53 protein-coding genes and 1 other annotated feature (2 of these 54 only partly in view) are annotated in these 57671 nt (G+C 48.3%); of the genes, 43 read left to right on the plus strand and 10 right to left on the minus strand.

The genetic code is table 11. The features are described from left to right. From AB4Z29_RS02940 to AB4Z29_RS02955, 4 genes are all read left to right on the plus strand, one after another. A protein-coding gene (locus tag AB4Z29_RS02940; protein ID WP_441941637.1) for a VanZ family protein crosses the window boundary here: on the plus strand, positions 1–94 show its 3' portion. 344 nt of this gene lie to the left of the window's left edge; the window shows 94 of its 438 coding nt (coding positions 345–438); its start codon lies beyond the left edge, outside the window; it ends in the stop codon at positions 92–94. Positions 95–281: 187 nt separating this feature from the next. Then, on the plus strand, positions 282–665 hold the full coding sequence (locus AB4Z29_RS02945) for a hypothetical protein (protein ID WP_441941638.1): 384 nt from the start codon (positions 282–284) through the stop codon (positions 663–665). A gap of 417 nt (positions 666–1082) precedes the next feature. Further along, entirely contained in the window at positions 1083–2087 is a 1005-nt protein-coding gene (gene ccpA / locus AB4Z29_RS02950; protein ID WP_441941639.1) for a catabolite control protein A, read from the plus strand. A gap of 5 nt (positions 2088–2092) precedes the next feature. Further along, a complete protein-coding gene (locus AB4Z29_RS02955; RefSeq protein ID WP_441941640.1) occupies positions 2093–2791 on the plus strand; it encodes a 5'-methylthioadenosine/adenosylhomocysteine nucleosidase in 699 nt (232 codons plus the stop codon). A gap of 75 nt (positions 2792–2866) precedes the next feature. On the opposite strand, the gene AB4Z29_RS02960 is transcribed toward AB4Z29_RS02955, so the two are convergent. Further along, positions 2867–4045 (minus strand): acetoin utilization protein AcuC, encoded by a 1179-nt coding sequence (locus AB4Z29_RS02960; RefSeq protein WP_441941641.1) that lies wholly within the window; start codon positions 4043–4045, stop codon positions 2867–2869. Positions 4046–4210: 165 nt separating this feature from the next. Beyond that, complete coding sequence (locus tag AB4Z29_RS02965) at positions 4211–4846, minus strand: GNAT family N-acetyltransferase (RefSeq protein WP_441941642.1); 636 nt, start codon at positions 4844–4846, stop codon at positions 4211–4213. A 241-nt stretch (positions 4847–5087) separates the two neighbouring features. Between AB4Z29_RS02965 and acsA the strand changes: the two genes are divergently transcribed. Further along, positions 5088–6812: an acetate--CoA ligase gene (acsA, locus tag AB4Z29_RS02970; RefSeq protein ID WP_441941643.1), complete on the plus strand. Its 1725-nt coding sequence runs from the start codon at positions 5088–5090 to the stop codon at positions 6810–6812. A gap of 89 nt (positions 6813–6901) precedes the next feature. On the opposite strand, the gene AB4Z29_RS02975 is transcribed toward acsA, so the two are convergent. Further along, positions 6902–7285, minus strand: a complete 384-nt coding sequence (locus AB4Z29_RS02975) for a VOC family protein (protein WP_441941644.1) — start codon at positions 7283–7285, stop codon at positions 6902–6904. A gap of 223 nt (positions 7286–7508) precedes the next feature. On the opposite strand from AB4Z29_RS02975, the gene AB4Z29_RS02980 reads away from it, so the two are divergent. Then, on the plus strand, positions 7509–8468 hold the full coding sequence (locus AB4Z29_RS02980; RefSeq protein ID WP_441941645.1) for an aldo/keto reductase: 960 nt from the start codon (positions 7509–7511) through the stop codon (positions 8466–8468). Between the two features lie 57 nt (positions 8469–8525). Here the strand turns inward: AB4Z29_RS02980 and AB4Z29_RS02985 are convergent, their stop codons facing one another. Continuing rightward, positions 8526–11594: a transglycosylase domain-containing protein gene (locus AB4Z29_RS02985; RefSeq protein ID WP_441941646.1), complete on the minus strand. Its 3069-nt coding sequence runs from the start codon at positions 11592–11594 to the stop codon at positions 8526–8528. Positions 11595–11716: 122 nt separating this feature from the next. Further along, positions 11717–12008 (plus strand) — a binding site (T-box leader). Between the two features lie 57 nt (positions 12009–12065). Between AB4Z29_RS02985 and tyrS the strand changes: the two genes are divergently transcribed. The 3 genes from tyrS (at position 12066) to AB4Z29_RS03000 (ending at position 15535) form a co-directional block, all read left to right on the plus strand. Beyond that, on the plus strand, positions 12066–13319 hold the full coding sequence (tyrS, locus tag AB4Z29_RS02990) for a tyrosine--tRNA ligase (RefSeq protein ID WP_441942000.1): 1254 nt from the start codon (positions 12066–12068) through the stop codon (positions 13317–13319). Positions 13320–13450: 131 nt separating this feature from the next. After that, positions 13451–13981 carry a protease gene (locus AB4Z29_RS02995; RefSeq protein WP_441941647.1) on the plus strand — a complete coding sequence of 177 codons (531 nt, stop codon included), beginning with the start codon at positions 13451–13453 and terminating at the stop codon, positions 13979–13981. Positions 13982–14005: 24 nt separating this feature from the next. Further along, on the plus strand, positions 14006–15535 hold the full coding sequence (locus tag AB4Z29_RS03000; protein ID WP_441941648.1) for an SPFH domain-containing protein: 1530 nt from the start codon (positions 14006–14008) through the stop codon (positions 15533–15535). A gap of 42 nt (positions 15536–15577) precedes the next feature. Here the strand turns inward: AB4Z29_RS03000 and rpsD are convergent, their stop codons facing one another. Further along, positions 15578–16180, minus strand: a complete 603-nt coding sequence (gene rpsD / locus AB4Z29_RS03005) for a 30S ribosomal protein S4 (RefSeq protein ID WP_183561967.1) — start codon at positions 16178–16180, stop codon at positions 15578–15580. A 362-nt stretch (positions 16181–16542) separates the two neighbouring features. Here rpsD and AB4Z29_RS03010 point away from each other — a divergent pair, with 362 nt between their 5' ends. The 5 genes from AB4Z29_RS03010 (at position 16543) to AB4Z29_RS03030 (ending at position 21326) form a co-directional block, all read left to right on the plus strand. Beyond that, on the plus strand, positions 16543–18486 hold the full coding sequence (locus tag AB4Z29_RS03010) for a sensor domain-containing diguanylate cyclase (RefSeq protein WP_441941649.1): 1944 nt from the start codon (positions 16543–16545) through the stop codon (positions 18484–18486). A 135-nt stretch (positions 18487–18621) separates the two neighbouring features. Further along, positions 18622–19356 carry a hypothetical protein gene (locus AB4Z29_RS03015; RefSeq protein ID WP_441941650.1) on the plus strand — a complete coding sequence of 245 codons (735 nt, stop codon included), beginning with the start codon at positions 18622–18624 and terminating at the stop codon, positions 19354–19356. A 48-nt stretch (positions 19357–19404) separates the two neighbouring features. Beyond that, a complete protein-coding gene (locus AB4Z29_RS03020; protein ID WP_441941651.1) occupies positions 19405–20520 on the plus strand; it encodes an aminopeptidase in 1116 nt (371 codons plus the stop codon). Positions 20521–20658: 138 nt separating this feature from the next. Further along, positions 20659–20901 (plus strand): HPr family phosphocarrier protein, encoded by a 243-nt coding sequence (locus AB4Z29_RS03025; protein ID WP_441941652.1) that lies wholly within the window; start codon positions 20659–20661, stop codon positions 20899–20901. 137 nt (positions 20902–21038) lie between these two features. After that, positions 21039–21326, plus strand: a complete 288-nt coding sequence (locus AB4Z29_RS03030; RefSeq protein WP_441941653.1) for a YlaN family protein — start codon at positions 21039–21041, stop codon at positions 21324–21326. A gap of 50 nt (positions 21327–21376) precedes the next feature. Here the strand turns inward: AB4Z29_RS03030 and cax are convergent, their stop codons facing one another. After that, positions 21377–22435 (minus strand): calcium/proton exchanger, encoded by a 1059-nt coding sequence (gene cax, locus AB4Z29_RS03035; RefSeq protein ID WP_441941654.1) that lies wholly within the window; start codon positions 22433–22435, stop codon positions 21377–21379. Positions 22436–22640: 205 nt separating this feature from the next. On the opposite strand from cax, the gene AB4Z29_RS03040 reads away from it, so the two are divergent. Then, positions 22641–23024: an Asp23/Gls24 family envelope stress response protein gene (locus AB4Z29_RS03040; protein WP_138751706.1), complete on the plus strand. Its 384-nt coding sequence runs from the start codon at positions 22641–22643 to the stop codon at positions 23022–23024. A 37-nt stretch (positions 23025–23061) separates the two neighbouring features. On the opposite strand, the gene ftsW is transcribed toward AB4Z29_RS03040, so the two are convergent. Continuing rightward, positions 23062–24261 (minus strand): putative lipid II flippase FtsW, encoded by a 1200-nt coding sequence (gene ftsW / locus AB4Z29_RS03045; protein ID WP_441941655.1) that lies wholly within the window; start codon positions 24259–24261, stop codon positions 23062–23064. A 10-nt stretch (positions 24262–24271) separates the two neighbouring features. After that, positions 24272–24616 carry a YugN family protein gene (locus AB4Z29_RS03050; protein ID WP_441941656.1) on the minus strand — a complete coding sequence of 115 codons (345 nt, stop codon included), beginning with the start codon at positions 24614–24616 and terminating at the stop codon, positions 24272–24274. 341 nt (positions 24617–24957) lie between these two features. On the opposite strand from AB4Z29_RS03050, the gene AB4Z29_RS03055 reads away from it, so the two are divergent. Continuing rightward, positions 24958–26154, plus strand: coding sequence for a M20 family metallopeptidase (locus tag AB4Z29_RS03055; protein WP_441941657.1), 1197 nt, complete (start codon positions 24958–24960; stop codon positions 26152–26154). Positions 26155–26333: 179 nt separating this feature from the next. Here AB4Z29_RS03055 and AB4Z29_RS03060 read toward each other — a convergent pair whose 3' ends face one another. Beyond that, on the minus strand, positions 26334–27182 hold the full coding sequence (locus AB4Z29_RS03060) for a thermonuclease family protein (RefSeq protein WP_441941658.1): 849 nt from the start codon (positions 27180–27182) through the stop codon (positions 26334–26336). Between the two features lie 167 nt (positions 27183–27349). Here AB4Z29_RS03060 and AB4Z29_RS03065 point away from each other — a divergent pair, with 167 nt between their 5' ends. The 7 genes from AB4Z29_RS03065 to AB4Z29_RS03095 all read left to right on the plus strand — a co-directional run bounded on the left by AB4Z29_RS03065 (position 27350) and on the right by AB4Z29_RS03095 (position 34567). Then, entirely contained in the window at positions 27350–29053 is a 1704-nt protein-coding gene (locus AB4Z29_RS03065) for a DNA repair helicase XPB (protein ID WP_441941659.1), read from the plus strand. Then, positions 29050–31062 (plus strand): helicase-associated domain-containing protein, encoded by a 2013-nt coding sequence (locus AB4Z29_RS03070; protein WP_441941660.1) that lies wholly within the window; start codon positions 29050–29052, stop codon positions 31060–31062. Before AB4Z29_RS03065 ends, AB4Z29_RS03070 begins: the two co-directional genes overlap by 4 nt. A 70-nt stretch (positions 31063–31132) precedes the next feature. Next, positions 31133–31627, plus strand: coding sequence for a YlbF family regulator (locus tag AB4Z29_RS03075; protein WP_441941661.1), 495 nt, complete (start codon positions 31133–31135; stop codon positions 31625–31627). Positions 31628–31700: 73 nt separating this feature from the next. Then, on the plus strand, positions 31701–31964 hold the full coding sequence (locus tag AB4Z29_RS03080; RefSeq protein WP_138751699.1) for a YlbG family protein: 264 nt from the start codon (positions 31701–31703) through the stop codon (positions 31962–31964). Between the two features lie 262 nt (positions 31965–32226). Next, positions 32227–32652, plus strand: a complete 426-nt coding sequence (locus AB4Z29_RS03085; RefSeq protein ID WP_246431717.1) for a hypothetical protein — start codon at positions 32227–32229, stop codon at positions 32650–32652. A 125-nt stretch (positions 32653–32777) separates the two neighbouring features. Next, the gene (locus AB4Z29_RS03090) at positions 32778–33689 is read left to right on the plus strand and encodes a selenium metabolism-associated LysR family transcriptional regulator (RefSeq protein WP_183561933.1); all 912 of its coding nucleotides are present in this window, start codon (positions 32778–32780) and stop codon (positions 33687–33689) included. Further along, the gene (locus tag AB4Z29_RS03095) at positions 33680–34567 is read left to right on the plus strand and encodes a PHP domain-containing protein (RefSeq protein WP_441941662.1); all 888 of its coding nucleotides are present in this window, start codon (positions 33680–33682) and stop codon (positions 34565–34567) included. Before AB4Z29_RS03090 ends, AB4Z29_RS03095 begins: the two co-directional genes overlap by 10 nt. A 94-nt stretch (positions 34568–34661) precedes the next feature. Here AB4Z29_RS03095 and AB4Z29_RS03100 read toward each other — a convergent pair whose 3' ends face one another. Beyond that, the gene (locus AB4Z29_RS03100; protein ID WP_441941663.1) at positions 34662–36413 is read right to left on the minus strand and encodes an Rqc2 family fibronectin-binding protein; all 1752 of its coding nucleotides are present in this window, start codon (positions 36411–36413) and stop codon (positions 34662–34664) included. A 173-nt stretch (positions 36414–36586) separates the two neighbouring features. On the opposite strand from AB4Z29_RS03100, the gene AB4Z29_RS03105 reads away from it, so the two are divergent. The 20 genes from AB4Z29_RS03105 to pknB form a co-directional block, all read left to right on the plus strand. After that, a complete protein-coding gene (locus tag AB4Z29_RS03105; RefSeq protein WP_441941664.1) occupies positions 36587–39379 on the plus strand; it encodes a calcium-translocating P-type ATPase, SERCA-type in 2793 nt (930 codons plus the stop codon). Positions 39380–39500: 121 nt separating this feature from the next. Further along, positions 39501–40331 carry a diaminopimelate epimerase gene (gene dapF, locus AB4Z29_RS03110; RefSeq protein WP_441941665.1) on the plus strand — a complete coding sequence of 277 codons (831 nt, stop codon included), beginning with the start codon at positions 39501–39503 and terminating at the stop codon, positions 40329–40331. A gap of 30 nt (positions 40332–40361) precedes the next feature. Beyond that, positions 40362–42236, plus strand: coding sequence for a bifunctional homocysteine S-methyltransferase/methylenetetrahydrofolate reductase (locus tag AB4Z29_RS03115; protein WP_441941666.1), 1875 nt, complete (start codon positions 40362–40364; stop codon positions 42234–42236). A 340-nt stretch (positions 42237–42576) separates the two neighbouring features. After that, positions 42577–42837 carry an extracellular matrix/biofilm regulator RemA gene (gene remA, locus AB4Z29_RS03120; protein WP_005548256.1) on the plus strand — a complete coding sequence of 87 codons (261 nt, stop codon included), beginning with the start codon at positions 42577–42579 and terminating at the stop codon, positions 42835–42837. 13 nt (positions 42838–42850) lie between these two features. Further along, on the plus strand, positions 42851–43468 hold the full coding sequence (gene gmk, locus AB4Z29_RS03125) for a guanylate kinase (protein WP_183561921.1): 618 nt from the start codon (positions 42851–42853) through the stop codon (positions 43466–43468). A 16-nt stretch (positions 43469–43484) separates the two neighbouring features. Further along, a complete protein-coding gene (rpoZ, locus tag AB4Z29_RS03130) occupies positions 43485–43694 on the plus strand; it encodes a DNA-directed RNA polymerase subunit omega (protein ID WP_441941667.1) in 210 nt (69 codons plus the stop codon). A 171-nt stretch (positions 43695–43865) separates the two neighbouring features. Continuing rightward, positions 43866–44048, plus strand: a complete 183-nt coding sequence (locus tag AB4Z29_RS03135; protein ID WP_441941668.1) for a hypothetical protein — start codon at positions 43866–43868, stop codon at positions 44046–44048. Positions 44049–44085: 37 nt separating this feature from the next. Then, on the plus strand, positions 44086–44271 hold the full coding sequence (locus tag AB4Z29_RS03140; RefSeq protein ID WP_441941669.1) for a hypothetical protein: 186 nt from the start codon (positions 44086–44088) through the stop codon (positions 44269–44271). A gap of 170 nt (positions 44272–44441) precedes the next feature. Further along, positions 44442–45827 (plus strand): AraC family transcriptional regulator, encoded by a 1386-nt coding sequence (locus tag AB4Z29_RS03145; protein WP_441941670.1) that lies wholly within the window; start codon positions 44442–44444, stop codon positions 45825–45827. A 117-nt stretch (positions 45828–45944) separates the two neighbouring features. Continuing rightward, the gene (locus tag AB4Z29_RS03150; RefSeq protein ID WP_441941671.1) at positions 45945–46952 is read left to right on the plus strand and encodes an iron-hydroxamate ABC transporter substrate-binding protein; all 1008 of its coding nucleotides are present in this window, start codon (positions 45945–45947) and stop codon (positions 46950–46952) included. A 183-nt stretch (positions 46953–47135) separates the two neighbouring features. Then, positions 47136–47669 carry an NUDIX domain-containing protein gene (locus tag AB4Z29_RS03155; RefSeq protein ID WP_441941672.1) on the plus strand — a complete coding sequence of 178 codons (534 nt, stop codon included), beginning with the start codon at positions 47136–47138 and terminating at the stop codon, positions 47667–47669. Between the two features lie 143 nt (positions 47670–47812). After that, positions 47813–48337, plus strand: a complete 525-nt coding sequence (locus AB4Z29_RS03160; protein WP_441941673.1) for a YfiT family bacillithiol transferase — start codon at positions 47813–47815, stop codon at positions 48335–48337. 145 nt (positions 48338–48482) lie between these two features. Further along, entirely contained in the window at positions 48483–49697 is a 1215-nt protein-coding gene (coaBC, locus tag AB4Z29_RS03165) for a bifunctional phosphopantothenoylcysteine decarboxylase/phosphopantothenate--cysteine ligase CoaBC (protein WP_441941674.1), read from the plus strand. Then, positions 49694–52180 (plus strand): primosomal protein N', encoded by a 2487-nt coding sequence (gene priA / locus AB4Z29_RS03170; protein WP_441941675.1) that lies wholly within the window; start codon positions 49694–49696, stop codon positions 52178–52180. Before coaBC ends, priA begins: the two co-directional genes overlap by 4 nt. A 42-nt stretch (positions 52181–52222) precedes the next feature. Then, positions 52223–52708 (plus strand): peptide deformylase, encoded by a 486-nt coding sequence (def, locus tag AB4Z29_RS03175; RefSeq protein ID WP_441941676.1) that lies wholly within the window; start codon positions 52223–52225, stop codon positions 52706–52708. Positions 52709–52712: 4 nt separating this feature from the next. After that, the gene (gene fmt / locus AB4Z29_RS03180; protein ID WP_441941677.1) at positions 52713–53672 is read left to right on the plus strand and encodes a methionyl-tRNA formyltransferase; all 960 of its coding nucleotides are present in this window, start codon (positions 52713–52715) and stop codon (positions 53670–53672) included. Continuing rightward, positions 53662–55185, plus strand: coding sequence for a 16S rRNA (cytosine(967)-C(5))-methyltransferase RsmB (gene rsmB, locus AB4Z29_RS03185; protein WP_441941678.1), 1524 nt, complete (start codon positions 53662–53664; stop codon positions 55183–55185). The genes fmt and rsmB overlap by 11 nt, the downstream gene beginning before the upstream one ends. Before the next feature lie 99 nt (positions 55186–55284). Next, positions 55285–56331, plus strand: a complete 1047-nt coding sequence (rlmN, locus tag AB4Z29_RS03190; protein ID WP_441941679.1) for a 23S rRNA (adenine(2503)-C(2))-methyltransferase RlmN — start codon at positions 55285–55287, stop codon at positions 56329–56331. Positions 56332–56338: 7 nt separating this feature from the next. Continuing rightward, positions 56339–57100 carry a Stp1/IreP family PP2C-type Ser/Thr phosphatase gene (locus tag AB4Z29_RS03195; RefSeq protein WP_441941680.1) on the plus strand — a complete coding sequence of 254 codons (762 nt, stop codon included), beginning with the start codon at positions 56339–56341 and terminating at the stop codon, positions 57098–57100. 5 nt (positions 57101–57105) lie between these two features. Further along, on the plus strand, positions 57106–57671 hold the start of the coding sequence (gene pknB / locus AB4Z29_RS03200; protein ID WP_441941681.1) for a Stk1 family PASTA domain-containing Ser/Thr kinase. The gene runs 1567 nt beyond the window's last position; the window shows 566 of its 2133 coding nt (coding positions 1–566); it begins with the start codon at positions 57106–57108; the stop codon falls past the right edge of the window.

A 57671-nucleotide genomic window follows, 5' to 3' on the forward strand; every position in this document is an offset into this window, starting at 1 on the left:
GGACGTACGCAATGATTTGATTGGAGCAGCGATATGGACAGCCATAGCAGCGGTTCCATGGATTCGGAAAAGATGGAGAAAAGCAGCCCCATGACCGCTTGCATATGTGCTGCAAAGCACCGTATTAGTAGTAAAAATTACAAGACTGTGAAAGCAGGAATTTTCGCGAACTTGGTCGAATCCATTATATATTGTAACTCTGAAAGCTATGCCTATTGAGAATAGCTGTTACTAAGAAGGAGTGGACCGCTTTGCATAAGAGGTGTCATTGTGGTGACATCATGAAGATGAAACTGCGCACAGTCATTTATTCAGGGAAAGTAGAGATTGATAACGTTCCTATTTTCTCATGCACAACCTGCAATCGCAGTGAAGTATTTCCCGATGTGAAGCCGGATTTGACTGGATTAATCGCTCAATTGGGGGCTCAGCCAGATAAACAAACCTTTTTATTCAATGAATGCAACGAATGGGCTAATTTGCTCGTTGAAGCAAAAGCGGAGAAGCTGCAAACAGACCAAATTGCATTTGAGAGAATGATTGAGCACAGAATTAACCAATTGCTTGATTTGTATCTGCTTGCCCAGACGCTGAATGATGAGGCGTGGATCAGCGATTTAAAGAAAAGGCTTGAGCAAATTAGTCGCCGTTCGCTGCTTACATAGCTGCTTGGATTTGTCATGCTTGTGCATTATCTAATTCCTTAAAGTGGATGGACAAGAGAAGAGTGCGGGTTATCTGACAATAGCGTTTATTTTCAAGCGGGCTGAGATTTATCTCAGCTCTTTTTGTTTTATGCAGGCTCATCTCGATCCTATGCGTATCAGATTGGAAGCATGAATTTACTAGGAAAAGGAAGAAAATAGATAGATTTTATTTGCATTCAACAAGGCGGATGCCGCGTGTGCGCAAGCGTTATGGAACAGAACTTTAAGCGACTTTTTATTTTGAAAACGCAATGAAAGCACGAAACAGCAAGGTTTTTGCCGTCTTTTGTTTTGCGTTGCTCATTTCTTTGTGCTATGATTACGTTAATATTGGTCGTACGAAAATTAAAATTTGAGCTAATGGAGAGGACCACTGTGACGGTAACCATTTATGATGTAGCAAGAGAAGCAGGAGTGTCGATGGCTACGGTTTCCCGGGTTGTGAATAACAATCCTAACGTAAAGCCTGCAACGCGGAAGAAAGTATTTGAAGCAATTGAACGCCTTGGGTATCGTCCAAACGCTGTGGCAAGAGGCCTTGCGAGCAAGAAAACAACGACTGTCGGCGTCGTCATTCCCGATATTTCAAACGCTATTTTTGCGGAAGTAGCTCGAGGAATCGAAGATATTGCTAATATGTATCATTATAATATTATTTTGTGCAATGCGGACAAGAAGAAAGATAAAGAAATCCGCGTTATCAATACCTTGTTGGAGAAACAAGTTGACGGTTTGCTATTTATGGGCGGAGCCGTAACCGAAKAGCATCTGCAAGCTTTCAAAACTGCAAATGTTCCCATTGTATTATGCGCAACATCAGATGAGAGCGGACAAATTCCATCTGTCGATATTAATCATGAAGATGCTGCTTATGATGCCGTTCAGAAGCTGCTAGAGCAAGGCCATAAGCGCATTGCGATGATTAGCGGGACGCTGCAAGATCCTTCGATCGGATATGCAAGGTTCCAAGGGTACAAGCGTGCGCTTGAGACTGCGGGCATCGCGTATGATGATACACTGGTACGAATCGGCAATTACCGCTATGAGTCCGGTGCGGAAGCGATGAAGTATTTCATTGAATTGGACGAGCGTCCAACAGCCGTATTCTCCGCAACGGATGAAATGGCGATTGGCGCCATCCATAGCATTCAGGATTCTGGATTACGAGTGCCAGACGATATTTCCATCATCAGCGTAGACAACAGCCGGATGGCATCAATGGTTCGTCCGCAGCTTACAGCTGTCGCACAGCCCATGTATGATATCGGTGCAGTATCCATGCGCTTGTTGACGAAGCTTATGAAGAAAGAAAACGTAGATCAATCCAAAGTTGTACTGCCGCATGAAATTGTCGTGCGTCAATCGGTTGGAGGAATATAATCCATATGTCGTTTAACAAAATAGGAATTATCGGCGCAATGGCAGAAGAAATTGAATTGCTGCATGAGCACGTAAGCATTGCGTCACAGATCACGAAGGCCGGAATTACGTATTTCGAAGGAACGTTTCATGGTAAGACGGTTATTTATTGCAAATCAGGCGTTGGTAAAGTTAACGCCGCAGTCTGCACGCAAATTTTGTTGGATCTTGGTGCGGATTGCGTACTGTTCACAGGTGTCGCTGGTGCGGTTGACCCACAATTGAACATCGGCGATATTGTGGTTTCTACGAGCTGTATTCAACATGATATGGATTGCTCGCCGCTAGGTTTTGCCCGTGGAACGATTCCATTCCATCCGAGGTCGGAATTTGTGGCGGATGAGCGCTTGGTTGAGCTAGCTTCCTCTGCAAGCAATCGCTTATTTTCGGGTCGAAGTCTTAAAGGTGTTGTGCTCTCCGGCGACCAGTTCATAGCTAGCCGCGAGACGGTCAAGCTGCTCCATGAGACACTTCATGGCGCTTGTGCCGAGATGGAAGGCGCTTCTGTCGCACAGGTTTGTGATATGAATGAAAAGCCGTTTGTCATCATTCGTTCGATGTCAGACAAAGCAGATGGTTCAGCTCATGTGAATTTCTCGGAGTTTACTGTAACGGCATCGAATCATTCTTATCAGATCATCGACGATATCGTAAAAAATATGTAATCATTGTCGTTTACTAAAGAAAAGCCGCGATGGCCAGCATCGCGGCTTTTCTTTTTTAATGTACGTAATTGAATGCTAGAGATCCTGGATTGCGATGCTTTGAACCATCCTATTCTTCTCAGCTATTTCCTGGCGTCTAGGCATTGCTTCAATATCGGACAAATCATCCATCCAGTAGGGGGGAAGCTTATGCGGACTCAATAACGACCACCGTTCAAGCCAGCTGTCCGGAAGTTTAACGGTTTCTCCAGCGGCAATTCGCTGCGCGATCGGATGCTCAATCATCGTGAGCCATACGAGCGCCCAAGCTCTCGGAACGACCCGGAAAATATCATAGCCGCCGCCGCCCAGCGCGATCCAACGGCCGTTTGTATACGCATGAGCCAATTCATGAATGATTGCGGGAATTTCACTGTAGATACGCATGCTGCAATGAATGTGAGAGAGCGGGTCATACGCATGAGCATCGCAGCCATGTTGGCTTATAATCACATCCGGCTTGAATGCTTCGATAACCTTTCTTAAAGTGACGTTAAAGCTCTCGAGCCATGATTCATCCTCGGTATACGGCTCCAGCGGCACATTAAAGCATGCTCCGAATCCATGATCTGTGCCTTTCTCATGCACAAAGCCCGTTCCAGGGAAAAGAAACTTTCCCGTTTCATGAATGGAGTATGTACAAACATCTGGGTCATCATAAAAAACCCATTGCACGCCATCGCCATGATGAACATCCGTATCGATATATAATACGCGTGCGCCAAATGATTGCCGAATATATTTGATCGCAACAGCGGCATCGTTATATACGCAGAAGCCTGATGCGCGGTCTGGGAACGCGTGATGCAGCCCGCCGGCAAGATGGAAGGCGTGCTTCACCTGGCCTGTCATGACAGCCTCTGCCGCTGCTAAAGAGCCTCTAACAATGGTCATAGCCGCTTTATGCATACCTGGAAATACAGGAGTGTCCTCGGTGTGCAGACCGAATTGTTGAGCGAGGATGCCGCTGTCATCTGTTAGCGCTTCTTCGCTCAGCTTTTTGACGGCAGCCAAATAATCTGTTCGATGTACGAGTGACAAGAGCTCGTCTTCGGAATAGGGTGGAGGAGTATTCAATTGATCCTCCGTCAAGGCTTTTACATCCTTGAGCAGGTCTATCGTGAGCGTTAACCGCAGCGGATCAAAAGGATGTTCTTCATCAAATTTATATCCGCTGGAATCCGAATGATGTATGAAAACAGCATCAGCAGCCATTCTAATCCTCCTAAAAGGTTTGCGAAGCAAACCTACTTCGTAAGCATGGGCTAAGGTTTGCGAAGCAAACCTACTTCGTAAGCATGGGCTAAGGTTTGCGAAGCAAACCTACTTCGTAAGCATGGGCTAAGGTTTGCGAAGCAAACCTACTTCGTAAGCAATAGGTTAATACATGAAGCGCTGCCGGAAACGGACTCTGTCAAAATGCTCGACGGAGCTCAGCGGCACTTCCTTTCCGATACGAACCATTAGGCAGTTCGCGGGATGCGAGCAAATTTCCGGATCATCGGTAGCAAACCAGACCATGCCGACGGACTGCATGAGCTTTTCCATCATTTTCCGATAATCCCATACGTTAAGTTTGGTCCCTTCAAGGTCCCAATGCCAATAATATTCCGTCGTAAAAACGATCATATTTTCCAACTGGTCCTCTGCAAAAGCAAGCTCGATCATTCTTTTGCCTAAGCCGCAGCCGCGATAGTCATCCGCTACTTCTATCGCTCCAAGCTCGATTAGATCCGTCATGCCGCCCTCTGACCATCGTTCAAGCTCATCGGCATAGTGGAAGGTCACATAACCGACAATTTTGCCGCCTTCGCGTGCTAATAGGATTCTTCCTTCATCCAGACCAGCGATTTCAATTAATGCCTTATGCTGCTCATTTGGTCTTCGGAATGCATCCAATGCTTCATGCATCGTCATTTCAACAAGTCGGTTCGGGGGTACGGGTCCTTCCAATATAAGCTCACGGCCTTCGTCTAGAGCGACAGTTTCTCGCTGCAACCGCTTTCGATGCTCCAAGGCATATCCTCCTTTGCTGTGAAAAACGTGCCTATCCGACATTCTCTATTACTCTTTATAACAAAGATTTAAGGAAATGAAAAGCGTAGTCGAATAGAAAAAAGATATGCTATAATAAGTTTGGCGGTTCATTTCATAGGAAGCTATAGCAGAGGTCTGCTTGTTTGCCTCAAGCATTGACTCAATCTTGTAAGCGTATTCTTATGTTACAGACTCATAGATTTGATGGGAGAGTGATAGAATGATCAACTTACATCAAGAACGAATTCCAGCAACGGCAACAAATCCGAATCTACAAAACTATGAAGAAGCAGTGAGTTCATTTGATTGGAACCAAATTGAAAGTCAGTTCAGCTGGTATGAGACTGGGAAGGTCAATATGGCTTATGAAGCCATTGACCGTCATGTTGAACAAGGAAAAGGGGATAAAGTTGCCCTTTTCTATAGTGATAGTGAACGTGACGAATCGTATACCTTTGAACAGCTGAGCAAGCAATCGAACCGCTTCGCGAATGTTTTGAGAAAGCTCGGCATTTCAAAGGGAGAGCGCGTCTTTATCTTCATGCCTAGAACGCCTGAGCTTTATTTCAGTGCGTTAGGAGCATTGAAAGTAGGAGCCGTGGTAGGGCCGCTATTTGAAGCTTTCATGGAGACGGCAGTTAAAGATAGGCTACTGGATAGCGAAGCCATTGCGATTGTAACGACTCCGGCGCTATTGAAGAGGATCAAGAGAGAGGAGCTTCCTGGCCTTAAGCATATTATCGTATTCGGTAAGGATGTGCCAAAGGAAGAGGGCATCATTGATTTCTCAGAAGAAATGGCTGGGGTATCCGATGAAGCAGAGATAGAGTGGCTAGACCGCGAGGATGGCCTTATTCTGCATTATACGTCAGGATCGACTGGAAAGCCTAAGGGCGTCTACCATGTCCAAAACGCGATGATTCAGCATTTATATACGGGTCAAATCGTGCTGGATTTGAAAGAAGATGATATTTATTGGTGCACGGCAGACCCGGGGTGGGTCACTGGCACCTCGTACGGTATTTTTGCGCCATGGCTTAATGGGGCTACAAACGTTATCCGAGGCGGCCGTTTTAGTCCAAGCGATTGGTATGGCGTTATCCAGAAATATGGCGTGACGGTATGGTACAGTGCTCCTACGGCGTTCCGTATGCTAATGGGTGCTGGCGATGATATATCCAATAACTTTGATCTGACCAGCCTCAGGCATGTGCTAAGTGTAGGAGAACCCTTAAACCCTGAGGTTGTCCGCTGGGGACTCAAGGTATATGGTCAAAGAATTCATGACACCTGGTGGATGACAGAAACCGGCGGCCAGCTTATCTGCAATTATCCAAGCATGGATATTAAACCGGGCTCAATGGGAAAACCTTTGCCAGGCGTCAAAGCAGCGATTATCGATGATAGCGGCAATGAAGTGCCTCCTTACCGAATGGGTAATTTGGCCATTCAGACCGCGTGGCCGTCAATGATGCGCAAGGTTTGGAATAATCCATCCAAATACGAGGAGTATTTCTATTTAAAGGGCTGGTATATTTCAGGAGATTCTGCTTATCGCGATGAGGATGGTTATTTTTGGTTTCAAGGGCGTATTGATGATGTAATTAATACAGCGGGAGAGCGCGTAGGTCCGTTCGAGGTTGAGAGCAAGCTCGTAGAGCATCCGGCGGTAGCAGAGGCGGGTGTTATTGGCAAGCCTGATCCTATGCGCGGAGAAATCATTAAAGCCTTTATCGCGCTGCGCGAAGGATTTGAAGCATCTGATGAGCTGAAACAAGAGATTTCGCAATTTGTGAAAATCGGTTTGTCAGCCCATGCAGCACCAAGGGAGATTGAATTCAAAGATAAGCTCCCCAAAACAAGAAGCGGCAAAATTATGCGCCGAGTGTTAAAGGCTTGGGAGCTAAACCTTCCTACAGGCGATTTATCAACCATCGAAGATTAACAACAGCGACATGAATAAACAGAAAAGCGGATGCCTGCTCATTGAGCGAGCATCCGCTTTTTTTGACGTTTTTTCGAATTTGCTATGTATTATCGCTGAAAGAGCTCAATCCATTCACCCTCTGGACCGCTAATAAAAAAGTATTGATACCCATTAGGCAAGGTTGTTATTTCATCGTCAATGAACTCCACTTCTAGCTGCTTCAATCGGCTGAATTCCGCATGGACATCTTCAACTGCAACGGCAAAATGATGAACTTTGCCTTCTGTAGGAAGCTTGTCGTTATAGCCTGCAATCAGTTCCAATTCGGTTTCTTCGGCATGTCCAAATCCTAAAAATGCAAGTTCAATGACACCATTCGAATGCGGAACTCGTCCTTTGAGCTCGAATCCGATGATTTCAGTATAAAATCGTATCGCAGTCTCCATATCACTCACCATAACGCCAATATGGTCGATTCTTTTTGTCATCATTAGCATTGGTCCCCCCTCAATTGAGTTTAGTTAGGAATTTGTTTCAATAATCAAAGTCTATCTTAAGGAGCAAGCCAACCATTGTCAAGTAGATTGAAAAGGATAAGTGAAACCATTCAGGTATGAATTTGTAAAAAATGGGTTGACTTTCGGGAGTAGGGAATTATAATTATGTTAGTTCCGAGTAAACAGGTAGGAATTATTGTATAAAGGAGGGTGCTTGGTGCAAACGAGAAAATTAGGCAACAGTGATCTAAATCCATCCATCGTGGGTTTTGGTGCTTGGGCAGCGGGGAGAACAGGCTGGGGTGATGTTGATGACAATGAGACGGAGGCTGCGATCCGACAAGCGTTTGATTTGGGCATAACCTTTTATGATACAGCACCTATATACGGTCACGGATACTCTGAAGAGCTGCTTGGTAGAGTGCTTAAGCCCATACGAGAGCATATCATTCTAGCAACCAAAACAGGGCTCGTATGGAATGAGCAGGGACAATGGAGCATTAATGTAACAAAAGCGAGTATCATTCGTGAAGCCGAGGAAAGTCTGAAACGGCTGAACACGGATTACATTGATCTTTATCAGGTGAATTGGCCTGACCCAACGGGAAAAACACCGATTGAGGAAACCTTTGAAGCTTTGAATCAATTGGTTGCAGATGGGAAAATTAGATATATCGGAGTATCGAATTTCAGTGTACAGCAGCTTGTAGCTGCACAAGCCGTAAGTACGATTGTGTCGCTGCAGCAGCCTTATAATTTGTTTCAAAGGGATGTAGAGCATGCATCGCTGCCATACGCGAAGCAGCAAAACATTGGCTTTATACCTTACAGCCCGCTCGCGCAAGGACTGTTGGCAGGCAAGTTTAATTATTTAACGAGATTGCCAAAAACGGATGTACGCGCACAGCTGAATCCGCTATACTCGGAAAAACAATTTATTAAAAATCTCGTTATTATTGAGACCTTTACGGGTATTGCTCGTTCGCTAGGAAAGCCAATAAATGAAGTTGCGATCAACTGGCTATTGTACCGTAAAGAAGTATCCACTGTAATTACAGGTGTTAGAACTCCTAAACAAATAAAGGAGAATGCCGGAGCAACGAAATGGTCCTTATCCCGAGAAGATTATGAGCAAATCAGCAGATTATTCGAAACAGATTCATCCTATGTGATCTAACCGTTCAAAGTGCCAAATAGATAGAAAAACAGCAGCCAACAAGTGGCTGCTGTTTTTCTATTTCACATTTTGATAGCTCGATGGTCCAGACTCGCCTTTTGCATTCTCGGCAGTGACGAAAAATGAGCCGGTAACTAGCGGTGCAACGTATTCAAAGCTTGTTTCTGAAGTAGAGCCGATTCTTGTATACTTACTGTCGCTATTTGGACTGTAATACACATGATATTGCGTGATTTGATCCGAAACACTGTTAGCTTCCCAGGTTAAGCTGACGCTTAAGTCGGATTTCACAGCCTGGAGTCCCGTCGGAACGGATGGAGCTGCAATGGCATCCGGATCGTTCACAGGAGTATCTACGCCAGTGTCTCCACCAGAAGGAGGCGGTGTAACGACAGTGGTGCCAAAATTAACAAGCGGACTAGGTGCAGATTCCTTGCCTGCTACGTCAACGGAAGCGACATAGAAAGTATAGCTTTGCGAGCTTGAAGCGTATAGCTTCATTCGCTTCTCGGAGCCGGCAATAATAGAGCTTCCTTCCTTCTGGTAAGCACCTTGGTTAACCGATTTGTAAACACGGTAACCAACGACATCCTTCGCACTACTTTCGCTGAATGTCAGGATAAGTGCTCCATCTGACGATTGCAGCTTGACACTGGAAGGCGGCGGTGGAGCTGCACCGTCATCGACCCGTGGATCTGGCTTAGAAGGCGCGTTATTCTCTGCATCAGCAGGTAAATAAACGCTCATCGGCCTTCGGCTCTTTGCAGGCAATTTGGCTTGTGCGGCTTTGATTTCATCCATTAGAGCATCAAGCGGTTTTTTACGTTTAATAACGATTTGTTCTTTCACAAACTCACTTGGCGTGGCTGGATTAGGTACATAATTGACGCCTTCGTACGTAATATATGCCATTTTCACTAATGCATCATCTGTTTTCTTCGGTATATCCTTTTTATTGAACCAATCGGTTACCATCATGCCGGCTTCCTTGGTCAATTGGCTAGGAAGCAAGCCGCTTGCACTCGATACCGTTGCCTTGACGATACCTGTTGGACGCTCGAACTTGTCGGTTACGAAAACCTCTGGTTTTTTCTCTGCCATTTCATTCATGATTAACGCCCAAATGGAGCGGGCACGAGCCTTTCCATTCTCAGTCAGAGAGTTGACTTGCTCCTCGTAACCGGCCCACACTCCTAAAGTGATGTCAGGAGAGAAGCCCATGAACCATACGTCTCCGTAGCTCTGCGTGGATCCAGTTTTACCCGCGATTGGAATTTCGCCATACTTCTTGAACTGCGATTTCAACTTGTTAGCGGAACCGCTTTTGCTTGAAATAACGGTCGAGAGCATGTCGGTCATCAAAAATGCGCTTTGCTCAGAGAATACACGTTTCGGTTCTTGTTTATGTTCGTATACGATTTTACCGTTGGCATCCGTAATTCGAGAAATCATATAAGAATCGTTGAAAACGCCTTTGTTAGGAATAGAACCGTAAGCGTTCGTAAGTTCCTCGACGGATACACCGATGCTTAGTCCTCCAATAACACCAGTCTGTGCGTAGGAATCCTCTGGCTGCAGTGTGGTGATTCCTAGTTTTTTGACAAATGCCCATGCATTTTCGATTTTAACTTCCTCATTAAAAATCTTCAGTGCCGGCAAATTCAATGAACGATTCAGCGCGTCACGCGCAGTGACGAGACCGGCGAATTTGCGGTTAACGTTCATTGGGATATGAAAGCCTTTCTGACCATCCTTAAGGACCAATGGCGCATCATCAATGATGCTTGCTGGCTGTATGATTCCCATCTCAATGGCAGGCAAATAAGCAGCCAACGTTTTCATTGTTGATCCAGGCTGTCTGGTCATTTGAGTCGCATAGTTCAACTGCTCCTCGTAGAAGTCACGGCCTTCTAGCATGCCAACTATAGCGCCGGTCTTATGGTCAAGCATGATCGCAGCGATCTGCTCCAGCCCTTTCTCTTCGCTATAAGGCGTGAAATTCTCGTCATTTGTACCTATTTCGCGCATGAGCTGGTAAACTTCTTTGTCAATGGTTGTATAGACATGGTACCCTCCGCGCAGCAGATGATCGCGCGCTTCCTCGATGAGCGGTGCGTTTTCTTTTTTGCGCAAGTCCGCTTTCGTTAATGTAGGGTCTTGCTGCATGAGCATTGTTTCGGCGGCTTGCCGCTCAGCTTCGAGCATAAGGTAAGGGTAAGTCGTATAAGCCTTCTCTGACGGCTTGGCTAGTGTTTTCTTAATGTCGAACTTAAGCGCTTCGTCGTATTCCTGCTGGGTGATGCGACCAGTTTCAAACATACGCATCAAAACCGTTTTCTGTCGTCCCAAGGCAAGCTCGAAGCCAGCTTGATTAAATTGGCCTTTCCCTGTAAAAGCAGTATAGGCAGAAGGCCTTTGCGGAAGGCCGGCCAGGTAAGCGGATTGCGCGATATTCAACTTGTTTAGATCCGAAATATTGAATATGCCTTTCGCTGCTGCTTTTATTCCGAATAGATTGTAACCGGTCGAACCGTTGCCGAACGGCACCTTGTTAAGGTAAGCCGCTAAAATTTCTTCCTTGGTCAAATAACGCTCCATGCGCAAAGCCAGAAATATTTCTTTGATCTTACGGCTGTCCGTTTTGTCCAAGCTTAGAAATACGCGACGTGCAAGCTGCTGGGTTAGCGTGCTCCCGCCTGTCTGGGTATCCTCGTTGAGCAGCTTCTGTTTCACTGCGCGTCCAAGTCCGTTGATATCTACGCCTTTGTGCTTCTCGAAATTATTGTCTTCAATTCCGAGTACGGCATTAATTACCTGGGGCGGCAAATCATCGTATGTAATAATCATCCGGTCCTCAGACGTTCTTAATTGTCCGACAAGTGATTCATCATTGAAGTAGACGAATCCGGTAATTGCGTTTTCGCTCACCTTTTCTTCAATAACAGTACGAGGGCGTACTTCTTCATTTTTCACGAGCGCTGCTACATACCCGGTCAATGCGCCTCCAGCGAGCAAACCAATGAATATTCCGAAATATACGATCCATTTGACTGTTATAAAAGTTACGATTCCGAAAGTACGCCATCCGCTTCTTTTGGTTGGCGTTTGTTGACGATCCTCTTGCATTCTTTTGACTCCTCCTCCAAATAGCACACCTATTATAACATAAATCGCCAAAGTAACGCATTTTTTAACAACATTGACTTCCCGTTGTTGCTGTGGTATAAATTCTAATAAAGTTTGATACAAACAATGCTTTGAAGGGCATGAGTAGACAGCGAATCGTATTTGCAGAGAGCCGGTGGGTGGTGTAAACCGGTATGCGCCGCATGTTGAATTACCGCCTGGAGCAAAGCGAAGGAACCGGAACGGATAACAAGCAGCGTTAAGATCTCTTTGAGATAGAACGCAATTGCCCGGCCGCAGTAGTTCGCTTCGGAGACCGTCTCCGTTATCAACAACGAAGTGAGAGTATATCGTTATGAATATTTTGTACTCTAACGAGGGTGGTACCGCGAGCTAATCCTTCTCGTCCCTTGGGGCTGGAAGGATTTTTTATGTCTATATAGACGCATACGAGGGAGGAAAAGTTGTATGGTGAAGTGGGAAAATTTATCGCAGGACCAGCAAGCAGAGGTGGAACGCCAGCTTGCCGTTATTAGTCGCGGAGTCGTTGAGATCGTTCCGGTAGATGAATTGAGGAATAAAATAGCGAATGCAGTCGCTACTGGCACTCCTTTGAAAGTGAAGCTGGGGCTTGATCCTTCCGCACCGGATATTCATATCGGTCATACGGTTGTCCTTCACAAGCTGCGGCAGTTTCAGGAATTCGGACATCAAATTCAGCTATTAATCGGTGATTTCACTGGACGAATCGGAGACCCTACTGGAAAGTCTGAAACACGGAAGCAGCTTAGCGAGGAGGATGTTAAGCGCAACGCGGAAACGTACCAAAAACAAATCTACAAAATATTGGACCCGGAAAAAACGAAGCTTTATTACAATTCGGAATGGCTCTCGCCTTTAAACTTTGCAGATGTGGTGAACTTGGCTGCGAAAGTAACAGTTGCACGTGTGATGGAGCGCGATGATTTCACGAAACGCTACACGACCGGGCAACCGATCAGTATCCACGAATTTTTTTACCCGCTTATGCAGGGCTACGATTCGGTTGCGCTTGAGTCCGATGTTGAGCTGGGAGGAACGGATCAGACCTTCAATCTGTTGATGGGCAGAACATTGCAGAAGGAATACAACAAACCGACGCAGGTTGTTATTACAACCCCATTGATTGAGGGACTTGACGGCGTTAACAAAATGAGCAAAAGCTTAGGCAATTACATCGGTATCGACGAGGAGCCTAATCAAATCTACKGGAAATCGATGTCTATTCCCGATGAGCTCATGTTTAAATACTATGAGCTTGCTACTGATTTATCGAATGGCGATATAGAGTCATTAAAGAAAGGCTTGGCTGAAGGCACTTTGCATCCGCGTGACGTGAAAATGCAGCTTGCTGCAACCTTTGTAAGCATGTATCACGGTGAGGCAGCAGCAAAATCGGCAGAAAACCACTTTATTACTGTATTTCAGCAGCGTGCTCTGCCAGACGTGATTGAAGAAGCAGTGCTTTCGAACGATGAGCTGACTAACGGCCAAATTCGTATCATAAAGCTGTTAACTGTACTTGGGCTGCAGCCTACAAGCAGTGAGGCCAGGCGGAGCGTACAACAAGGAGCCGTTCGGATAAACGAAGAAAAAGTAGCGGATATCCAATTGGATGTAACACCGAAAGATGGAGATGTGCTCCAAGTAGGGAAGCGCAAATTCGTAAAAATTAAAGTCGTTTAATTGTTCTAATAAAGCTTGTTGAATCGATAACATTCAACAAGCTTTATTTTTTAGGAAACATTTTGGTGTTTTTCGCGTAATAAATAACGGAAGCGTTAACAGGTTTTGGATAATAGGAAAGGGGGAGTAAGTTGGAGACGCTATTTTTGTCCTGTCTAATCGGAGGAATTCTTTATGCACTCGTAAGCGTTGTATTTGGGGATTGGCTCGGTCAGGCTTTTGACGGTGCGCTTGATTTCTTATCGCTGGACGGTCATTCATGGCTGTCGCCAACTGCGCTTGTTGGGAGCATTACGGTTTTCGGCGGTGCTGGATTTATGCTACAGAAGTATACCGCTTTCGGCTCGGGAGCAATCGTAACGGTTGCCATACTTATTGCCATTGTCGTAGGAATGGGAATGTTTTTTCTATACATTAAGCCGATGGAACAAAGCGAAAATTCAATTGCCTTTTCACGAGATGGGATGTCGGGCATGCTTGGGGAAGTGTTGGTTCCGATTCCGGCACATGGTTACGGAGAGGTTCTCGTCAAGGTAGGTGCAGGCTTCACGAATCAAACCGCTGCAAGTTTTGATGGTGTAGAGATTGCGGGCGGTTCCAGAATTGTTGTTGTGGAAGTAAAGGACAGCACACTTTTTGTATCCGAAATTCATTTGCCATAATTCAGAAGCTAAAGGGGAGATTCTATGCCGGAAGTTTTCATTATACCTGCTATTGTTGTTGGAGTACTTGTTGTCTTAGGTCTTGCGTTCTGGGCTCGCTACAAGACGGTAAGCCCGGATGAGGCTATGCTCGTTACCGGTTCGTTTCTTGGGACGCGCAATGCGAGCACGGACGAGTCAGGCCGGAAAGTGAAAATCATACGAGGCGGCGGCGCCTTTATACTGCCCATATTCCAAAAGGCAGAATTTTTGTCTCTTTTGTCTCATAAGCTTGACGTATCAACTCCAGAGGTTTATACGGAGCAAGGCGTACCGGTCATGGCTGACGGGGTAGCTATTATAAAAATCGGCGGCGCGGTCGAAGATGTCGCAACAGCCGCGGAGCAGTTTCTTGGAAAACCGACCGAAGCTCTCAAAGGTGAGGCGCAAGAGGTTCTAGAAGGACATTTGCGTGCCATACTAGGTTCCATGACCGTTGAAGAGGTTTATCGCAACCGCGATAAGTTCGCCCAAGAAGTACAAGGCGTTGCGGCTAAGGATTTAAAGAAAATGGGACTGCAAATCGTCTCCTTCACAATCAAAGATTTGCGGGATAAGCATGGCTACTTAGACGCTTTAGGTAAACCGAGAATTGCTGCAGTCAAGCGTGATGCTGAGATTGCGGAAGCCGAAGCGGTCAGGGATGCACGAATACAGAAAGCACTCGCTGCCGAAGCCGGACAGAAGGCTGAACTCGTGCGCGATACCAATATTGCGGAAGCAGAAAAAGAGAAAGAAATGAAGGTCGCTTCCTTTAAAAGGGATCAGGATACTGCGAAGGCAGAGGCGGATCAGGCGTATTCGATCCAAGAAGCCCGCGCAAAACAAAGCGTCGTAGAGGAGCAAATGAAGGTAGAGCTCGTTCGCAAAGAGCGGGAGATTGATTTGGAAGGCAAAGAGATTTTACGCCGCGAGAAACAGTACGATGCTGAAGTTAAGAAAAAAGCGGATGCTGACAGATATGCAGTAGAGCAAGCAGCAGAGGCTAATAAAGCAAAGCTGTTGCGAGAAGCCGATGCGGTTCAATACCGGATTGAAGCCGAAGCCAAGGCGCATGCAGCTCAGAAACGATTGGACGGCTTGGCGGTTGCGGAAGCAGAGAGAGCCAAAGGAACTGCAGAAGCCGACGTTATACGTCTACGCGGTTTAGCGGAGGCGGAGGCGAAGGAGAAGCTGGCAGAAGCCTTCGAGAAATTCGGAGAGGCTGCCGTGCTTGATATTATCGTAAAAATGCTGCCTGAGCTTGCAGGCAAGGTCGCTGAGCCTATTAGCAATATCGATAAGCTGACTGTAGTCGACACCGGAAACGGTGAAGGTGCGGCAAGGCTTAGCAATTACGTAACTTCATTAATGTCCACGGCGCCAGAAATGCTGAAAAGCGTATCCGGCATTGATGTGAATGCTTTAATAAAAGGTTTGACCTCGAAAGCCGTTCGATCATCTGCAAGCCTAAGTCGGCCTGCAGCTATCACGCCGGCCCAGATCGCTCCGAAGCTGCCAGATCAATCGGTATAGAAAAAAAACCTTGAACCGGTGGGTTCAAGGTTTTTTTGTTTATTAACGGCTGTAGAATTCGACGATTTGTTTCTCATCGATATCTTGGGAAAGCTCACCGCGGTCAGGCAGACGAAGGAATTTACCTTCCAATGCTTGATCGTTGAACTCCAAGTAGTTCGGAAGGTGATGACGGCCTTCCATAGCTTCTTTAATTGTTCTAAGGCTGCGGCTGCGCTCACGCAAGCCAATTACATCGCCGATCGAAACGCTATAAGAAGCGATATCCACTTTCTTGCCGTTTACTGTTACGTGACCGTGGGAAACCAACTGACGAGCTCCAGCGCGGGAGTTGGAAAGGCCAAGACGGTAAACGAGGTTGTCAAGACGGCTTTCAAGGAGGCCCATGAAGTTTTCACCGGCTTTACCTTTCATTTTTGCCGCTTTGTCAAACAAGTTGCGGAATTGTTTTTCGTTCAAGCCGTACATGTGACGAAGCTTTTGTTTCTCTTGCAATTGAACGCCATAACCGCTCATTTTTTTGCGTTGGTTAGGGCCGTGTTGACCTGGTGGAAATGCGCGTTTTGCAAGTTCTTTACCTGTGCCGCTCAAAGAGATTCCAAGGCGACGGCTTAGTTTAAATTTAGGTCCTGTATAACGTGACATACGTAATATTAACTCCTTCATCAAATAAATTTGTGAATGGGGTTGTGTTTCGCCGAATACGTTCATCGTCCGAGCATGCTCGTCCCTGTGAGGCTAGTCAGCCGCTGGCCTACAGTGAACGTATTTCATGAGGGTGACACAAAACCGTACGCCCATCTATTCATCAATAAATAATATATGAAATATATAGGCGTTGTCAAGGTTCGTACATGAATTTTTATGTTGTAAAAAGCACATCGAAAGTCCTAATTTTCAAACACTTTGTAGTGCAAATTTCTCAAGGATGGAGTATGATGGTTGTATTATGAAGCGTAAATGGGAAGCTCATCACCTTGATTGACTGATGGAAGGGTTGGGGCTGCATGGTTGATCAAATAAATAGCAATTTTGCATATCGCAATATATCAGCAATTGAAGATACGTCTGCGGAAATACACCCAGTCTGGTTTGTGCATGAAGATATAAGCGATGCGGATGAGCCTTTATTGGCCCCCTTGTTCAGAGAAAGCTTTGCGCAGTGGCTGATTGAAGCTGCTGGACAAGCATTGTTCGGGGCGGGACAATTTCTTCTCTTTAATAAAGAGGCAGCAATCGTTGCAGGCGCTGGCAAGCAATTGACCGAGCTGACTGAGACAGCGGAGAGCACTCTCGCTTCCATTATACGAGACGTAATCGGCACTGGAAATGTTACAACGAATGAATCCGAGTTTGGATATGTGGCGGCAATGCCTTTAACTAGGCGTAAGGATGGCGCTGTCTTTTGTGTTCTTGCTTACCTTTCTTCTTACGAAATAAAGGAGAAGCTTGAGCTGCTGCACCAGTGCGGCTTGCACTTCCGCAGTTGTTTTTACCATAAGTTCGAGCAAATTTACGTGAAAGATTTGCTTCTTCAGCAGCAGCGCTCGGAGCAGGATGCCAAAAGACGAGATGCTTTGTTTCAGGCAGCGAAGCGCCTTTATGATCAAATAGATGTGGCATCCGTGCTTTCGGAGCTGCTGCGTAGCTTGGAGCAGCTGTATCCGAGCTCCGAGGTGCACTTGTACTTGTCACAGGATCACTTGAATGGCGATGCTCGTGTTAAACCGCTCGTTTTCAAAAACGCAGAACATGATCTGGTTGCAAAAGCATTTCTGAATGGTAAATCAGTTACGGAGCATGATCGTGACGGTACGTTGCGGCTTGCCGTACCAATGACCGGCAAGCAGGCAGCATATGGCGTATTGTGCATGTCGATCGGTCCTGGCTTGTGGGATGAGGCGGATCTTCCTGCATTTTTGCTGCTGGCGGATACTTCCGGATCTGCCTTCGAGAACGCCAAGTTGTACGAGCAGTCAAATTTGCTCATTAATGAGCTTCGGCTTATTAACGAGCTAACGAAGCGTTTAAATCAGTCGTTAAGACTTAAAGAAATATTTCAATTTGCGACCAGCGAGCTTTTGACCATATTCGATGCGGATTATTGCTGCGTATTGCAGCTGAACAAAGATAAAAATCAGTTTATTGTTATGTCGAGCAATTTCCCGGCACTTACAAGCGAGCAGTTTTCGCCTGATTACGGTTTTTGCGGCATGGTATACCGAACGAAGGAGCCATTGATCATATCCGATTATTGGCATACGCGCGTCGTAACCTCCAAGCTCATGGACAACACGGGCTCAAGGTCGCTAATCGCATCGCCGATTATGGTGGATGGAGAGGTCGTCGGCGTCATCCTTGTGACGCATAAGGCACCGAACTTTTTCTCTTACGACAACTATAAGCTACTTCAAGTAATGAGCACACACATCGGACTTGCTGTCACAAACGCTTCGTTGCATGCCGAAGTACGCAGAATGGTGATTACCGACAATTTGACGGGTCTTCATGCTCGGCATTACCTCAATGAACAAATTCAGAATAAGCAGAGGAAGGACCCCTTTGGGTCGTTGATTCTGGTGGACATCGATTTGTTCAAACGCGTCAATGATACGTACGGGCATCAGGTTGGCGATCGAATTCTAATTCAGGTAAGCGATATAATAAGAAGCTCGATAAGGCAAGGCGATATCGCAGCGCGTTGGGGCGGCGAGGAGCTTGCGGTATATTTGCCGGGCATAAGATCGGAGCAGGCGTATCGTATCGCCGAGCGGATCAGGCAGCATGTCGAGCAAGAAACTGATCCCGTCGTAACCGTATCCTGCGGCGTGTCGGAATGGACGTTCGAGGACGAGAAAATTAGCGTCGAATCATTGTTTTATCGTGCTGATATGGCGCTTTACGAAGCGAAGCATAATGGCCGCAACTGTATTTTCGTAGGACAAAGCTAACGAAGCACGCTATAAAGTTAAAACGAGTGGAGGATGCCGAAGCAGGCATCCTCTTTCTTTTTGCCCAATTAGGAATAAGGAGCTTGACGAAAAGGGAGGATATTACCGAATAGCTGGTGTGGGAGGTGCTAATAGATGCACAAGCAGGCTGTAGGAGCGGCTTTACTATTTATGTTAAGTGTGAGCTTCATGACGGGCTGCAGCAGCACAGGCAAGCAGAGAACGCCTGAAGAGTGGCTCTCTTTATCCTACTCTGGACTGGCAGCAACCGACCAATACGCATTTACAGGCTCGATGAGCATCAAGACGGACGAGGGCGTATCGTTCAAACCCGAAATATTCGATGGAAAGGTAGTGGATCACCAACAATTAACGCTGCAGACGAGCAGTACAGATCCGCTCCATTGGAATCCGGTACAAGTGCTGGAAGCATTGAATCAAAGCAATGAGGAGGTGCGAATAGCGGAAGACAATACTGATCCAGATAGGGTGAAGCTCATCATTAAGGAATCTGCGCATCTGTCCAAAGAAAGATGGAAGCAGCGGCTGCTTCAGCAGGTTGATCAGCTTGGCGCGAATAGGCCAGCCAAGGAGCTGCCATATTTTCAGAAATGGTCGAAGGCGCTGAGCAGCTCTCGCGATGAGCTGGAAGCTATGCTTGCCACGCTGGAGGCGTCCACGGAATATGAGCTGGTCATTGACCGGGACCGGCTGCTGCCGCTTAAGATGGAGGAAGAGACGCTCTTCCGTTACAAGCATAAAGGCAATCCTTTCTCTGAATCCCGTCATACGACCGTTCGTTTTCAATCATTTAACGGGGATTCGAGCGATACTGTTCAGCATAAACGAAAACATGTTACGATAGATTAACTCTGAACAAAGGATTCAGTGGATAGTATGAAGGAGAGGTAATGCCAGATGCGCGATCCAAGATTGCAAAAGCTTGCTCGGAATCTAGTCGAATATTCCATCGATGTTCAACCAGGTGAGAATGTCCTGCTGGATATGATCGGCACGGACCGGGAGCTTACTAAATGTTTAATTGAAGAAGTTGCGGCGCGGGGCGGCAGACCGTTTGTTGAGACGAGTGATCGTTCCGTTCTCCGCACTTTGCTAAAGCATGCCACAAAGGAGCAAATGGAGCTTTGGTCCAAGCTGGACGTTGAACGGATGAAAAATATGCAGGGCTATATCGCGGTACGCGCTGGAGATAATGCAAATGAGCTCGCCGGTATTCCCGATGCCAATATGCGTCTATATGATCAAATTTATCGCAACCCTGTGCATTCGGAGCAGCGAGTTAAAAAAACGAAATGGGTCGTATTGCGTTATCCCAATCCGTCGATGGCTCAGCTTGCCAATATGAGCACGGAAGCGTTTGAAGATTTTTATTTTGACGTTTGTAATTTAGACTATGCCAAAATGGATAAGGCAATGGATCCGCTTAAAGCATTAATGGATAAAACGGATCGAGTTAGAATCGTATCGCCAGGCACGGAATTAAGCTTCTCTATCAAAGGAATCGGCGCCAAAAAGTGCTCTGGCCACCGTAATATTCCCGATGGAGAGGTCTTCTCAGCACCGGTACGCGATTCGGTTCAGGGCCGGATTACATATAACGCGCCAAGCGTGTATTCCGGCGTAACGTTTCAAAATGTTTCCTTCACGTTTGAAAACGGGAAAATCGTAAAAGCAGAAAGCAATGATTCGGTACGTCTGAACGAGATTCTAGACATGGATGAGGGCGCTAGATACATTGGAGAATTTGCGATTGGTTTTAATCCGCACATCCTGCATCCGATGAATGACATTTTGTTCGACGAGAAAATTGCAGGCAGTTTTCATTTTACACCGGGACAAGCTTATGAAGAGACGGACAACGGTAATCGCTCTGCTGTCCACTGGGATCTCGTTCTTATTCAACGCCCAGAATATGGGGGTGGGGAAATTTATTTCGATGATGTTCTTATTCGGAAGGACGGAATATTCGTAGTTCCCGAACTTTTGGGATTAAATGCGGAAAATTTAAAATAAACAGCGGTTCTGTCATCGGTTTCCTATGTAATAAATGGAAAATAAAGCGTTTTTCATTTTACCTCTTGCTGGATACTTCTTTTCGGGTTATCATGGTGACAAAGGTAAGCTTTACTAAATTAACTGGAGGGATCTCCCATGTCTAACAATGCAGCTATCGTAGAAATTTCCCAAACGGCTAGCCAATTCACTTCATCCATCGTTCTGCAAGCCGAGAGCAAATATATCGATGTAAAAAGCATCCTCGGATTATTCACAACATTAGTAGGCGGCCATGCATACGAATTGCATGTACACGGTCCGGATGCTGAAGAAGCAAAGACAGYAATGGCTAACGTATTTGCCAAGCATAACCTAAACGTTAACGTAATTACGGATTAGTAGGATTATTAAGTTATTGAATAAGCGCCCCTTCACTATAGAAGGGGCGCTTTTCTGTTTTGACCTTGTATAATCCCTCTATTTCGTCTAATATAAAGGTATAGAAGACGGCGGATACGCGCATAGGGGGGAAAACGATGTCTTCACCGGAAATTACGGTACAATTGCATGAGAAAGCGCTTCGTCTCCTTCAGGAAGATGCGAGTAAAATAGAAAAGCTAATCGAAGTCCAGATGGAAAATTTGACCACACGTCAATGCCCGTTGTACGAAGAAGTGCTAGATACGCAAATGTATGGATTCTCGCGAGAGGTCGACTTTGCTGTTCGTGCCGGGCTTATTGCAGAGATGGCCGGCAAAGAAATCGTAAACAGGCTGGAGCGGAATTTGGCTATGTTGTACGAAGCTTTGGAAAAAAAAGAGTAGCATCCTAGCGGAGGCTACTCTTTTTTTATTCTAATCTTTCGAACGATTGGTTAAACGAGGTAAAAGGCGATACCGAGTATAATGTAAACCATTATGAGCAGCACACCTTCATACCAGTTTGTTTGTCCGTCACGCGAGACGGATTTGGCAATGAATACCGAAACGCCGATAGCGGTTAATTCAATAGGCGTAAAGACGATATCCATGGTATTGCCGAACAAAGCACTTATAAGGATGAGCACCGGAGCAACAAACAACGCGATCTGCAAGCTGCTTCCAATGGCGATTTCCACCGCTGCGCCGATTTTGTTTTTCATGGCTAAAATAACAGCCGCGCTATGCTCAGCAGCATTACCGACGATAGCAATGACAAATGCCCCTATAAACAGTTCAGACAGCCCAAATTGCGCGCTGAATGCATCGAGAGTATGAACGAGCCATTCGCTCACGAAAGCGACCATAACCGTTGCTAGGAGGAGGAAGAAAATAGACTTCCCTTTGGACCAAGCCGGCTGCTCGCCATGATCCGCGTTCATAACCTCGTCTGCAAGCATATCCTTGTGCGTAACCATAGAGAATACGAGCCACAGAATATAAGATATGATGAGTATGCCGGCTACAGCCAGGCTTAGGAACTGATCCTTATCGAAGGTGAACTTTTCAGATACGACGAATACGGCAGGTACAAAAAGACCGATGACCGCCATAATCATAAGCGTGGAATTGTGATCCGCAAGTCTGCTGTTGAAGCGCTGCTCCTTGTATTTCAACCCGCCAAGCAAGATGCTAAGTCCAAGAACAAGCAAGAGGTTTCCGATAATCGCGCCGGTCAAGCTGGCTTTTACCATAGCGAATTGCTGTTCCTTGATTAGAAATATGGCGATAATGAGCTCGGCGGCGTTGCCGAAGGTGGCATTCAAAAAACCGCCAAGTCTCTGACCCGCATAATGAGCGACGCTCTCCGTAGCTTTCCCCAGAAAGCCTGCCACGAAGATAATGGCAATTGCAGAAATGATGAACTGTGCCGTGTTGTTGAAGTGGGCAAAATGACCAATCGCGCTCAGCAGGAACATCGTAATAAGCCCAGAAAAAAACAATTTTTGATTCAATCCAATCACCTCATTTTGATATGCTAAAAACCTGATAATACTATAGCGGAAATGATCGTTCATGTAAACTTTACCATTCTGCTCATTTTTTGAAACCATAATCAGATGAAGCATCGTTTCACAAAAGCTTTTTATGTCTCCGCTTTGCTGTGATATTGTCCGTCTGCTATAATAAGCCTATATGGCAAAATGAGGAGTGAGTCACATGACCGAAGAACTTCAAACAGGTCTTATCCGAATTTCTGATGATGTAGTAGCAACGATAGCTGGACTCGCAGCACTTGAAACACCGGGCATAGCGGCTATGTCAGGCGGCATTTCCGAAGGACTCGCTAAACGCTTGAGCGGCAAGAACGTGCAGAAGGGCGTATCTGTCGAGGTAGGGACGACAGAGGCGGCTATCGATCTTCGTATTATTGTCCATTATGGAATTCCCATTCAAGAGGTTTGTCGCCAGCTCCAGCTGAACGTACGCGAATCGGTTGAGAATATGACAGGTTTGCATGTAGTAGAAGTGAATGTAAAAGTGGAAGGCGTGGCCTTCAAAGAGGAAGAAATCGATGAAGTTCAGCAGCAGCGCCTGAAATAGCTAATTGAAATTGCCATCCATAACAAAAAGGACCTCTCTATAACGAAGAGGTCCTTTTTGTTGTGGATGGTGTTCGGCGGTTATTTTCTGAGTTCGTGTTTTTAGACTCTGCTTTGTTCGATTCCCTCGATACGCTTAACAGCACGCCCATGCACATGAGACAGACAAGCAGGGATGAGCCGCCATAGCTAATGAATGGGAGCGTGACGCCCGTCATTGGAATGGCTTTCGTGACACCGCCAATATTAATAAAGGCTTGGATAGCGAACAGGCCGACAATTCCGACGCCGACGATCGTGCCATACTGATCGGGGCAGCGCAGCGCAACGATAAGACCGCGCCACAAAAACAATAGGTAGAAAAGCAGAAACAGCGTGCTCCCAATAAAGCCGAATTCTTCACCGATTATTGAAAAGATGAAATCGTTGTAGGCATACTTCAAGTAATGCAGCTTCTGCACACTTTCACCGAAGCCAGCCCCAGTGAGTCCGCCATGTCCAAGCGCTTGCAGCGACGCAAGCATTTGCCATCCCGAGCCTAACGGATCGGCAAGCGGATCGGTATAGGCTGTGAATCGATCGATTCTGTACTGCCAGCTATCTGGCTTTATAGCCATCCAAAGGCTGACGACAACGGCGCCTAGTACGGCAATGACCGTGCCGACTAAGAAAATATGCTTTAAGTTCGCGCCGCCCGCCAATATCATAATGCCGGCACATGATGCGATAACTAGGCAAGAGCCTAAGTCCGGCTGCAGCATAATCAGCATGCATATGAAACCGACAATGACGATGACTGGCAAAAGTCCTTTTTTGAAATCACGAAACTTTTCATCCTTCTTGGAGATCAATGCGCCTAGATACAAAATGAGCGCGAGCTTAGCAGCCTCAGTCGGTTGAATACCAACTGTACCGATGTTGAACCAGCTGCGCGCGCCATTAACGGATTGACTAAAAGGAACGATCATCAGCAATATGATAACCGGAATAAACAAAAGCATAAATGATTTCTTATAAACCTGATAACGCAGATTCATCATGAAAAGCATCATGAATGTACCGAGGCCAGCCCATATGAACTGGCGCTTAATAAAGTACAGCGAATTATCGTAAGTGACCTTTGCAACGCCGGAGCTTGCGCTGAATACCATGACAAGCCCGAAGCCAACGAGCAGTAAGGTTAAAATGAGAAGCAGAAAGTCCGGTCTTCCACGGCTACCGTTCTGCGTGGCTTTCATGTGCCCGCCGTTACGCTAGCAGTTGCTTCAATTGCTGAAGTCTTTGTGTTGCCGTGTTCATGATCGGCTGAGGCACCGGAGACTCATATTCAAGACCATGTGGAAACGTAGAGCGGCCGATGTAGACGGATTCAATAATCAACACGGCATGAGGCGATTCAAGCTTTCCTTCGATCGCGCGAGTTGTAATTCTCAAGTAATAATCGGAACCGCTGGCGCGATCCTCTAGTTTCAAGTCGTATGTAGCGCGATAATATTCCCACTGCCAACGGACAAAGCCCACCTTTTCAGCGGAATCGTCTAAGTGGTCAAGTTCGCTTTTAACACCGTTTAAGCCGGTATTTTCAATTATCATGGTAGTTCCTCCTAAAGGTTTTGTGAAGCAAAACTGACTTTGTAAGCATATGCTTCCAATTCAAAAGACAGAGTTGTACATTCTTTTCTCATGATAGTATGTTTCCCCAGCAAGCGCAACCCTTACTCCCACCGCTTCGGCTTGCCAAAAGTGACATTTTGAAGAAAAGTAACATTACCAGTGATTCGAAAGTGCTCATGCTTCCTAATAATGCCGTTCTTCTGTTAAACTAGCTGTATGGATATCTTACACTTGGAAGCATAGTCTTGCGAGGATGGTGGCTGAACAGGGTAGGAGCAAGGCAGCAATGTCGTTTCAAAAATGGTAAGGGGGTTTGCGATTTGCAGACAGAGGATATCGTAGATCTAGAGTTAGAGAAGCTGTTGCCTAATATGATTAAATGGCGCAGGCATTTGCATCAATATCCCGAGCTTTCTTTTCATGAGCGAGTAACTTCAAGCTGGATAGCCAGCCAAATGAAAGAGCTTGGCATTGAGGTTCAGACAGGTGTTGGCGGTCATGGCCTTATTGCAGTTATTAAGGGCGAAAAGCCAGGACCGGTTATCGCGTTGAGGGCTGATATTGATGCGCTGCCGATTCAAGACGAGAAAAAGTGCGAATATGCTTCAAAGGTACCGAACGTGATGCACGCGTGCGGACATGATGCACATACAGCAACGATGCTGGCCATCGCAACGTATTTCGCATCTAATCGTTCCAATATAATCGGGGAGCGCAGGCTGCTGTTCCAGCCAGCCGAAGAGGTAACGCCAGGCGGAGCAAAACCAATGATTGAGGATGGCGCGCTGGACGGCGCAGATGTTATTTATGGCGTTCATCTGTGGACGCCGCTTGCACATGGCTTAATAGCGTCCAAGCCGGGTCCTTTTATGGCAGCCGCCGATGAGTTCGTTATCGATATTATCGGACAAGGCGGTCATGGCGGCTTGCCTCATCAAGCTGTAGACGCCATTTTGATTGGGTCAAGCCTTGTACAAGCGGTACAATCGATCGTCAGTCGTAACGTTAATCCGCTTCATCCGGCCGTCGTGACTATCGGTTCCTTTCAAGCGGGCTCGACCAACAATGTCATTGCGGAGCGCTGCAGGCTCAAAGGGACGGTTCGGTCCTTCGATGAGAAGACAAGATGGATGATTCACGACCGGCTTGAATCGCTCGTCACGCATGTTTGCCAAATGCATGGCGCGGAGTACGAGTATCATATGCGAATAGGGTACCCGCCTGTTGTCAATGACGACAGGGAGGCTGAGCGCTTCTTCAAGGTCGGTGAGCGGTTGTTTGGCGAAGCGTCAGTCGTTCGTTCCGAGGCGATAACGGTTGCGGAGGATTTCTCCTATTACCTTGAAAAGGTGCCAGGATGCTTTATGTTCGTAGGAGCGGGCAACGAGAGCTGCGGCGCTACTTATGCCCATCACCATCCAAAGTTCGATATCGACGAGAGGGCAATGAAGCGTGCAGCTAGACTGCTGATCGGATTGTCCGAGGATTACGCGAACAGTAAGGAAATGAATGTTTAAATGTTTAACCAAAAAAAAGGCTGCTGGAGGCGTGATTACACACCATTCGGCAGTCTTTTTGTATATATAAGAATATATATGTTTTCACATATAAATGTGCTTATATATCTAAGCGAAACGACTGCTTTTGCCACATAGGATGGCGACAGCCGTTTCACCTTGTTGGTTATGCAATGAAGCTAATTATCCTCCCATACGGACACGAGCTCATTATATTGATTGTACAGCTCCGCAGGATCGGATTGCTTATTATTCCAAATGTTTGTGGCTCCCCACTGAAGCAGGTCGAATTCGGATGGGCTTAAAACGTCTGCAGAGGTAATGACAACGGTTTGCTTCGCCTCTAGCAAATAAGCACCGAAGGGATACGTTTGGTTGCCGCGCACACTGACGAGCTTCCACCCATTCATTTGGATGTTATCGCTGGTTGTATTGGTTATGGTAACAAGTTCGGCTTGTTTGTCCACCTCGACAACGACTCCGCTTCTTGCTGCCTTTTTGACAGGGAATTCTGTATGTGCGATCTCGGATGAACTGCTCCAAATCCCTTTTTTGTTTTGCTTGGCTTGCTGTTCCAGCTGCTTGTATGCGTTTTCCATCTTGACATTAGGTTCAACGATGAGGACCTTTGCGAGTCCGCTTTCCAGCAACAATTCATTTAAAATGCGGCCATCCTTAAGCTCGACAACTGCAAGTGTACGTTCGAATCGGTCCTTCTGCTCTTTGTCGAAGGTTAGCTTAACCTCCTGCGATTCGGATAGGAGATCCTTTGTAAATGCTGAAGCCTCAAGGCCAAATGCCTCAGGCTCGTTGTTCGGCGTGTGTGTTTCCGGTGTATCCACATACAGCAATCGAATTGTCGTTTCTTCGGAGCCTGTTTGAATCTTGAAGGTATCACCATCTATAAAGTCAGTTACTTGATACCAATGATTCACTTGAACTGCATTCGAGGAAATGCCGGAAATGGCCGAACAGCCGGCTAGCGGCATGCAAATGAGCATGAGGAGAATGATTATAATTCTTTTCATAGATGTTACCTCCAGCCCGATTTGCGGTGAATATTAGATCTTCTTAATTACTATAACACATTTCGCCGTATAATATAGCGCTTACGGGGCAGTGAATCGAGCATAAAAAAGTGTTAATTTTTGCATACTAGGATGAGGAGAGCTATGTTAAGAGGAGGAAGGCTAGAATGCAGGAATCTAACGACAAGCCGTTAATTGTCCAATCGGATCTCATGGTGCTGCTCGATGAGCGGAAGCCTGATGCCCAAAAAGCCAGAGAGAAGCTCGTCCTCTTTATGGATGCTGTTCGCAGGTCTGGTGATATTCATACTTATCAAATGACTCCATTAACGCTTTGGAATGCAGCGTCTACCGGGATGGAAGCCGAGGGCATCGTAAATTTCCTTATGACTTACAGCAGATATGGACTGCCCTATCAAGCTGAACTATTGATTCGGCGCCTGATGGGCAGGTACGGCAAGCTTTGGCTGTCTAACGATTCGGGCAAGCTCGTGCTGCAAGGCGACATGGTGATTATGGATGAGCTGTCCCAGCAAACCTCTATAGTGCCGCTTGTGAAGGAGCATTTGACTGATGGACGATGGCTGCTGGCTGAATATTGTCGAGGGACGCTGAAGCAGGAGCTGACGCGCCTTGGGTACCCAGTTATCGATTTGGCTGGTTATCATACCGGTGAGGAGCTCGTGGTTCAGCTCAGGGAGCGCACGCTTGGCGACAGGAGATTTGATATAAGGGACTACCAGCAGGCTGCCGTAGAGCAGTTCTACAAAGATGGAACCGTTCAGGGCGGGAGCGGAGTTATTGTTCTGCCCTGCGGGGCTGGCAAAACGATAGTTGGAATTGCAGCTCTGGCCCGCTTAGGAAGAGCGACGCTCATTCTTACTTCCAATTCGACTTCGGTGAAGCAGTGGAAGGATGAGCTGCTGGACAAAACGTCCTTACAGGATGCTGAGGTGGGGCAATATGGGGGAATGCTGAAACAGGTTCGGCCTGTTACCATAGCTACTTATCAAATATTGACCCACCGCAAATCAAAGGAAATGCCCTTTACCCATATGAAGCTGTTCACCGAACGCGATTGGGGGCTCATTATTTACGACGAGGTACATCTGCTTCCGGCACCCGTGTTTCGTATGACTGCGGATATACAAGCGACCAGAAGGCTTGGGCTAACCGCAACGCTTGTGCGTGAGGACGGTTGTGCGGAGGACGTTTATTCTCTTATTGGGCCCAAGCAATATGATATGCAATGGAAAACGGCTGAAGCAGCATCTCATATCGCTGCAGTGACGTGTACGGAAATAAGGGTGCCTTTACATAGGAGATCAGTTGCAGCATATGCCGAAGCAAGCGCGAGATCCAAGCTGCGTCTTGCGGCCGAGAATCCGGCTAAATTTTCGATTGTTGAGCAGCTGTTAAGGGAGCATGCGGGTAAACCTACCCTTATCATTGGACAATATTTAAATCAGCTTCATGCGTTATCAACAAAGCTGAGTGTTCCTTTGCTTACTGGTGAAGTTCCACAACAGGAGCGCCAGCTGCTCTACGACCGATTCAGAGCGGGGGAAATCTCCGTGCTAATCGTGTCTAAGATCGCTAACTTTGCCGTGGATTTGCCTGATGCCACCGTAGCTATTCAGCTTTCGGGAAGTTTTGGCTCGAGGCAGGAGGAGGCACAAAGGATTGGAAGGCTGCTGCGTCCAAAAGCAGGGATGAATAAAGCGTGGTTTTTCACGCTAGTAACAGACGAGACAAAAGAGATGGAATTCGCAATGAAACGGCAGCTGTTTATGCTGGAGCAGGGCTATCCCTATGAACGACTGCTCTATCCGGAAATGATAGACAGGCATGAGGAGGCAGCCGCCCAATGAGGATGAAGCAGCTGTTATCCAAGCTTTCCCCTGAACGGCTGGAAGGATATCTTCAAACGCCGGTGTGGATAGAAGCAAAACATAAGGGCATCGCATGGCAGAAAGCAGCAGTTAGTCAAGATGCCATTCAAGAAGCAACTGGAAAACTGACAGATTACGGGTTAGAAGTCATCAAGTTCTTTATCCGCAAATATGCAGCAGCTCCTGTCGAACGGGAGCAGCTCGTCAAAATGCTGCGCGCAGGCACCTCGTTATCCGGTGCGGAATGTCAGCTCGGCATCAGCGAGCTTGAGGAAGCGGGCATCCTATTGTCTGTTAAGAAAGTATGGGGTGAAAGCCACTATTTTATGGCGGCAGAATGTTTCATCGTCTGGCAGACGGTTTTATTTCCTTATAAGCCGAAGCCGCTGAGCACGGAGGAAAAGGATCGACTAGCAAGTGGGAGCATGTATGCCTATCAAAGACCATTTGGCAGACAGCTGCTCAGTGCTTTCGCTGAGCTTGGCAGAAGCGGTTTAGGACTTACCGTACACGGCGTGCTGCCCAAGAAGACGATAGCCAAGCTTGACCATATAGTATCTATAGAAGAACGTGTTCTTTCAGCTTTTCAACTAAAATGGGCACATCCAGATGCTTATCCGCTTCCAGTTGCCTTCATTCTGCAGGCAGGTGCCGCGTTAGGGGTATTATCCAACGAAAGCGGCAGCATGATCTGGAATGCCGGCAAGCTTCAGCAATGGCTTCAGCTCAGCAGGGCATCTCGCGAAGGTCAACTCATGAATTGGAGCATAGAGCTGTTGGTCCCTGCAGGAGGGGAAAGTGCCAATTGTGCAGCGGCCATGCTGGATTTGCAGCCAGGAGTATGGTACTCGAATATGGGCCTCGACAGTTGGCTTGCAGACAGCGAGTTCGCGCCAGCGTCGGAAAAATGGTGCAAGCTATGGCAGAGCATGGGGTGGCTTGATGTTATGGAAAGCCGCCGAGTGAACGGCACTGAGCTGTTTTTCCGCTGGAAGGAAGAAGCACCTTTGAGATCTCACCAATTGGAGCAAACTCTAGAAGACGAAGCGTGCTTGTCCGTACTGCCAAGCGGTGAAATCATCGCTGATCCAGAATGCTCATTCACAGTCAGGTGGGAGCTTGAACTCATTGCCGAAAAAAAATCTGAGGAGCAGGCAGCAGTTTACCGGCTTGAAGCCGCATCCATTGCGCGAGCAATAGAACGAGGCAGGACGCGTGCGTCCATTCAGCGTTTCCTTGAAGGAGCTGCAGGCATGGAAAAACTGCCACCTACCGTTGAAGCATTGTTGGAAACCTGGTCGAGCAGAGCAGGCCGTACGGTTTTCGCCGAGGTTTTGCTGCTTCGATGCGAGGACGAACAGGTTGCGGCGCTTATTTCAAATGATAGGCATTTGGCTCCTTTTCTAAAGCAAAAGCTTGGATTAACGGATTTCATCGTGGAGCAATCACAATTGAGTGAAATCAGACGTTTGCTTCAGAAAGCGGGTTATCCGGCACGCAAAACAATAATGTCCGAGAAAGATCTAGAAAAGGGATTGCACGCTTACCCTGCTTTTATGGAACAACTGGAGCGTGAATCAGAAAGTGACATTCCTATTTCAGAAGAGCGATATGATGAAACACCGTTATTTATATATGAGCCGTATCCGCTTCATCATTTTGAGCTTAACGCTCATATGGAGAAAGAGTCGCTGCATGCTTGGTCACAGCTGGACCGAGTCCCAGCTATGTGGACCAAGCAGCTGCGCGCATATCATCACTCTACTAGAAGGGAACTCATCGAACAGGCGCTGCAATGGCAAACGCCGATACAACTGCGCATGGAACGAGGACTGTTTGCCTTTGTCCCTGAGAAGCTTGAACAGCAGGGCAATGGATGGGCGGTTATTGGCTTGCTGAGAGACGAACCAAGGGAGACTATTCGGTTGACACCGGACATGTGGGGAGAAATGCGGCTGCTTATTCCTGGTCAGGAAAGCCAAATATAATTTCTATGTATTGGTTAAGAGGTTATGATATGATAGTGTAGAATGTAGTGAAATGAAATGAGGTGGACGAATGCCAACTGCTGAAGGTTTAACGGCTATTCAGTTGGAGCAACCGCAAGGCGGCGTTACTTCTCTCGATATGGCATCGCTGTTGCTTTGCGCCTATGAGCTTGGAGATTGGATCAATCAATCGGCGGAAGTTGCCGAGTATTTATATTGGAAGACCGCTGTAAACGAAGACGAGCAAGTCAAGCAGGTTACGAGACGCTTCGCTAAGGCGAAAGAACTCTTTGTCGAGTGCGAGCGTTTTGGGCGCTTTCATCCTGATTATAACGAAGCCAAGGATAAAGTGAAGCTAATTGAACGCGAGCTCAGTGAAATGGAGAGTGTTCGCCGCTTCAAAGCTGCCGAGCAGGTCGTAGATGAAATGCTATATGAGGTTTCCCGTACGATCGCTGAGTCAGTGTCGGACAATATAAAGGTCCCTGGCAATGAAAAAGCTGGCGGGGGCGGAAGCTGCGGCAGCGGTGGTTCTTGCAGTTGCGGAAGTGGCGGCTGCGGCTAGTTCCAAGCTTCTTATTATTGAAGCAAAAGCGATTGATGCAGGTTTGCGATGCAAACCTTTTAGGAGGGAAAGGATGCTACCGGAACGAACGGGTTACATTGTGTGGGTAAGCGATTTGAAAGCAGCAAGGTCGTTAGAGAGATTTGGCACCGTCCACTATATGTCCCGCAAGATGCATTACGTTGTGATGTATATGAATGCCGAACGATCGGAAGAGGCTGTGCGGCAGATGGGCAAGCTTTCTTACGTAAGAAAGATTGAACGCTCCTATCGCAACGAAATCAAGACCGAATACAGCAAGGACAGCGAAGACAAAACGAGATTCTATAGCCTCTAATTAATAGGACCTGGCAAGCTGCAGCATACAGAGTGGTCATGCAATAAAGTAAATATTTTATTCATCGTTATAAAAGACGCTTCTCCGTGTTCATAAACGCTGAGAAGTGTCTTTTTTATAATTTTTACTCCAAAAACTGTAAAATATGGTCGGACTTTATTTTATTGTTGAAATCTCGGACAATCGTGATAGAATGGAATTAAATTCATGGTATAAAAGACCTGGGTCCTGGGAAGGAGTGCGATGCGAAGTGAAAGATAGAATGACGAGAAGATGGAGTACGTATGAGTCGTTTTATATTGATCTCGGTGATAAGAAAGTAGCAGATATCGTCATCACAAACCACGCCAAGAGCCGCTGGCTGGATCGGATTGAAAGCGAGAAAACCGGCTTTGAAGATATTGCCGAGTTTTTGTGGGAATGCTTGAAGCAAGGTCGTATCGAATCATATTACCGCAACGAGCAGGATGTTTATTTAATAGACGATGACCTCGTATTTGTTGCTGAATTCGCGGAATCGATGACGGAAACGGACATTACCGGCACTCCCTTACATAAGATGATCATCGTAACTTTCCTGGGTCGAATGTCTGAAACCATTGAACTTAGAGATCTGAAATCATACTATTCCTGGCTCCGCCACTCTCGGCGCATGACGCTTGTAAAAAGCAGCAGAAAACGCAAATAATGAAGACTAATGCTACCATATTCGAGCATGCAATCATAAATGATTGCATGCTTTTTTATTGATCTTGGCAGATTGTGTACAGGGTTTGTAGTATAATAATCACCAGAAGAAAGGATGGTCGACACATGGCGCTTAATTTTCATCAGCTGCACATTTTTTGCACGGTTGCAGAACGTGGCAGTTTTTCGGCTGCGGCTCAATCTTTACATATGACTCAGCCGGCAGTTACGATGCAGGTGCAGTCGCTGGAGGATTATTTCGGCACCAAGCTGCTTCAACGTTCGACGAAACGAATCGACCTTACTGAAGCAGGACGGGCACTGATGCCATATGCGCAGAGAAGCATCGATCTGATAAGAGATACAGATCAAGCGATGTCCGCATTCACGAAACAATTGAAGGGCAGGCTTCAGCTTGGTTCAAGCCTGACAATCGGCGAATATATATTACCAAGGCTGCTCGGGCCTTTCGGACAGGAATATCCGCATATTTCAATCAGCATGAAGGTGATGAACACCTCGCAAATTATGGAGGATATTCTTAGTCACCAGCTTAATTTTGGACTAATTGAGGCACCAATCAATCATCCTGACATGCATATGGAAGCTGTGATGAGTGATGAACTGCGACTGATCGTGTCTAAGTCTCATCCCCTGTCGGAACGGGAATCGGTTACATTAGAGGAGGCGATGGCTTACCCCTTCGTTCTGCGCGAGCAAGGCTCTGGCACAAGGCTTGTCATGGAAGAGCAATTAAGAAATAAAAATATAGACCCGGCGTCGATGAAAATCGTGATGGAGCTTGGCAGTACGGGAGCCGTGAAATCAGCGGTTGAAGCGGGCCTAGGCATTTCGATTATTTCCTCCTCATCGGTCAAGCATGAGGTTGCGCTCGATTTAATTCGAATGATTAAAGTATCAGACTCAAAATTCCAAAGGCAATTTTATTCCATTTATTTGAAATCTGCCATATTGCCGATTTCAGCCGTAACCTTTTTGTCCTTTTTGAGAGAGAGGGATCTTCAACAATGGCTATAGCAAATGGACTTGCCGATTTGCATACGCATACGACTGCGTCGGACGGAATGCATGCTCCAGCTTCAAACGTGCGGTTGGCAAAGGAAGCTGGGCTTACGGCGATTGCAATTACTGATCATGATACAGTCGCTGGCGTCGAAGAAGCTGCTGCCGAAGGCGAGAGGCTCGGCATCACCGTTGTTCCCGGCGTTGAGGTGAGCACGTTTGCTGCTGGAGTTGATATTCATATATTGGGTTATTATACGAATAATGAAGATCAATCATGGCTTTCGCGGCTTGCGAGCTTGCGTGGACTGAGAGACCGTCGAAATGAAATGATCGTGGACAGGCTGAGAGAGCTCGGTATTGCCGTTACTATGGAGGATGTGATAGCTGCAGCGCATGGTGATCGTACGAGAAGCGAGCTGCAATCCGCTGCTGTCAGCATTGGCCGTCCACATATCGCGGCAGCGCTTATCGCCAAAGGAGCAGTATCGAATATAAGAGAAGCATTCGATCGTTATTTGGCCACTGGTGCCGCTGCTTACGTCAATCCGCCGAGATTGCAACCATTCGAGGCGATCGATTGGATACGAGAGGCAGGCGGTACGAGCGTAATTGCGCATCCGGGCTTGTACGGAAATGATGCATTGGTCGAGGAGATCATACAGTACGGGGCTCAAGGCATAGAGGTATATCACTCAGACCATGGACCTCAGGATGAACGCCGATATGCGGAGCTGGCAGACCGCTACCAGTTGATCGTTACAGGCGGATCAGACTTTCATGGTTCGCGAGAGGGCATCATTTTTCATGGTGCAGTAGGCAGCCGTACAGTAAGCGCAGCTGTGCTTAGGCAGCTACAGCCCTCATGGAGAAGAGAGCGGGATGACATCTAGGCGACGAAGCTGTTCCGATAATAAAAACAAAACACGGCGGCTTATTCCATGAGAATAAGCTGCCGTGTTTTTGCGTTGGAGAAATAAAAGGATGCTATTTCAATACACAAGGTAGCGATTTAATGCGCCGCTCATCTGGTGTAACGAATAAGGTTTTCTGATTGTCGTAAATTACAAAGCCGGGCTTTGCTCCGTTTGGTTTGCGCACATGACGAATCGTTGTGTAATCGACGGGAATTGAGCTGGAATCGCGTGCCTGGCTGTAATGTGCGGAAAGCATTGCGGCTTCCTCAAGGGTAGCGTTGCCGAAGTCGCCGCCTCTAATGACCACATGTGAACCTGGAATATCCTTGGTATGCAGCCATGTGTCAGAGGGGGAAGCGAGCCGATTGGTCAAATATTCGTTTTGGGTATTGTTCTTGCCCACAAATATAGCGGCACCCTCGGAGGACGTGAAGCATAACAAAGTTGGCTTCAGCACTTTTTTCTTCTTCGGACCGCGTCGTCCGCGCTCTTTCATGTAGCCCTGCTCTACAAGCTCGTCCCGAATTTCACTTATATCGCCAAGTGAAGCGTTATCGACCTGCTGAAGCAGTGATTCGAAATAGGCTATTTCGGTGCGTGCAAGCTCCATTTGCTCGGCAACGATAGACAAGCTGTTTTTGTGCTTGGTATAACGGCGGAAATAACGCTGTGCATTATCCGATGGGGTAAGCTGCGGATCAAGATCGATCTTCACTACTGCCTGCTCTTCGTCATAGAAATTGATCAGCTCAATGAAAGTATCCCCTCGTTTGATTTGATGCATGTAGGCTGTAAGAAGCTCGCCGAGCACTCTGAATTTTTCGGCATCCTTTGCCTCTACAAGCGTATCCTCAAGCTTTTTGATTTTGGTAATGTTTTTTGCTTTCTCGTTTTGAACGAATCGAATAAGATCCGCTGCCCGCTGCTTAACCGTATCGCGCTCGGCTTTGTTGCCATAGAAGCCTTCAAGGCAAGCGCTTATATCTGGAAATAGCTCGGCTTCACCCTCTATATGTGTCAGTTCTGTAATGGAGAAAAACGATTTTCCCGTATCCGAATTGGTTTTTATAGTCGGCGTGAATTGGTTGCTTTTTACTTGCTGAATGAAATCATTGTAGCTGTTCCACACCTCGGTCAGCGTATGCGGAGCATCTTCATCTTGATCAGCATGCGCGCGATGCACAAGCTCTTTTGCCAGCAAAGGGCTAAATCCGCTAAGCTTCTCGACCAGCCTTTTGTACAAGGGCGCTTCCTCGTCACTGTCGCTCAGCGCATCCAGAAAGGCTTGCTCGGTCTCAATCGCTAGGGGATCGATCTTTCCCTGCTCCGGAGGAGATGTGTAGGTGCTGCCTGGCAATACGATCCGATGGGTGCTGATGGCGGGCGTAACATGGTGGATGCCGTCATGAATCATGCCCGTAGCCGGATCCATCAGAATAATGTTGCTGTGACGACCCATAATCTCGACGATGATCGTTTTGTTCGATAAATCGCCCAGCTCATCCCGATGCTTGACCTCAATATGAATAATGCGTTCGCGGCCCACTTGTCGAATCGATTCAATGAGTCCGCCCTCGCAGTGCTTCCGAAGCAGCATACAGAACATAGGCGCTTCCATCGGGTTGACGTACGTGCCTGTCGTCCAGTGTACGCGGGGATAAGTAGGGTTGGCAGAAAGCAAAAGCTTGCCCTGCATGCCTGCTCCCCGAATGCTGAATACGAGCTCGTGATTGGTAGGCTGGTGGATTTTATGTATACGCGCGCCAACGCAGCGCTGCAGGTCTTGCGTAATGGCATGGGTGACGATGCCGTCTAAAGCCATGGTGTAAGTTCCTCGCTTTCTTGATAAGTCTTTCTCTATCATGCCATAGTTGAGCCAAAAACTTAAGTCTTTTCAGGGATATTTTATAGGCTGTCCGAATACATTTACCCTAGAAGGCTGTCCGATGGACTCTTGTCTGCTTGGCTCGGCATATTACGGGAGGGAGTTATTCCATGGAACAAATGAAATGGCATCAAATGGGAACGAGTGAGCTGATTGACGTATTAGCCAGCTCCCCGAATCAGGGGCTGACGACGTCGGAAGCGGCGCAGCGGCTGGAGAAGAATGGACATAATGAATTGACAGAGGGCAAGCGGGTTTCCCCTATTCTGCTTTTCCTCAATCAATTTAAAGATTTTATGGTGCTTGTGTTGATGGGAGCAACATTAATTTCAGGACTGCTCGGTGAGTACTTGGACGCCATCACAATCGTAGCCATAATCGGTCTCAATGCGGTGCTGGGCTTTGTGCAAGAATTCAGGGCAGAGCGCTCCCTGCGAGCGCTCAAAGAGCTTTCGGCGCCGACTGCGAAGGTATACAGAAGCGGGGAGTTACATTCGGTTCCTGCCAAGGAGCTTGTCGCAGGCGATCTCATTTATTTGGAAAGCGGGGACCGAATTCCTGCAGATGTTCGGTTTCTTGAAGCGAATAGCTGTTATGTAGAGGAGTCGGCCTTGACGGGGGAATCGGTTCCGGTTGGCAAGCATTCCGCAGCGATTGCAGATGAGGACTTGCCGCTTGGCGATCAGCGAAATATGGGCTTCATGGGAACGATGCTTACGAGGGGGACGGCAAAGGCCGTTGTCATTCGTACAGGCATGGAAACGGAAATGGGCAAGATCGCTGGACTTATCCAGCAGACGGAGTCGATGGAGACACCGCTTCAGCATCGTTTGGAGCAGCTTGGGAAAATTTTGATAGTCGTGGCGATCGGCTTGACCATCATGGTCGTCGTTGCGGGCATTCTACATGGACAGCCTGCTTACGGGATGTTCCTTGCAGGCGTCAGCTTGGCCGTAGCTGCTATCCCCGAAGGCCTTCCGGCAATCGTTACGATCGCGCTTGCGCTTGGCGTACAGCGAATGATCAAACGGAAGGCTATCGTGCGCAAGCTGCCATCGGTGGAGACGCTCGGCTGCGCCTCGGTTATTTGTTCGGACAAAACAGGTACCCTCACGCAAAATAAAATGACCGTCACGCATGTATGGCTCGGAGGCAGGCAGCTTGAGGTAAGCGGCGAAGGCTATGAACCGACTGGCGCTATCTATGAAGCGGGCAATGCGCTCGACATCAAGCATGATCAAGCGATTAAACGGCTTCTTCAAGTAAGCGCGCTTTGCAACAACGCTCAAATCGTCAAGGTAGAAGCAGTCGAAACGGGCAAGCGCAAGAGCAAAGAAATCCAAGAGGAATGGACGCTTAAAGGCGATCCGACAGAGGGGGCATTGGCGGTGCTTTCCGCTAAGCTTGGCTCTTCAGCAAAGTCGCTTGAGCAGCTGTACAAACGGGAGAAGGAGTTTCCTTTCGATTCCGAAAGAAAAAGAATGTCCGTCGTTGTATCACACCAAGGCGGCAGGCTCATCTGCACAAAAGGCGCTCCCGACCTACTAATGGATCATTGCGCCTATGTGCTGTGGGAAGGGAAGGTCGTTCCGTTTACCTCTACGCTTAAACGGAAATGCGCCGAGGCTGGCGAACAGATGGCACAGTCAGCGCTTCGTGTTCTGGGGCTTGCCTATCGTGATTTACGGGCGGGTGATGCTTGCGAGACAGAAGCGGATGCGGAGTGCCAGCTCGTATTCGTCGGACTAACCGGAATGATCGACCCTCCGCGCCGCGAGGTAAAGGAAGCGATCGCGACCTGCAGGCGGGCAGGAATCAAAACGGTGATGATCACGGGCGACCACCAATTAACGGCTGAAGCAATCGCCGGGCAGCTCGGCATTATGCCGCGCGGGGGCATTGCCATGAGCGGCAGGCAGCTTGAAGCGATGGACGATGAACAGCTTGACCGTTTAGTCGACAATATTTATGTTTACGCAAGGGTTTCTCCTGAGCATAAATTGCGGATTGTCAAAGCACTTCAGCGCCAAGGTCATGTCGTAGCGATGACCGGGGACGGCGTGAATGACGCGCCAGCCATCAAAGCGGCGGATATCGGCATTGCAATGGGGATCACAGGCACGGACGTTACGAAGGAAGCCTCAGCGCTCGTGCTGAGTGATGACAACTTCTCTACGATTGTTGCGGCAATTGAAGAGGGGCGGGGAATCTATGAGAATATCCGTAAATTCATTCGTTATTTGCTGGCTTCCAATGTAGGGGAAATTCTTGTTATGTTCCTAGCGATGATGGCGGGGCTTCCGCTACCGCTGGTCCCGATCCAAATTTTGTGGGTGAACCTCGTTACGGATGGCTTGCCGGCGATGGCGCTCGGCGTTGACCAGGCAGAGAAGGATCTTATGCAGCAAAAGCCCCGCTCGGCTAAAGAGAGTATTTTCTCCCGCAGATTGGGCTGGAAAATCATTAGCCGCGGCATTCTCATCGGCGTCTGCACGCTTGGCGCATTTTGGATTACGCTGCATGATGCGCCTGGCAGCGCTGGCAGCGCTGCGCAGCTTATGAAAGCACAGACCGTCGCATTCGCAACATTAGTCATGGCACAGCTTATACATGTGTTCGACTGCCGGAGCTCACGCTCGATTTTTCATCGGAACCCGTTTCAAAACAAATATTTGGTGCTGGCCGTGCTGTCCTCGCTGCTTCTTATGATCGGGGTCCTTTATATCGAAGCGCTGCAGCCCATATTCAAAACGGTTCCGCTTAACTTCCGTGAATGGTGTCTCGTATTTGTTGCAGCAGGAATTCCGACGTTCCTAATGGGAATTGGCAGCGTGCTCGGTACTTCAAACAAAAAGAAGAACAAAACGAAATGGCCGATCGGGCCGCAAACCGCGGCAAGATAGCAAATAAATACAAATCATTAAACAAATTATGAATAGCCTTTCTCCTTGCTTTGCGGTATGCTATGAAGAATAAATCATAGCAATGACCTATTAAGAGATGTGGCAAGGAGAGGGCAATCATATGAATTTCACAAAAATGAACGGTTTAGGAAACGATTTCGTAGTCATCGCAGGCGAGCAGCAGCTGCCAGCGGATGTAGCCGATTTGGCTATTAGGCTTTGCAACCGGTTTTTCGGTATCGGGGCAGACGGCCTTGTTTATATTCTTCCTTCTGAGATCGCGGATTTCCGGATGCGCATCATTAATTCCGACGGCTCGGAAGCCGAGCAATGCGGCAATGCCATTCGCTGTGTATCCAAATATGTGTACGATAATGGACTAACCGATAAAAAAGAGATTACGATCGAAACGTTGGGAGCAGGCGCTCAGAAGGTTCAGCTTACCGTTGATAATGGCGAGGTAACCTCTGTCCGCGTCGACATGGGCGAGCCTATTCTGAACGGGCTTCAGGTTCCGACAACGATTGACGCTGAACGCGTAATCGAGCATCCAATCGAGGTTGACGGACGTGAATTCCGTTTCACAGCGGTGTCGATGGGCAATCCTCACTGTGTCATTTATGTAGATGATGCAGCCAGCTTTGATCTGAATACGTGGGGCCCTAAGCTTGAGACACATCCGTTATTCCCGCGCAAAATTAACGTAGAATTCGTAACGGTCAATTCCCGTACGCATACGGACATGCGCGTATGGGAGCGCGGCGCAGGCCCGACTCTTGCTTGCGGCACGGGCGCTTGCGCAACAGTCGTGGCTTCGGTGCTGAATGGCGCTACAGATCGTACCGCTACTGTATCTTTAAAAGGCGGAGATCTTCTGATTGAATGGAATGAATCGGATAACCATGTTTATATGTCTGGCCCTGCGGCCGTTTCGTACCGCGGTAATTTTTAAGAGCAACGTAAGATGGGTGGAATGAATAAAATGAAACCGGATTTAAGGGAAGCGCTCCAGCAGCGTATCTTGACCGGGGACGGCGCGATGGGAACCTATCTGTATCAGATGGGGTTCCCTGTCGGCGTTTCTTATGAAGAATTCAATACGATTCGTCCAGATGTGATTGAGAATATCCACCGCCGCTATTATGAGGCTGGTGCACGCGTTATCGAGACGAATACGTTTTCAGCTAATAATGAGAAGCTTTCGAAATACGGCTTGGAGCACGAGATGGATGCCATCAATCGCGCCGGCGTGCGTGCTGCTCGCGCTGCGATTGGCGAGGATGCCTACGTCGTTGGAGCCGTCGGCTCTATCCGTGACGGGAAGCTTAAAAACCTGCGAACCGCAAAAGTAATCGAAGCCTATCAGCGCCAAATGCATGCTTTGCTTGAAGAAGGCGTTGACGGCTTGCTGCTCGAAACATTCTATGATCTTGATGAGATGCTGCTCGCGCTTCGTATCGCAAGAGCGGCTTCGAACCTGCCTGTTATTTGCCAATTTGCCGTGGAGGACGTTGGTCGTACACAGGAAGGCAATGGCATGAAGAGTGCTTTTGACCAATTGCAGGAAGAAGGCGCCGATGTCGTCGGCTTTAACTGCCGAAGCGGTCCCAATGGTATTATGCGAGCGATCGATTCGATAACAGGCCCTATAGGCTTGCCTTTGTCCGTATATCCGAATGCGGGTATTCCAGATTACATTGACGGCAAATATACGTATTCCGCCGGCCCGGAATATTTCGCAGAATCTGCTCTGCGCTTTGCTGATCGCGGTGCACGATTAATTGGGGGCTGCTGCGGAACGACGCCGGAGCATATCCAAGCGATTGCGGCTGCACTTGAGAACTATGTTCCGCAAATAGGACAAGCACGAGCACCATTGCCTGTCTTCGAGAAGATTATCGTAAAGCCTGCTGAGAAGCTGGCTGAATCGGACGCCATATCAAGCAAACAAGCCATACAGGAGCCTTCCATTGTAGATCTTGTTAATAAGCGTCATACGGTTATCGTGGAGCTTGATCCGCCACGTGATTTGGATATTCGCAAGTTTATGGACGGAGCGGCTGCGCTCAAAGAAGCGAAGGCGGATGCGGTCACGATGGCCGACAATTCGCTTGCCGTAACCCGAATGAGCAATATCGCGCTTGCTGCGCTTTTGCAGGAGAAGGTCGGCATTAGGCCGCTCGTGCATATCGCTTGCCGCGATCGCAACTTAATTGGAACGCAGTCCCATATGATGGGTCTGGATGCACTCGATATCGATCATGTGCTCGCGGTGACCGGCGATCCGGCTCGATTCGGCGATTTGCCGGATTCAAGCTCCGTGTATGACTTGACATCCTTCGAGATGATTCGGATGATCAAACAGTTGAACGACGGAACGGCTTTCTCCGGCAAGCCGTTGAAGCAGAAAGCTAAATTCGTCGTTGGAGCTGCTTTTAATCCGAATGTGAAGCATTTGGACAAGGCTGTTCAGCGGCTCGAGCGCAAAATCAAATCGGGTGCGGACTATATTATGACGCAGCCCGTATATGATCCGGCACTTATCGAGCGAATTGCGGAATCTACGAAGCATTTGTCCGTTCCCGTATTTATCGGCATTATGCCGCTTGCCAGCGGACGCAATGCCGAGTACCTCCACAACGAGGTGCCGGGAATTCAGCTGTCGGACGAGGTGCGCGCTAGAATGGCCGGACTTGAAGGAGAAGCTGGCAGAGCGGAAGGCGTTCAGATTGCCAAGGAACTGCTCGATGCTGCTTTGCCGCATTTCAAAGGCATTTATTTAATTACTCCGTTTATGTTTTATGATATGGGCGTCCAGCTTACACAGTACGTTTGGCAGAAAACAGAGCGTATGTAGCTAAATTGTGAAGAAACGATGCGGAAACGAGCCTTTTTTGCTTGTTTTCGCATTTTCGCTTGTTCGTTGACGAAAAATCAATTAAAATAAAGCAAGGATACAGTTGCCACACTTTCAAAGCATGGCAAGGACAGGCCGTTTACAAACGGCAGCGGTAGGTGCATTCGTCTAAGCGGAGAAGTATGCAAGGCGCTTTTTTCGTCAACAATAGTGCAGTAGTTCTGTCGGTATTTGGCAAGAACGCAAAGTTGTCGTATTCACATTATCTAAATATATACTAGTCATTCACACTTGCAGACAGATGCACAGGGTAGACCGTAGGCGGGGGAGGAAACCAGGCTTGGCTATTAAACTCATTAATATCGGATTCGGCAATATTGTATCTGCAAACCGCATTATTTCAATCGTAAGCCCGGAATCAGCTCCGATTAAACGAATCATTCAAGAAGCCCGCGACCGCCATATGCTTATTGATGCTACATATGGACGACGCACGCGCGCTGTAATTATTACGGATAGCGATCATGTGATATTGTCGGCTGTTCAGCCCGAAACGGTTGCACACCGCTTATCCACTAAGGACGACGATAACGACGAATAGTACGGGGAGTCATATGGATAAGGGATTGTTAATTGTACTGTCAGGCCCTTCTGGGGTCGGCAAAGGGACGGTTTGTTCCGTTCTTCGTAATAAGGTTCCTGAGCTTGTCTATTCGGTGTCGGCAACGACCAGATTGCCGCGTCAGGGTGAAGTGGATGGAGTCAACTATTTTTTCAAAAGCCGTGAGCAGTTTCAAGATATGATTGCGCGTGACGCACTTCTTGAGCATGCTGAATATGTTGGTAATTACTACGGGACGCCGCGAGATTTCGTGGAGCGCACGTTAGCAAGCGGCAAGGATGTCATTCTGGAAATCGAAGTTCAAGGTGCGCTGAAGGTGAAGCAAAAGTTCCCCGAGGGCATTTTCGTATTTTTATTGCCACCATCCTTGGATGAGCTGAAGCAGCGTATAACGGGCCGTGGCACCGAATCTTTGGATACGATCAATAATCGCATGTCTGTAGCGGTCGATGAAATGAACTTACTTGGCCACTATGATTATGCGGTATTGAATGATGAGATAGATGCTGCATGCGATCGTATTCGCAGCATCATGATAGCCGAGCATTGCCGAAGAGAAAGATATTTACCGTACGTTTCGGGCATGGTCGCCGCAATTGAGAAAGCATGAGTGAGGAGAATGAACGATGTTATATCCGTCCATTGACGAAATGGTGAAAAAAGTTGACAGTAAATACACGCTAGTGGTAGCAGCTTCCAGACGTGCTCGCATGCTCCGTAATGGAGACAAATCGGAATTGAGAAATCCGCGGTCCCGCAAGTATGTTGGCGTTGCGCTAGAAGAAATTTACGGCGACATTCTCCAAGTGGAAAACCTCGCTACAAAAGAGGACTAAACAGCAGTTTTTAAATAATTTTTATGTAGAGCGGAGCGCTTACTGGTAACAGTAAGCGCTCCGTTTCTGTGTTTAACAGCGCGATAACTTCTCGTTTCCAATGACTTTTGTTAAAATAATGGAAACCAGCTTCATGCATGTTCGTCTAATAATTATACATAGGAGGTAAATATGGAACCGTTGCTAATTGCTATTATTTTTTTAATCGTGTCGATGCTGCTATTGTCCGTTGTAATTCGCGGAGCGATTGATTCTTCCAAACTTACCAAACAAATGGTGGAGCTTAACGAGGAATTGAGGCTGCTCAGAAAAGATATTCAAAATAGCAAGCATATTGTGGATAAGCGCGTATAGTTTAATGTTGCTCTTATTAGGATAGGAGGTATGCAAAGTGGCGAGTGAAAAGGAAATTCAAGAAATGAAGCGATCCTTGGAGAAGCTTGAGGAGCAGGTGGAGCAGCTAAAATCACAACCAAAGGGCAGTCGTTCAGGCATTGCAAGCTTTGCCATCGCTTTTGCCATTGTGTTTATAGGAATCATCCTGTTTATTGGCATATTTCAGTTTATTAGTCATTAATTTCCGAATAATAAAAGCCGCTTTCCCGCAGCGGCTTCTTGCTTTATAATTGATAATAGTTATCAATGATGAAAGGATTTCATCGCAGCTCCAAGGAATACATGTATGGCGGGGACGATAGTTAGGCTTGGTGTTGGCAAGTCTGTAGTCCTATCAGAGGAGGACGAATCTTGTTTTTGAAAAAAGTCCCGTTAAAGCGGAAAAATAGTAAGCAGCATGACTACTATAAAATTGTTGAATCCTACCGCGATGAGAACGGCAAACCGAAGCATCGATTGGTTGCGAATATCGGTGAATTGACGCTGGAAGCTGCTGAGCAATGGAGAAAGCAGCTGCGTGCGGGCATCATGCCTGAATCGCTGTGCTTCTCAAGAGAAGATGGTAGCACGAGTGAAAGTCAGGCAATTCCAAATTCAGGGATAGAGAAAATAGCTGCAGGGTCGGAATGGATAGAAAAGGCGCTGGACTATATTAAAAAGAATTATGCTGGAGAGATGACTAGGTCTGCGGAAGCGAAGCGAGCGTGTGTTAGTCCGGAGCATTTCTCTCGGGTGTTCAAACGCCATACCGGGAAGACGTTTAAAGAGTATGTAACCGAGCTCCGTATCCGTGCCGCTCAGGAGCAGCTGTTCACTTCCAAAAAAGACTTGTATGAAACTGCGCTGAGCGTGGGCTACAAGGATGGCTTCTATTTGAGTCGCCGCTTTAAGCAGATAACAGGGGACGCACCGACTATTTATTTGAAACGTCCCAAGCGAATTGCCACATTATCCTATAACTATTCGGCTAGTTTGTTTACGCTTGGTGTCACGCCTTCTCTGGCCGTTGTCTCCAATTGGACACTAGACCTATTTGGACAGGAAGCTGCAAGAAGCAAGATTCATTTATTCCAAAACGTACCGAAAGATTTGTACGCAGCGATTAAACCGACATCTCCTGATTTGATTTTGAATTATGTTTCGAACGAGGAGAGCTCGGAGGAGCTTCGGCGTATTTCACCGTTAGTGTCGCTGCCATTCGAACAAATGAATTGGGATGAGCAGTTTATGCGTATTGCAGAAATTGTTGATCGCTCTCTCGCAGCCAAGGATTGCCTTAAGCGGCTTGAAGAGCTTGCAGGCCGCGCGAGTCGTGAATTGGATCATTGCCTTGGCAAACGGGGTACGGCGGTCGTAATCGAGCTTGGTGCCGAAACCAGCTATGTGTTTGGAGACAAGTGGGGAAGGGCGTCCCATCTTCTATACGATACGCTCCAGTTTGCACCGCCGCTTAGCATGATGGAGAACGGCACCCACCGAATTGGATATGTGGAGATGCCAACGGAGGAGGTTCATTCTTTTGCAGCTGATCATATGTTCATTGTCCTGCCTAAGGATCAAAAGGAACGGATCAAAGTACAAAATATTATAAACCGCCGCTGCTGGCAGCTGCTTCCCGCTTATCAAAACAAGCATATATATAGCATTGACGGACAAGCTTTTTATGGATTTGATCCGGCTTCAACAGAGAAGCAGCTAAAGGACATTGTCCATTTTATTTCAAAGAGCACCTCGTAGAGGTCATGAGAATATCACATTTAGCTATGGACGCGTAACTTCACAAGCTGTTACTGTTATTTCATGAGAATGGTAATCATTCGCATCAAAATAACAGATGGAAAGAGGAACTGAAGAATGCAAAGCTGGAGAAAGAGATTAGGACTGGGGACGGTTGTACTTTCATTAATTACCTTACTAGCGGCCTGCGGCGGGAATAATGCAGGTACAAACGAGGCGGCTAACCAAACGAACAATGCTGCCGTATCGCCATCGCCATCCGCTAGCCCAACAGAGGCTGTGGATGAGAATGCTACACGGATTTACAAATCAATTAACGGTGACGTGGAAATACCGGCCAACCCTAAGCGGATTGTAGCGGATCAATATTTGCAGACGATGCTCGCGCTTGGTGTAAAGCCTGTCGGTGCAGACCAATATTACATAGATAATCCTTACACAAAGGACTTGGCAGCGGGAATCGAAGGAATTGGCGAGAGAAGCACTATTAACCTGGAGAAAGTCGTATCGCTTGAGCCCGACCTAATCATTACGGCGACAGAGGATGCGAATGTCTATGACCAGCTTTCCAAAATTGCCCCAACTGTCGCGATTCCATTCGGCACGAATGCCACGTTCAAGGGCGTGCATGCCGAGATGAGAGGAATTGCGGAGCTGCTCGGCAAACAGGCGGAAGCAGAAACTTGGTTAACGGCTTACGATGGGAAGATAGTGGAGCTTAGAGGCAAGCTTTCTGGAAAAGTAAGCAAGGATGAAACCTTCTCCATTTTTGAATCGGGTGGGAAAACGACATATACGTTTGGTGATAACTTTGGCAGGGGCGGTCAAGCAATATACGGCGCATTGCAGCTCCAGCCGACTGAACGCATTCGGAGCGAGCTGTTCGGCGATACGCAGTGGAAGGAGCTCGCACTCGAATTGCTTCCTGATTATGCAGGCGACCATATTCTGCTGTTTTCAGAGACCGGCAATGACGAGTTTAAGAAAACAGAAATATGGAACTCGCTGGCTGCTGTAAAAAACAACCGTGTTCACGAGCTGGCCGCTGACCGTTTCTGGTATTTTGATCCCGTATCGATTCTAGCGCAAGCAGAGGAAATTACAGCAATGCTGATTGGAGAATAATGATCAGCACAACGAAAGAGCCGCTCGGCATGCATGGCCGAGCAGCTCTTTTTTCTTTTTCACATGTATAAGTATGAATAACGGCATCAGATTTGATAAACTAAGGGAATGTCATAATCACATTAGCGATATTCAGCATCGATAATATGAAGCTGTATTTTGAGAAAAAGGAAGTTGAGATCGATGAATGAACATACTGTGATAGAAAATTCACCTGCATTATCCAAGTGCATCGTTTGGGGAGCAGTCGAAAACTGTTTTTCGCTAAATTATGAGGTGGACATTTCGCTGGTCAGCAATATTAGCATTATTCCAACGGTTGGGGACGGGTATGTCGTCATGCAGCTTGAGGACGGACGATGGGAGCTTGCAGGGGGGACGCTCGAGCCGGGCGAGCATCATCTTGATGCTTTGAAGAGAGAGGTGCTGGAGGAGCTGGGAGCTGAGCTGACAGATTATACGCTGTTTGGATGCTTCAATTGTCATTCCTCAGCCAGCCAGCCTTATCGGCCGCATATTCCGCATCCGAATTTCGTTAGGATGGTTGGGTATGGCGAGGTCAAGCTAACAGGAAAGCCGCTGAACCCGCCGGATGGCGAGCAGGTGGCATTAGTAGAAGTGGTATCGATCGACGAAGCTGTGAGAAGGTTTGAGGAAATCGGGCGATTTGATATTGCTGAGCTTTATGCGATGGCACACCGGTTGAAGCACGCATAGGAGGGGCGCAGCCGATTAGGAATGCTGAGCCTCCCGCTTTTTTTAATTGAAAACGATAGGGTCTGGTTAGATTTTGATGCTGCATATGTTATGATAGTTGATGGGAATTGCGATTCATGGACGAATGAACAGGAGGGAACGGAATGGACAAATTACGTTATCCGATTGGCAGGTACTCGTTCGAGGGAATGACCAATAAACATCGTGAACAGTGGATTGTCGACATCGAGAGACTGCCTGGTCAGCTCAGCGCTGCTTTAGCGGAATTGGACGATGAACAGCTGGATACTTCTTATCGGAGCGGCAGCTGGAGCGTTAGGCAGGTCGCACATCATCTTGCGGATGCATCGATGAATTATTTTTCACGCTTCAAGCTCGCGCTTACGGAGAATAATCCGACGATCAAGCCTTTTAATGAAGAGCGCTGGGCCGAAACCGCCGACAGCCTCCAAGCGTCAGCTGCAATCAGCCTTTCAATCGTGGAAGGTATTCATGCACGCTTGGTGCTTTTGCTGCGCTCGATGGAGACGGCCGACTTTGATAAAATGTTCTACCACCCAGAGAAGGGAAGCCAGATTGGCTTAGCTTACTTCTTAGGGTACGTAGCTTGGCACGGAAAGCATCACGTTGCGCAAATCACGAGCTTGAGAGAGCGTAAGGATTGGTGAGCGTTGCCGCCTTGCTAAGACGAACTTGCCCTTTTAAAATAACAAATGATAAGCCAGCGTCCTAGCGGGCGCGTCAGCTTAATGCGGAACGGAATCTTGTATTCAGAGTGGCTTTTAGCCGTTTACGCTTGATAGGAGATACACCATGCTAAAAGGAAAAACCATTATACTCGGCATTACAGGCGGAATCGCAGCTTATAAAGGCGCGGCGCTCTGCAGTAAGCTAGTTCAGGCAGGAGCAACCGTGCATGTCATTATGACCGAATCAGCAACGAAGTTCATCACGCCGCTTACTTTGCAAACGTTGTCGCGCAACCCTGTTCATATCGATACGTTTGACGAGCGTGACCCTGCTGTCGTCTCGCATATTCATTTGGCTGACCACGCAGATCTAATCGTGATTGCTCCGGCTACTGCCAATGCCATTGCCAAGCTAGCCGGAGGCCACGCTGATGATATGCTCAGCACGACACTGCTGGCAGCAACAAGTCCGATACTTATTGCTCCGGCCATGAATGTACATATGTATGAGCATCCTGCGGTTGTCAGCAATTTAGAGCTGCTGGCAGCACGCGGGGTGATGTTTGTTGAGCCGGGAACAGGTCAGCTCGCTTGCGGCTATGTAGCCAAAGGCCGGCTTGCTGAGCCCGAGGATATTGTGGCAGCAATTGGCTCTTGGTTCAGCAGGGGAGCCAAGCTGAAAGGCAAACGCGTACTCGTTACCGCTGGCGGTACAATGGAGAGACTGGATCCTGTCCGGTTTCTGACAAACGACTCGTCAGGCAAAATGGGATTTGCGATTGCGGAAGCCGCACAGCTGATGGGAGCGGATGTAACGCTAATTGCAGGAAGAACAACGGCTGCTATTCCTTCTGGGGTGAACGTCATTCGGGTGGAATCGGCGCAGGAAATGCTGGAAGCAGTGTCTGGCAGGTTCGCGAATATGGATATCGTCATCAAGGCTGCGGCGGTCGCGGATTACAGGGCAGCTCAGGTCAGCGATCAGAAGCTGAAAAAAACGGGCGAAAAGCTCGTACTGGAGCTTGAACGTACGGTAGACATTCTTGAGACGCTGGGACAGCGGAAGCAGCATCAATTTTTAGTCGGCTTTGCCGCGGAAACGGACCAAGTTGAGCACTATGCAATGGACAAGCTTCGACGTAAAAATTGCGACCTTATCGTAGCCAATGATGTAGGCAAGGACGGAGCTGGCTTCAACGGGGATACGAACATCGTTCAAGTATACAGCCCGGAGGGTTTATTGGATTCAATGCCGCTGCTGTCGAAGCGCGAGGTTGCGACCCGCTTGCTTGAGCTGATTGAAGCGCGGATGAACGCTGCTGGAGGGAGCAGCAAATGATTGCCAAAGTCATTGTAGACGTGCCGAGCCGCCAGACGGATCGGCCGTTTGATTATGAGGTGCCTGCTGCATTTGCCGACTGGATCGAGGTAGGCAGCCGTGTCGGAGTACCCTTCGGAGGGCGCGTGCTGCAAGGATTCGTGACTGAGCTTTCCGATACGTCGGATTTTGATTCGAAGCGGTTGAAGCCGATTGCCGAGCTGCTCGATCATGTGCCCCCGCTGCTTCCTGACTTGATCGAGTTGGCGAAATGGATGAGCGAGAAATATTGCTGCTCTTGGACAACGGCGCTGCAGGCAATGATACCGGGAGCCTTGAAGGGCAAGGCGGAAAGACTCGTCTGCATTCAAGACGCGGAATCAGCTAGTGAGGACTTGCCGCTTGCCATGACTGAGTGGATGGGCAGCCAGCTGGTTAAGCTGGATGTGCTGCTCGAGCGATTCCCTGAATACGCAAAGTCAGTGAAGTCCGCGCTGCGGGAAGGGGTGCTGGTTGAGCATACGAAGGTGCGGGATCGACTGGCTGTTCGCAAGGTGCTAACCGTTTATGTTCCCGATGATGTAGAGATGGTCCGTACTCAATTAGAGGCATTGCCGGCGCGGGCGGGTAAGCAGCGCGAAGTTCTTGCTTTCATGCTGGAGCGAGGAGAGCCAATGGTGCTCCAGCAGCTTCTTGCTGAAGCGGGAGGCTCGGCTGCAAGCGTCCGCTCGCTGGCCGAGAAAGGACTGCTTGAGCTGAGAGAGGTTGAGCAGCAGCGCGATCCTTATGCAGGCAGGGAATTTGAGCGAACGATGCCGCTTGCATTGACCGAGGGTCAGAACGAGGTATACGACCGGATCATAAGAGCCGTTGATGCGGGCGAGTCGAGGACGATGCTGCTGCTTGGCGTTACGGGGAGCGGGAAGACAGAGGTTTATTTGCAGTCCATCCAATTTTGTTTGGAGCAGGAAAAGCAAGCGATCGTACTGGTTCCGGAAATCTCCTTGACCCCCCAGATGGTGGAACGTTTCAAGGGACGTTTCGGCGATGCTGTAGCTGTTCTCCACAGCAGGCTCTCTAACGGGGAGCGTTACGACGAGTGGCGCAAAATCCGCAGCCGTCAGGTACAGGTCGCGATTGGGGCTCGGTCAGCTATATTTGCACCCTTTGAGCGCATTGGGCTTATTATAATTGACGAGGAGCATGAATCTTCCTACAAGCAGGAGGAGAGTCCGAAATATCATGCGCGCGACGTAGCCGTTCGCAGGGCAAGACAGCATGGGGCTGCGGTAGTACTCGGCTCCGCGACGCCTTCCCTTGAGTCTTTCGCCGCGGCAAGCAGGCCGTTGACAGCTAAGGATGAAGGACGAGAGCCGGCTCTGCTTCCTATGCCCGTGCGTGTAGGCGGGAGGCCGCTGCCGCCTGTCTCCGTCATCGATATGCGCGAGGAACTGAAGGAAGGCAATCGTTCCATGTTCAGCCGCCTGCTTCACAGCTCGCTTGCCGACAGGCTGGAGCGCGGCGAGCAATCGGTGCTGCTTCTTAATCGAAGAGGGTATTCGACCTTTGTGATGTGCCGCTCTTGCGGCTACACAGCAGCTTGTCCTCATTGTGACATTTCACTAACCTACCATCAGAAATCACGGGCGCTGCGCTGCCACTATTGCGGCCATGCAGAGCAGGCACCGGCCACTTGTCCTTCTTGTCAAAGCGAGCATATCCGTTATTTCGGGACCGGAACCCAGCGGGTAGAGGAGGAGCTCTCCAAGCTTTTCCCTGGCATTAGGGTCATTCGGATGGATGTGGATACTACGACCGAAAAAAACTCGCATGAGAAGCTGCTGAAGCAGTTCGGCGACCGGAAGGCAGATGTATTGCTAGGCACTCAAATGGTGGCTAAAGGACTTGATTTCCCTTTTGTCACGCTTGTCGGCGTTATTGCAGCGGATACCTCGCTTAATCTGCCTGATTTCCGCGCAGCAGAGCGTACGTTTCAATTGCTCACCCAGGTTGCCGGACGCGCGGGGAGGCATCATTTGCCTGGCGAGGTCGTTATTCAAACCTACGTGCCTGAGCATTATGCCGTCGTTACGGCGCAGCAGCATGATTACGCAGCATTTGTCAGCGAGGAGCTTCGCCATCGCAGCGCAATGGGATATCCGCCATACTGCAGGCTGATTCTAGTCACGATGTCGCATGAGCAGCTGCCGCTGCTGTCTACCGTCAGTGAGGGATTTGCTTCAGAGCTGCGCGAGATTGCCGAGAATGAAGGGGTTCTGATTTCGCTAAGCAGCGGTTTTGGGAGAGCGCTTGAAGTGCTTGGCCCAGTTGCGTCGCCGATTTCAAGAATCAAAGATCGCTACCGTTTTCAATGTGTGATAAAATATCGGGGGAGCATCGATGCTTCCGCGCTTGTCCGGAAAGCGCTCTTGCCATTCACGGGCGGAACGCCGCAGCGCCTTGTGCAATTCAGTATTGACGTGGATCCACAAGTTATATTATAAATAGCTATTACTATTTTAATGATCGTAAAGGAAGGGAATACAATGAGTATCCGTATAATTGTGAAAGAGCCGGACCCGGTATTGCGGGAAGTGGCAAAGGAAGTAACGAAGTTCAACGCAAATTTGCAAAAGTTGCTTAAAGATATGGCAGAGACGATGTACGACGCGGAGGGAGTAGGCCTTGCCGCACCTCAGATCGGTATTTCGAAGCGGGTTATCGTGGTAGATGTCGGCGATGAGAATGGATTGGTGGAAATGGTCAATCCTGTTATTGTGGAGCAGGAAGGCGAACAGCTTGGACCAGAAGGCTGCTTGAGCATTCCGAATCTTAACGGTGACGTATTGCGCGCGGACCGTATCGTAGTTACAGGTCAAGACAGCAGCGGTCAGTCGTTTACGGTCGAGGCAACAGGTTATTTTGCGCGTGCCTTCCAGCATGAGGTCGACCATTTGAACGGTATTTTGTTCACCGATTTGGCGGAGAGTATCTACGACATTTCGGAAAGAGCTAGAAAAGGCGGCGAATAGCTTCATGCGTATCGTATTTATGGGAACGCCGGATTTTGCCGTTCCCTCTTTAAAGCTGCTTCTTGAGCAGCAGTACAATGTCGTTGCCGTAGTCACGCAGCCTGATCGGCCGAAAGGCCGCAAAAAAACGCTCACGCCGCCGCCTGTAAAGGAAGCGGCGTTGTCGTTCAATCTGCCTGTGCTGCAGCCGGAGCGGATGCGCAATGCGGATGCTGTTGCTGCAATCGCGGAGCTGAAGCCGGATTTGATCGTAACGGCGGCCTACGGTCAAATTTTACCGAAGTCACTGCTCGATATCCCACGGCTAGGCTGTATTAATGTGCATGGCTCCTTGCTTCCGAAATATCGCGGCGGAGCGCCTATCCAAAGATCTATTATTAATGGAGAAAGCTCAACGGGCGTCACGATTATGTACATGGCCGAAGGTCTGGATACCGGCGATATGATTAGTGTCGTCGAGCTTCCGATTACGGATGAGGATACTTCCGGTACGATGTTCGATAAGCTAAGTCTCGCAGGCGCAGAGCTGCTGAGAGAAACGCTGCCGTCTATCGTTTCGGGTGAGGCGAAGGCAATTCCGCAGCAGCATGATCAGGCAACTTATGCGCCAAACCTAACGCGTGAGGACGAGCTTATCCATTGGACCAAAACAGCGCGTGAAATTTTCAATCAGGTTCGCGGCTTGTCGCCAATGGCAGGCGCCTTCACTTATTTGAACGGTGAGGTGTTCAAAATATGGTCGTGCGCCGAATCGGAATCTCAGACTTCGAATAAATCGGCAGCACCCGGAGCTGTGCTTGCAGCAGACAGCCAGGGCATTCATGTTCAGACTGGCGATGGCGTTCTTCTATTGAAAGAGATTCAGCCAGCAGGCAAGCGAGTGATGAATGCTGCGGAGTGGCTGAAGGGCGCGCGTCTTGAAACGGGCACTTTGTTAGGCTCGGAGGTGCGGAATGACGGATAGTGGAACACATAAAAAGAACCTGAATCATCAGGGCAGTCAGTCTGTAAACGCCAAGCCGAAAGGGAAAAACGGACATAAGCGTCCTACCTCCGGGAACAAACCAGATCAGGCCGTTCAAGCCTCGCAGCAGGCAGGCAGCCGCAAGGCGAAATCACCGCGTGAGCTGGCTATGGATACGCTGGTCAAGGTTGCGCAGACAGGCGCCTACAGCAATCTGCAGTTGAACCGAACCCTTCAGGACGCGGGACTGCAGAAAGCAGATGCCGGGCTCGTCACAGAGCTCGTGTACGGGACAATCCAGCGTCAAGCCACACTCGATTACTGGCTAGGCCGCTTTGTTTCCAAAGGCTTGAACAAGCTTGAGCCTTGGGTTCACCAGCTGCTCCGAATGAGTGCCTATCAGCTTCTGTATTTGGACAGAATACCTGCGCATGCCGCGGTTAACGAGGCGGTTACCATTGCGAAGAAGCGCGGCCACTCCGGGATTTCCGGCATGGTAAATGGCGTGCTTCGCAGCATTGACCGAGGCCGAGGCGAGCTTCAGGCGTCTGCGATCAAGCACGCCGATCCAATTGTCCAAATCGCACTGCGCCATTCTTATCCCGAATGGCTGGTAAGCCGCTGGGTATCCGCATATGGTGCAGACCAAGCCGAACAGATATGCGCTGCAGGCAATGCACATCCTCATTCAAGCGTTCGTGTCAATACGTTAAAGGGAAGCCGCGAGGATGCGATTGCGCTTCTGACGGAAGCCGGTTACGATGCGAAGCTGTCGGCTGTTGCGCCCGCGGGCATTGCGGTTGAACGCGGCGGCAATCTTGCGGATACGGCCGGATTCCGCGACGGATTATGGTCCGTGCAGGATGAGAGCTCGATGCTCGTTGCGGAGGTTGTAGCGCCGAAAGCAGGCATGCAGGTGCTGGACTGCTGTGCTGCGCCAGGCGGCAAGAGCACACACTTGGCGGAGCTGATGGAGGGCAAAGGCAAGGTATGGGCGAATGATTTGCATGCTCATAAACGAGATTTGATCGTCACGCAATCCGAGCGTCTTAAGCTTCGCAACGTGGAGGCGATTACCGAGGATGCGCTGAAGCTTGCGGATCGCTTTAAGCCGAATTCGATGGACGCCGTGCTGTTGGACGCGCCGTGCTCAGGCTTTGGTGTCATTAAACGAAAGCCCGAAATCAAATGGACCAAAACGTTAGGCGATGTTTCTGATATTGCTGCAGTACAACAACGACTGCTAAATGCAGTATGCGATTTAGTACGGCCAGGCGGCGTGCTCGTGTACAGTACTTGTACGATTGAGAGAGACGAGAATGAGAAGCAGATTGCCCACTTTCTACAGGCGCATTCTGAATTTGAATTAGATCCGGGCTGGCCGGAACCGATCCTGGATCAGCTTAGGAAGGCCGGTGTGATCGATGAGCATTTCGAAGGTCAAGCACAGCTGCTTCCGCAGCATTTTGACAGTGACGGCTTTTACATTGCAAGGATGATTAAACGCTCTTAAGCGGCGCTTATGGCTGAACATGGGCGTTTGTGGTAAAATAAATCGATGGCGGCATTCCGAACATGGAGCCGCCCTACTATAAGGTACAGGTGTGATGAAATGAAACCATGCATATATGACTACACGCTCGAACAGCTTCAACAATGGATGAAAGACAACGGAGAGCCCGCATTTCGAGGCGGACAGTTGTTTGATTGGCTTTATGTGAAGCGGGTAAAGAGCTTTGAAGATATGTCCAACCTATCCAAGACGCTGCGCGATAAGCTTGAAGAGAGCTTTCAGTTTGTAACGCTCAGCGAAATAACGAAGTTCGAATCGAAGGATGGAACGGTTAAGTTTCTGTTTGGCCTTCACGATGCGCATGCAATTGAAACGGTTATTATGCGCCACAACTATGGCAACAGCATCTGCGTAACGACTCAGGTCGGCTGCCGGATCGGCTGCACGTTCTGCGCATCGACGCTCGGCGGATTGAAACGGAATCTGACCGCAGGCGAAATCGTAGCGCAGGTGGTAACGGCTCAACAGATGCTTGATGCTACCGGAGAGCGTGTATCAAGCATCGTAATTATGGGCTCGGGCGAACCGTTCGAGAACTATGACGCCACGATGACGTTTCTTCGCATCATGATTCACGAGAAGGGACTGAATATTGGCCAACGCCATATTACGGTATCGACGAGCGGTATTGTGCCGAGCATGTACAAATTCGCGGAGGAAAATACGCAAATTAACCTTGCCCTATCGATTCATGCGCCGAATGACGCGCTGCGCTCGAAGCTTATGCCGGTTAACCGTCGTTTCCCATTCGATGATGTAATGGCTGCCTGCCATAACTATATCGCCAAAACAGGTCGGAGAATCACGTTCGAATACGCCTTGATTGGCGGAGTAAATGACCGCGCAGAGCATGCTCAGGAGCTGGCGGATGTATTGCAAGGCATGCTGTGTCATGTCAACTTGATTCCAGTTAACCATGTTCCTGAACGAAACTACGTTCGAACACCTCGCGAGGACATATTTGAATTCCAACGCGTATTGGAACGGAATAAAGTGAGCGTTACGATTCGTAGGGAGCAAGGACATGATATTGCGGCTGCATGCGGCCAGTTAAGAGCGAAACATATGGAGTCTCAGGCGAGGTGATGACTGATTGTTAACGGCAAACCGCAGTGATATTGGACGGGTTCGTCATGTGAATGAAGATCAATCATGGGTTAGTCAATTGAATAATGGGATTACGCTTGCCATCGTAGCAGATGGCATGGGCGGCCATCAAGCCGGGGACGTCGCCAGCCAAAAGGCTGTAGACGCGTTCCGCAGCATGCTGGAGCAAAGCGCAGCGAAAGCTGACTTGTCATTGCAGGAAGGGAAAATGCTTATTCGCCAAGCGATTTCGCAAGCGAATGAAGCCGTTTTCGAGATGGCCTCACGCAATGAGCGCTACCATAACATGGGTACCACCATCGTTGCTGCGCTCGTTAAGCAGAATAATGCTATTATTGGACATGTTGGCGACAGCCGTGCATACAAGATTAAAGAAGGCGTGATCACGCAAATTACGAATGATCATACGCTCGTTAACGAATTGGTCAAATCAGGCCAGCTGAGTGCCGAGGAAGCTGCCCATCATCCGCGCCGCAATGTGCTTACACGCGCAGTCGGTACGGATTCGCAAGTCGAGATCGAAGTGCAATCGGTGGAATGGTCGCCGGAAGACGTCCTGCTGCTTTGCAGCGACGGATTATCGAATCTGGTGAGCGAGCAGCAAATGCTGCAAACGGTCACGACAGAGCAGCTGGAGCTGGAAGCCAAAGCTGATCATCTCATTCAGCTTGCACTGCATGCTGGCGGGGACGACAACATTACAGTCGTTCTTCTGCAAGAAGCGGGCAGCACGAATCGAGGGGAGTGACTAGGATGATCGGACAGGATTTAGGCGGACGATATGAAATATTGACACGTATCGGCGGAGGCGGAATGGCGCTTGTTTACAAAGCGCATGATGTGCTGCTGAATCGCAAGGTTGCGGTAAAGGTGCTGCGGCAGCAATTTGTGCATGACGAGGAGTTTATACGAAGGTTTCGTCGTGAGGCACAGTCGGCGGCTGCGCTGTCTCATCCGAACGTCGTCAGCATCTATGATGTAGGACAAGAAGAAGATATTCATTATATCGTAATGGAGTACATTGAAGGCCACAACTTAAATGAAATTATACAAGAGCGTGCGCCGTTGCAGCCTGAAGAAGCGGTGCGCATTGCCATGCAAATCGCTGATGCTCTCGATCATGCGCATCAGAATCATATTATCCACCGCGATATTAAGCCTCATAACATTTTAATCGGAAAAAACGGACGAGTGAAGGTAACGGATTTCGGGATTGCCCGCGCGGTTACATCATCGACGATCACACAGACGGGATCCGTCATCGGATCTGTCCACTATTTCTCCCCTGAGCATGCCAAGGGGGTCAATACCGGAGAGAA

Source organism: Paenibacillus sp. 2TAB23 (genome assembly GCF_052115165.1).
Taxonomy (GTDB): Bacteria; Bacillota; Bacilli; order Paenibacillales; family Paenibacillaceae; genus Pristimantibacillus.

What these genes read in the sequence shown, in the direction of transcription:
- def (WP_441941676.1), top strand. Translation starts at nt 52,223, where the DNA reads ATGAGTATCCGTATAATTGTGAAAGAGCCGGACCCGGTATTGCGGGAA.
- rlmN (WP_441941679.1), top strand. Translation starts at nt 55,285, where the DNA reads ATGAAACCATGCATATATGACTACACGCTCGAACAGCTTCAACAATGG.
- AB4Z29_RS03150 (WP_441941671.1), top strand. Translation starts at nt 45,945, where the DNA reads ATGCAAAGCTGGAGAAAGAGATTAGGACTGGGGACGGTTGTACTTTCA.
- coaBC (WP_441941674.1), top strand. Translation starts at nt 48,483, where the DNA reads ATGCTAAAAGGAAAAACCATTATACTCGGCATTACAGGCGGAATCGCA.
- AB4Z29_RS03050 (WP_441941656.1), bottom strand. Translation starts at nt 24,616, where the DNA reads ATGATAATTGAAAATACCGGCTTAAACGGTGTTAAAAGCGAACTTGAC.
- AB4Z29_RS03095 (WP_441941662.1), top strand. Translation starts at nt 33,680, where the DNA reads ATGGCTATAGCAAATGGACTTGCCGATTTGCATACGCATACGACTGCG.
- AB4Z29_RS02945 (WP_441941638.1), top strand. Translation starts at nt 282, where the DNA reads ATGAAGATGAAACTGCGCACAGTCATTTATTCAGGGAAAGTAGAGATT.
- gmk (WP_183561921.1), top strand. Translation starts at nt 42,851, where the DNA reads ATGGATAAGGGATTGTTAATTGTACTGTCAGGCCCTTCTGGGGTCGGC.
- AB4Z29_RS03015 (WP_441941650.1), top strand. Translation starts at nt 18,622, where the DNA reads ATGCACAAGCAGGCTGTAGGAGCGGCTTTACTATTTATGTTAAGTGTG.
- AB4Z29_RS03100 (WP_441941663.1), bottom strand. Translation starts at nt 36,413, where the DNA reads ATGGCTTTAGACGGCATCGTCACCCATGCCATTACGCAAGACCTGCAG.
- AB4Z29_RS03065 (WP_441941659.1), top strand. Translation starts at nt 27,350, where the DNA reads ATGCAGGAATCTAACGACAAGCCGTTAATTGTCCAATCGGATCTCATG.
- AB4Z29_RS03135 (WP_441941668.1), top strand. Translation starts at nt 43,866, where the DNA reads ATGGAACCGTTGCTAATTGCTATTATTTTTTTAATCGTGTCGATGCTG.
- priA (WP_441941675.1), top strand. Translation starts at nt 49,694, where the DNA reads ATGATTGCCAAAGTCATTGTAGACGTGCCGAGCCGCCAGACGGATCGG.
- AB4Z29_RS03010 (WP_441941649.1), top strand. Translation starts at nt 16,543, where the DNA reads ATGGTTGATCAAATAAATAGCAATTTTGCATATCGCAATATATCAGCA.
- AB4Z29_RS03030 (WP_441941653.1), top strand. Translation starts at nt 21,039, where the DNA reads ATGTCTTCACCGGAAATTACGGTACAATTGCATGAGAAAGCGCTTCGT.
- acsA (WP_441941643.1), top strand. Translation starts at nt 5,088, where the DNA reads ATGATCAACTTACATCAAGAACGAATTCCAGCAACGGCAACAAATCCG.
- AB4Z29_RS02985 (WP_441941646.1), bottom strand. Translation starts at nt 11,594, where the DNA reads ATGCAAGAGGATCGTCAACAAACGCCAACCAAAAGAAGCGGATGGCGT.
- AB4Z29_RS02955 (WP_441941640.1), top strand. Translation starts at nt 2,093, where the DNA reads ATGTCGTTTAACAAAATAGGAATTATCGGCGCAATGGCAGAAGAAATT.
- fmt (WP_441941677.1), top strand. Translation starts at nt 52,713, where the DNA reads ATGCGTATCGTATTTATGGGAACGCCGGATTTTGCCGTTCCCTCTTTA.
- AB4Z29_RS03070 (WP_441941660.1), top strand. Translation starts at nt 29,050, where the DNA reads ATGAGGATGAAGCAGCTGTTATCCAAGCTTTCCCCTGAACGGCTGGAA.
- rpoZ (WP_441941667.1), top strand. Translation starts at nt 43,485, where the DNA reads ATGTTATATCCGTCCATTGACGAAATGGTGAAAAAAGTTGACAGTAAA.
- AB4Z29_RS03060 (WP_441941658.1), bottom strand. Translation starts at nt 27,182, where the DNA reads ATGAAAAGAATTATAATCATTCTCCTCATGCTCATTTGCATGCCGCTA.
- AB4Z29_RS03080 (WP_138751699.1), top strand. Translation starts at nt 31,701, where the DNA reads ATGCTACCGGAACGAACGGGTTACATTGTGTGGGTAAGCGATTTGAAA.
- AB4Z29_RS03040 (WP_138751706.1), top strand. Translation starts at nt 22,641, where the DNA reads ATGACCGAAGAACTTCAAACAGGTCTTATCCGAATTTCTGATGATGTA.
- AB4Z29_RS03155 (WP_441941672.1), top strand. Translation starts at nt 47,136, where the DNA reads ATGAATGAACATACTGTGATAGAAAATTCACCTGCATTATCCAAGTGC.
- rsmB (WP_441941678.1), top strand. Translation starts at nt 53,662, where the DNA reads ATGACGGATAGTGGAACACATAAAAAGAACCTGAATCATCAGGGCAGT.
- rpsD (WP_183561967.1), bottom strand. Translation starts at nt 16,180, where the DNA reads ATGTCACGTTATACAGGACCTAAATTTAAACTAAGCCGTCGCCTTGGA.
- ftsW (WP_441941655.1), bottom strand. Translation starts at nt 24,261, where the DNA reads ATGAAAGCCACGCAGAACGGTAGCCGTGGAAGACCGGACTTTCTGCTT.
- AB4Z29_RS03020 (WP_441941651.1), top strand. Translation starts at nt 19,405, where the DNA reads ATGCGCGATCCAAGATTGCAAAAGCTTGCTCGGAATCTAGTCGAATAT.
- AB4Z29_RS03075 (WP_441941661.1), top strand. Translation starts at nt 31,133, where the DNA reads ATGCCAACTGCTGAAGGTTTAACGGCTATTCAGTTGGAGCAACCGCAA.
- AB4Z29_RS02975 (WP_441941644.1), bottom strand. Translation starts at nt 7,285, where the DNA reads ATGATGACAAAAAGAATCGACCATATTGGCGTTATGGTGAGTGATATG.
- AB4Z29_RS03105 (WP_441941664.1), top strand. Translation starts at nt 36,587, where the DNA reads ATGGAACAAATGAAATGGCATCAAATGGGAACGAGTGAGCTGATTGAC.
- AB4Z29_RS02960 (WP_441941641.1), bottom strand. Translation starts at nt 4,045, where the DNA reads ATGGCTGCTGATGCTGTTTTCATACATCATTCGGATTCCAGCGGATAT.
- AB4Z29_RS03000 (WP_441941648.1), top strand. Translation starts at nt 14,006, where the DNA reads ATGCCGGAAGTTTTCATTATACCTGCTATTGTTGTTGGAGTACTTGTT.
- AB4Z29_RS03115 (WP_441941666.1), top strand. Translation starts at nt 40,362, where the DNA reads ATGAAACCGGATTTAAGGGAAGCGCTCCAGCAGCGTATCTTGACCGGG.
- dapF (WP_441941665.1), top strand. Translation starts at nt 39,501, where the DNA reads ATGAATTTCACAAAAATGAACGGTTTAGGAAACGATTTCGTAGTCATC.
- AB4Z29_RS03160 (WP_441941673.1), top strand. Translation starts at nt 47,813, where the DNA reads ATGGACAAATTACGTTATCCGATTGGCAGGTACTCGTTCGAGGGAATG.
- AB4Z29_RS03090 (WP_183561933.1), top strand. Translation starts at nt 32,778, where the DNA reads ATGGCGCTTAATTTTCATCAGCTGCACATTTTTTGCACGGTTGCAGAA.
- AB4Z29_RS03085 (WP_246431717.1), top strand. Translation starts at nt 32,227, where the DNA reads ATGACGAGAAGATGGAGTACGTATGAGTCGTTTTATATTGATCTCGGT.